The organism is Streptacidiphilus sp. MAP12-33 (assembly GCF_041261265.1).
GTDB lineage: Bacteria > Actinomycetota > Actinomycetes > Streptomycetales > Streptomycetaceae > Streptacidiphilus.
On record NZ_JBGCCA010000054.1, the window covers coordinates 1 to 52,705 of the forward strand.

Annotated in this window: 55 protein-coding genes and 1 riboswitch; of the genes, 25 read left to right on the plus strand and 30 right to left on the minus strand. The window is 73.6% G+C overall.

What is annotated here, in order from left to right; all coding sequences use genetic code 11:
* Window positions 1-184: 184 nt before the first annotated feature.
* Entirely contained in the window at window positions 185-1,345 is a 1,161-nt protein-coding gene (locus ABH931_RS37050) for an acyl-CoA dehydrogenase family protein (protein WP_370123765.1), read from the minus strand.
* 202 nt (window positions 1,346-1,547) lie between these two features.
* Between ABH931_RS37050 and ABH931_RS37055 the strand changes: the two genes are divergently transcribed.
* From ABH931_RS37055 to ABH931_RS37065, 3 genes are all read left to right on the plus strand, one after another.
* Window positions 1,548-2,135 carry a uridine kinase gene (locus ABH931_RS37055; RefSeq protein ID WP_370123768.1) on the plus strand — a complete coding sequence of 196 codons (588 nt, stop codon included), beginning with the start codon at window positions 1,548-1,550 and terminating at the stop codon, window positions 2,133-2,135.
* 550 nt (window positions 2,136-2,685) lie between these two features.
* On the plus strand, window positions 2,686-4,578 hold the full coding sequence (locus ABH931_RS37060) for an AAA family ATPase (RefSeq protein WP_370123771.1): 1,893 nt from the start codon (window positions 2,686-2,688) through the stop codon (window positions 4,576-4,578).
* Between the two features lie 10 nt (window positions 4,579-4,588).
* A complete protein-coding gene (locus ABH931_RS37065; protein WP_370123774.1) occupies window positions 4,589-5,260 on the plus strand; it encodes a cysteine hydrolase family protein in 672 nt (223 codons plus the stop codon).
* A 123-nt stretch (window positions 5,261-5,383) separates the two neighbouring features.
* On the opposite strand, the gene ABH931_RS37070 is transcribed toward ABH931_RS37065, so the two are convergent.
* The 13 genes from ABH931_RS37070 to ABH931_RS37130 form a co-directional block, all read right to left on the minus strand.
* Entirely contained in the window at window positions 5,384-6,550 is a 1,167-nt protein-coding gene (locus ABH931_RS37070; RefSeq protein WP_370123777.1) for an ABC transporter permease, read from the minus strand.
* The gene (locus ABH931_RS37075) at window positions 6,547-7,473 is read right to left on the minus strand and encodes an ABC transporter ATP-binding protein (protein ID WP_370123780.1); all 927 of its coding nucleotides are present in this window, start codon (window positions 7,471-7,473) and stop codon (window positions 6,547-6,549) included. Before ABH931_RS37075 ends, ABH931_RS37070 begins: the two co-directional genes overlap by 4 nt.
* 60 nt (window positions 7,474-7,533) lie before the next feature.
* Window positions 7,534-8,571, minus strand: coding sequence for a hemolysin family protein (locus ABH931_RS37080; RefSeq protein WP_370123783.1), 1,038 nt, complete (start codon window positions 8,569-8,571; stop codon window positions 7,534-7,536).
* Complete coding sequence (locus ABH931_RS37085) at window positions 8,568-9,929, minus strand: hemolysin family protein (protein ID WP_370123908.1); 1,362 nt, start codon at window positions 9,927-9,929, stop codon at window positions 8,568-8,570. Before ABH931_RS37085 ends, ABH931_RS37080 begins: the two co-directional genes overlap by 4 nt.
* Before the next feature lie 233 nt (window positions 9,930-10,162).
* On the minus strand, window positions 10,163-10,624 hold the full coding sequence (locus tag ABH931_RS37090; protein ID WP_370123785.1) for a PH domain-containing protein: 462 nt from the start codon (window positions 10,622-10,624) through the stop codon (window positions 10,163-10,165).
* Window positions 10,625-10,651: 27 nt separating this feature from the next.
* On the minus strand, window positions 10,652-11,497 hold the full coding sequence (gene hisG / locus ABH931_RS37095; RefSeq protein WP_370123788.1) for an ATP phosphoribosyltransferase: 846 nt from the start codon (window positions 11,495-11,497) through the stop codon (window positions 10,652-10,654).
* Window positions 11,498-11,585: 88 nt separating this feature from the next.
* Window positions 11,586-11,855: a phosphoribosyl-ATP diphosphatase gene (locus ABH931_RS37100; protein WP_042450866.1), complete on the minus strand. Its 270-nt coding sequence runs from the start codon at window positions 11,853-11,855 to the stop codon at window positions 11,586-11,588.
* 92 nt (window positions 11,856-11,947) lie between these two features.
* Entirely contained in the window at window positions 11,948-12,424 is a 477-nt protein-coding gene (ribH, locus tag ABH931_RS37105; protein ID WP_370123792.1) for a 6,7-dimethyl-8-ribityllumazine synthase, read from the minus strand.
* Between the two features lie 52 nt (window positions 12,425-12,476).
* Window positions 12,477-13,778, minus strand: a complete 1,302-nt coding sequence (locus tag ABH931_RS37110; RefSeq protein WP_370123795.1) for a bifunctional 3,4-dihydroxy-2-butanone-4-phosphate synthase/GTP cyclohydrolase II — start codon at window positions 13,776-13,778, stop codon at window positions 12,477-12,479.
* On the minus strand, window positions 13,775-14,434 hold the full coding sequence (locus ABH931_RS37115) for a nicotinamide riboside transporter PnuC (RefSeq protein ID WP_370123797.1): 660 nt from the start codon (window positions 14,432-14,434) through the stop codon (window positions 13,775-13,777). The genes ABH931_RS37110 and ABH931_RS37115 overlap by 4 nt, the downstream gene beginning before the upstream one ends.
* A 6-nt stretch (window positions 14,435-14,440) precedes the next feature.
* Window positions 14,441-15,109, minus strand: coding sequence for a riboflavin synthase (locus tag ABH931_RS37120; RefSeq protein ID WP_370123800.1), 669 nt, complete (start codon window positions 15,107-15,109; stop codon window positions 14,441-14,443).
* 197 nt (window positions 15,110-15,306) lie between these two features.
* Window positions 15,307-15,437, minus strand: a riboswitch (FMN riboswitch).
* 82 nt (window positions 15,438-15,519) lie between these two features.
* Entirely contained in the window at window positions 15,520-16,209 is a 690-nt protein-coding gene (locus ABH931_RS37125) for a response regulator (protein WP_370123803.1), read from the minus strand.
* The gene (locus ABH931_RS37130) at window positions 16,206-17,693 is read right to left on the minus strand and encodes a sensor histidine kinase (protein ID WP_370123806.1); all 1,488 of its coding nucleotides are present in this window, start codon (window positions 17,691-17,693) and stop codon (window positions 16,206-16,208) included. Before ABH931_RS37130 ends, ABH931_RS37125 begins: the two co-directional genes overlap by 4 nt.
* Before the next feature lie 125 nt (window positions 17,694-17,818).
* Between ABH931_RS37130 and ABH931_RS37135 the strand changes: the two genes are divergently transcribed.
* Both ABH931_RS37135 and ABH931_RS37140 read left to right on the plus strand, forming a co-directional pair.
* Window positions 17,819-18,913, plus strand: a complete 1,095-nt coding sequence (locus ABH931_RS37135; protein WP_370123809.1) for a phosphatidylinositol-specific phospholipase C domain-containing protein — start codon at window positions 17,819-17,821, stop codon at window positions 18,911-18,913.
* Between the two features lie 123 nt (window positions 18,914-19,036).
* Window positions 19,037-19,597, plus strand: a complete 561-nt coding sequence (locus ABH931_RS37140; RefSeq protein ID WP_370123812.1) for a universal stress protein — start codon at window positions 19,037-19,039, stop codon at window positions 19,595-19,597.
* 11 nt (window positions 19,598-19,608) lie between these two features.
* On the opposite strand, the gene ABH931_RS37145 is transcribed toward ABH931_RS37140, so the two are convergent.
* From ABH931_RS37145 to ABH931_RS37170, 6 genes are all read right to left on the minus strand, one after another.
* Window positions 19,609-20,427, minus strand: a complete 819-nt coding sequence (locus ABH931_RS37145) for a hypothetical protein (RefSeq protein ID WP_370123814.1) — start codon at window positions 20,425-20,427, stop codon at window positions 19,609-19,611.
* 227 nt (window positions 20,428-20,654) lie between these two features.
* A complete protein-coding gene (msrA, locus tag ABH931_RS37150) occupies window positions 20,655-21,167 on the minus strand; it encodes a peptide-methionine (S)-S-oxide reductase MsrA (RefSeq protein ID WP_370123817.1) in 513 nt (170 codons plus the stop codon).
* A 61-nt stretch (window positions 21,168-21,228) separates the two neighbouring features.
* Window positions 21,229-22,284: a TIGR03617 family F420-dependent LLM class oxidoreductase gene (locus ABH931_RS37155; RefSeq protein ID WP_370123820.1), complete on the minus strand. Its 1,056-nt coding sequence runs from the start codon at window positions 22,282-22,284 to the stop codon at window positions 21,229-21,231.
* Between the two features lie 48 nt (window positions 22,285-22,332).
* Window positions 22,333-22,716: an ArsR/SmtB family transcription factor gene (locus ABH931_RS37160; RefSeq protein ID WP_370123823.1), complete on the minus strand. Its 384-nt coding sequence runs from the start codon at window positions 22,714-22,716 to the stop codon at window positions 22,333-22,335.
* A complete protein-coding gene (locus ABH931_RS37165) occupies window positions 22,713-23,084 on the minus strand; it encodes a hypothetical protein (protein ID WP_370123826.1) in 372 nt (123 codons plus the stop codon). Before ABH931_RS37165 ends, ABH931_RS37160 begins: the two co-directional genes overlap by 4 nt.
* Before the next feature lie 98 nt (window positions 23,085-23,182).
* The gene (locus tag ABH931_RS37170) at window positions 23,183-23,461 is read right to left on the minus strand and encodes a metal-sensitive transcriptional regulator (RefSeq protein ID WP_370123829.1); all 279 of its coding nucleotides are present in this window, start codon (window positions 23,459-23,461) and stop codon (window positions 23,183-23,185) included.
* A gap of 243 nt (window positions 23,462-23,704) precedes the next feature.
* Here ABH931_RS37170 and ABH931_RS37175 point away from each other — a divergent pair, with 243 nt between their 5' ends.
* Complete coding sequence (locus ABH931_RS37175; protein ID WP_370123832.1) at window positions 23,705-23,986, plus strand: dsRBD fold-containing protein; 282 nt, start codon at window positions 23,705-23,707, stop codon at window positions 23,984-23,986.
* A 32-nt stretch (window positions 23,987-24,018) separates the two neighbouring features.
* Window positions 24,019-24,720 (plus strand): hypothetical protein, encoded by a 702-nt coding sequence (locus ABH931_RS37180; RefSeq protein ID WP_370123835.1) that lies wholly within the window; start codon window positions 24,019-24,021, stop codon window positions 24,718-24,720.
* A 24-nt stretch (window positions 24,721-24,744) separates the two neighbouring features.
* Here ABH931_RS37180 and ABH931_RS37185 read toward each other — a convergent pair whose 3' ends face one another.
* Entirely contained in the window at window positions 24,745-25,032 is a 288-nt protein-coding gene (locus tag ABH931_RS37185) for a dsRBD fold-containing protein (protein ID WP_370123838.1), read from the minus strand.
* Window positions 25,033-25,146: 114 nt separating this feature from the next.
* On the opposite strand from ABH931_RS37185, the gene ABH931_RS37190 reads away from it, so the two are divergent.
* Window positions 25,147-25,437 (plus strand): DUF5808 domain-containing protein, encoded by a 291-nt coding sequence (locus ABH931_RS37190; protein ID WP_370123840.1) that lies wholly within the window; start codon window positions 25,147-25,149, stop codon window positions 25,435-25,437.
* A gap of 10 nt (window positions 25,438-25,447) precedes the next feature.
* Here ABH931_RS37190 and ABH931_RS37195 read toward each other — a convergent pair whose 3' ends face one another.
* A complete protein-coding gene (locus tag ABH931_RS37195) occupies window positions 25,448-25,672 on the minus strand; it encodes a hypothetical protein (protein ID WP_370123843.1) in 225 nt (74 codons plus the stop codon).
* A 130-nt stretch (window positions 25,673-25,802) separates the two neighbouring features.
* Here ABH931_RS37195 and ABH931_RS37200 point away from each other — a divergent pair, with 130 nt between their 5' ends.
* Window positions 25,803-26,615: a glycerophosphodiester phosphodiesterase gene (locus tag ABH931_RS37200; protein WP_370123846.1), complete on the plus strand. Its 813-nt coding sequence runs from the start codon at window positions 25,803-25,805 to the stop codon at window positions 26,613-26,615.
* 88 nt (window positions 26,616-26,703) lie between these two features.
* Here ABH931_RS37200 and ABH931_RS37205 read toward each other — a convergent pair whose 3' ends face one another.
* Window positions 26,704-27,696: an ArsR/SmtB family transcription factor gene (locus tag ABH931_RS37205; RefSeq protein ID WP_370123848.1), complete on the minus strand. Its 993-nt coding sequence runs from the start codon at window positions 27,694-27,696 to the stop codon at window positions 26,704-26,706.
* A gap of 111 nt (window positions 27,697-27,807) precedes the next feature.
* Between ABH931_RS37205 and ABH931_RS37210 the strand changes: the two genes are divergently transcribed.
* Window positions 27,808-29,187, plus strand: coding sequence for an alpha/beta fold hydrolase (locus tag ABH931_RS37210; protein WP_370123851.1), 1,380 nt, complete (start codon window positions 27,808-27,810; stop codon window positions 29,185-29,187).
* Window positions 29,188-29,208: 21 nt separating this feature from the next.
* Here the strand turns inward: ABH931_RS37210 and ABH931_RS37215 are convergent, their stop codons facing one another.
* On the minus strand, window positions 29,209-30,327 hold the full coding sequence (locus tag ABH931_RS37215; protein ID WP_370123854.1) for a site-2 protease family protein: 1,119 nt from the start codon (window positions 30,325-30,327) through the stop codon (window positions 29,209-29,211).
* A 219-nt stretch (window positions 30,328-30,546) separates the two neighbouring features.
* Here ABH931_RS37215 and ABH931_RS37220 point away from each other — a divergent pair, with 219 nt between their 5' ends.
* Together ABH931_RS37220 and ABH931_RS37225 are read left to right on the plus strand one after the other, a co-directional pair.
* Window positions 30,547-31,023 carry a DUF5709 domain-containing protein gene (locus ABH931_RS37220; protein WP_370123857.1) on the plus strand — a complete coding sequence of 159 codons (477 nt, stop codon included), beginning with the start codon at window positions 30,547-30,549 and terminating at the stop codon, window positions 31,021-31,023.
* A 124-nt stretch (window positions 31,024-31,147) separates the two neighbouring features.
* Window positions 31,148-33,268 (plus strand): sigma-70 family RNA polymerase sigma factor, encoded by a 2,121-nt coding sequence (locus tag ABH931_RS37225; protein ID WP_370123860.1) that lies wholly within the window; start codon window positions 31,148-31,150, stop codon window positions 33,266-33,268.
* On the opposite strand, the gene ABH931_RS37230 is transcribed toward ABH931_RS37225, so the two are convergent.
* Both ABH931_RS37230 and ABH931_RS37235 read right to left on the minus strand, forming a co-directional pair.
* Window positions 33,265-33,750, minus strand: coding sequence for a TIGR00725 family protein (locus tag ABH931_RS37230; protein ID WP_370123863.1), 486 nt, complete (start codon window positions 33,748-33,750; stop codon window positions 33,265-33,267). The genes ABH931_RS37225 and ABH931_RS37230 overlap by 4 nt on opposite strands.
* Complete coding sequence (locus ABH931_RS37235; protein ID WP_370123866.1) at window positions 33,747-34,526, minus strand: VOC family protein; 780 nt, start codon at window positions 34,524-34,526, stop codon at window positions 33,747-33,749. The genes ABH931_RS37230 and ABH931_RS37235 overlap by 4 nt, the downstream gene beginning before the upstream one ends.
* Window positions 34,527-34,991: 465 nt before the next feature.
* Between ABH931_RS37235 and ABH931_RS37240 the strand changes: the two genes are divergently transcribed.
* From ABH931_RS37240 to ABH931_RS37260, 5 genes are all read left to right on the plus strand, one after another.
* The gene (locus ABH931_RS37240; protein WP_370123868.1) at window positions 34,992-35,687 is read left to right on the plus strand and encodes a rhomboid-like protein; all 696 of its coding nucleotides are present in this window, start codon (window positions 34,992-34,994) and stop codon (window positions 35,685-35,687) included.
* A gap of 681 nt (window positions 35,688-36,368) precedes the next feature.
* On the plus strand, window positions 36,369-38,087 hold the full coding sequence (locus ABH931_RS37245) for an ABC transporter substrate-binding protein (RefSeq protein WP_370123871.1): 1,719 nt from the start codon (window positions 36,369-36,371) through the stop codon (window positions 38,085-38,087).
* Window positions 38,084-39,115 (plus strand): ABC transporter permease, encoded by a 1,032-nt coding sequence (locus ABH931_RS37250; protein ID WP_370123873.1) that lies wholly within the window; start codon window positions 38,084-38,086, stop codon window positions 39,113-39,115. The genes ABH931_RS37245 and ABH931_RS37250 overlap by 4 nt, the downstream gene beginning before the upstream one ends.
* A complete protein-coding gene (locus ABH931_RS37255) occupies window positions 39,112-40,098 on the plus strand; it encodes an ABC transporter permease (RefSeq protein ID WP_370123876.1) in 987 nt (328 codons plus the stop codon). Before ABH931_RS37250 ends, ABH931_RS37255 begins: the two co-directional genes overlap by 4 nt.
* Before the next feature lie 2 nt (window positions 40,099-40,100).
* Window positions 40,101-41,690 carry a dipeptide ABC transporter ATP-binding protein gene (locus tag ABH931_RS37260; RefSeq protein WP_370123878.1) on the plus strand — a complete coding sequence of 530 codons (1,590 nt, stop codon included), beginning with the start codon at window positions 40,101-40,103 and terminating at the stop codon, window positions 41,688-41,690.
* 4 nt (window positions 41,691-41,694) lie between these two features.
* Here ABH931_RS37260 and ABH931_RS37265 read toward each other — a convergent pair whose 3' ends face one another.
* The gene (locus ABH931_RS37265) at window positions 41,695-44,355 is read right to left on the minus strand and encodes a prolyl oligopeptidase family protein (protein WP_370123881.1); all 2,661 of its coding nucleotides are present in this window, start codon (window positions 44,353-44,355) and stop codon (window positions 41,695-41,697) included.
* A 72-nt stretch (window positions 44,356-44,427) separates the two neighbouring features.
* Between ABH931_RS37265 and ABH931_RS37270 the strand changes: the two genes are divergently transcribed.
* On the plus strand, window positions 44,428-45,201 hold the full coding sequence (locus tag ABH931_RS37270) for a hypothetical protein (protein WP_370123883.1): 774 nt from the start codon (window positions 44,428-44,430) through the stop codon (window positions 45,199-45,201).
* On the opposite strand, the gene ABH931_RS37275 is transcribed toward ABH931_RS37270, so the two are convergent.
* Window positions 45,180-45,497: a hypothetical protein gene (locus tag ABH931_RS37275; RefSeq protein ID WP_370123886.1), complete on the minus strand. Its 318-nt coding sequence runs from the start codon at window positions 45,495-45,497 to the stop codon at window positions 45,180-45,182. The two genes, ABH931_RS37270 and ABH931_RS37275, sit on opposite strands and share 22 nt — an antisense overlap.
* Window positions 45,498-45,690: 193 nt before the next feature.
* On the opposite strand from ABH931_RS37275, the gene ABH931_RS37280 reads away from it, so the two are divergent.
* A complete protein-coding gene (locus ABH931_RS37280; RefSeq protein ID WP_370123889.1) occupies window positions 45,691-45,897 on the plus strand; it encodes a dodecin in 207 nt (68 codons plus the stop codon).
* Here ABH931_RS37280 and ABH931_RS37285 read toward each other — a convergent pair.
* Window positions 45,894-47,696 carry a cation:proton antiporter gene (locus ABH931_RS37285; protein ID WP_370123911.1) on the minus strand — a complete coding sequence of 601 codons (1,803 nt, stop codon included), beginning with the start codon at window positions 47,694-47,696 and terminating at the stop codon, window positions 45,894-45,896. The genes ABH931_RS37280 and ABH931_RS37285 overlap by 4 nt on opposite strands.
* 171 nt (window positions 47,697-47,867) lie before the next feature.
* On the opposite strand from ABH931_RS37285, the gene ABH931_RS37290 reads away from it, so the two are divergent.
* Window positions 47,868-48,323: a GNAT family N-acetyltransferase gene (locus ABH931_RS37290; RefSeq protein ID WP_370123914.1), complete on the plus strand. Its 456-nt coding sequence runs from the start codon at window positions 47,868-47,870 to the stop codon at window positions 48,321-48,323.
* 3 nt (window positions 48,324-48,326) lie between these two features.
* Here ABH931_RS37290 and htpX read toward each other — a convergent pair whose 3' ends face one another.
* Window positions 48,327-49,292, minus strand: coding sequence for a zinc metalloprotease HtpX (gene htpX / locus ABH931_RS37295; RefSeq protein WP_370123892.1), 966 nt, complete (start codon window positions 49,290-49,292; stop codon window positions 48,327-48,329).
* Between the two features lie 230 nt (window positions 49,293-49,522).
* Between htpX and ABH931_RS37300 the strand changes: the two genes are divergently transcribed.
* From ABH931_RS37300 to ABH931_RS37320, 5 genes are all read left to right on the plus strand, one after another.
* Complete coding sequence (locus ABH931_RS37300) at window positions 49,523-50,452, plus strand: exonuclease domain-containing protein (protein ID WP_370123895.1); 930 nt, start codon at window positions 49,523-49,525, stop codon at window positions 50,450-50,452.
* Between the two features lie 13 nt (window positions 50,453-50,465).
* A complete protein-coding gene (locus ABH931_RS37305) occupies window positions 50,466-51,107 on the plus strand; it encodes a GNAT family N-acetyltransferase (protein WP_370123898.1) in 642 nt (213 codons plus the stop codon).
* 22 nt (window positions 51,108-51,129) lie between these two features.
* Window positions 51,130-51,639, plus strand: coding sequence for a SigE family RNA polymerase sigma factor (locus ABH931_RS37310; RefSeq protein WP_370123900.1), 510 nt, complete (start codon window positions 51,130-51,132; stop codon window positions 51,637-51,639).
* 59 nt (window positions 51,640-51,698) lie between these two features.
* The gene (locus tag ABH931_RS37315; protein ID WP_370123903.1) at window positions 51,699-52,436 is read left to right on the plus strand and encodes a hypothetical protein; all 738 of its coding nucleotides are present in this window, start codon (window positions 51,699-51,701) and stop codon (window positions 52,434-52,436) included.
* 48 nt (window positions 52,437-52,484) lie between these two features.
* A partial coding sequence (locus tag ABH931_RS37320) for a hypothetical protein (RefSeq protein ID WP_370123905.1) occupies window positions 52,485-52,705 on the plus strand: 221 nt, incomplete at its 3' end.

Below are 52,705 nucleotides of genomic sequence, written 5' to 3' on the forward strand. Positions count from 1 at the left end.
TGGGGGCCATCGTTGTCACGAGTCACGACTGCGGTGGAGCGACCGACGCCAACCCTGCCAGCCGGTCCCGGACCAGCCACCCAAAAGACTCACAGCGCTGTCAGACCTCGTCACCCGGCCACCATGACCCACCGGGCCGCGACCGACCACCGGTTTTCCGCGGGCCCGCGAGGGCTCCGGCGCGTCAGCGCGTCAGCGTGCGGCCGATCACCAGACGCTGGATCTGGTTCGTGCCCTCGACGATCTGCAGCACCTTGGCCTCGCGCATGTACCGTTCGACCGGGTGGTCCTGGGTGTAGCCGTAGCCGCCGAGGACCTGCACCGCGTCCGTGGTGACCTTCATGGCCGCGTCCGTGCAGAACAGCTTCGCCATCGCCGCCTCCTTGCTGAAGGAGAGCCCGGCGTCGCGGCGCCGCGCCGCCGCGAGGTAGAGGGCGCGACCGGCCTCGACCGCCGTGGCCATGTCGGCCAGCAGGAACGAGAGGCCCTGGAAGTCCGCGATCGAACGGCCGAACTGCTCGCGCTCCTTCGCGTACCCGACCGCGTAGTCCAGCGCGGCCTGCGCCACGCCCACCGCGCAGGCGGCGATGCCGAGACGGCCGGAGTCCAGCGCGGCCATGGCGATGCCGAAGCCCTGACCCTCCTCGCCTATCAGGCGCTCGGCCGGGACGTGCGCGTCCTCGAAGATCACCTGGGCGGTGGGCGAGCCCTTCATGCCCATCTTGCGCTCCGGCGCCGCGGCCGAGACCCCGGGCGTGCCGGCGGGCACCAGCAGCACGCTGATGCCGCGCGAGCCGTCGTCGCTGGTGCGGACCATCGAGCTGTAGAAGTCGGCGACGCCGCCGTGCGTGATCCAGGCCTTGGTCCCGTTGACGACGTACGCGTCGCCCTCACGCACCGCGCGGGTGCGCAGCGCCGCCGCGTCGGAGCCGGACTGGGGCTCGGAGAGGCAGTAGGCGCCGAGCTGCTCGCCACCGATCATGTCCGGCAGCCACTGCGCGCGCTGGGCGTCGGAGCCGAAGGTCGCGAGGGCGTGGCAGGACAGCGTGTGCACGGACAGGCCGAGGCCGACGGTCAGCCGCGCGGCCGCGAGCTCCTCGATCACCTGGAGGTAGACCTCGTAGGGCTGGCCACCGCCGCCGAAGTCCTCGTCGTACGGCAGGCCCAGCAGACCGCTGCGGCCGAGCGTGCGGAAGACCTCGCGGGGGAACTCGGCCGCGGCCTCCTCCTCGGCCGCGGCGGGCCGCACCTCGTTGTCGGCGAGATCCCGGGTCAGCGCGAGCAGCTCACGCGCCTCCTCGGTGGGGAGCTGACGCTCGACGGGCTTGGTCGCGGGCGCGGTCATGGCGGCTCTGCCTCCTGGTCTCGGGGCCCGGCACCCCAGGTGGGGAGGCCGGGCGACGACACGTACGACGGCACCGGGTCTCGGTGAACGATCGCTAACATGTGGCGCTGGAAGTATGCCCCATACCGGGCGCCCGCACCATGCCGGAGCTGCGTGAATCGGTGCACAGCCGGGCGCGCCCACCGCGTAGGCTCGGAGCACCATGCTCACCCTCCCCGTGCTCGCCTCCCGCCTCGCCGCCCTCGCGCCGTCCTGCGGCCCGACCCGGCTGCTGGCCGTCGACGGCTACGCCGGTTCCGGCAAGACGACGCTCGCGGGTCTGCTCGCCACGGCGCTCGGGGGTCCGCCGCACGCCCCGGTCGTGCACCTGGACGACCTGGCGACGCACGAGGAGTTCTTCGAGTGGACCGACCGGCTACGGGCGGAGGTCCTGGACCCGCTCGCCCACGGCCGGGCGGTCCGGCACCGGGTCTACGACTGGGAGCTGGCCCGCTTCACGACGCTGCGCGAACTGCCCGCCGCGCCACCGTTCCTGCTCCTGGAGGGCGTGGGCGCGGGACGGCGCGCACTGCGCCCCCACCTGGCGGCGCTGCTGTGGATGGACGTCGACGCCGCCACCGCCCGCGCCCGCGGGGAGCGGCGCGACGGTCCGGCGCTCGCCGCGTTCTGGGAACACTGGTTCGCGCGGCAGACCGAGCACTTCGGTGTCGACCCCAGTCGGCCCTTCGCCGATTTCGTGGTGGCGGACAGTGGTGCGACGACGGGGCACCCGATCACTCACGCCGCGTAATCGCTACAGCGTGTGCCCGGTAGCCTGTCCGCGAGCCAGCGAATGACGGCTCCCGGGGCCGAATACCCCAAACCAGGGGGCCCGGAGGGGCCCTTGACCTGCACCCCTGGCACCAACTACGTTCTGAATCAGCGCGACACACGGTGATCGCGTCCCCAGAGACACGAGCTGCCGGCCGTTCCCCCGTGGCCGGCAGCTCGTCCCTTTCCGGCCCATCCGTCCGCTCCGCACCACGCGTACCAGTGACCGAGCGTGACAGGCAGAGAAGAGCCCTCCGATTGTGAGGGCCGTTTGTGCGTGTCCCCACCAGCCGAGACGTCAGCGCGGCACTCTTCCGGATCAGCAAGACCCCGGTACGATTCCCCTGGGCGCGGGGGCGTACGGACCGACGCGCTCACAGACCGTCAAGGTGCGGCGTCTGCAGGCCTCCCGGGTCAGCCCCTCCAGCGGGCAACGGGGACGCTTCACAGCAGGGGGCGAAGCGGTGGGGACAGAGGACAACGGCGACAGGCGTTCCCGGAGCCTGGCCGATCGCGCCTGGCTTCGGGCCATGGACGCCTACACCGCCGGCGCGTACACCCGCGCGGAGGAGGAGTTCCGCGCCGCGGTCCGGCTGGATCCGGGGATGGCGGACGCCTGGCTCGGCCTGCACGCGCTGCGCTCGGACACCTCGGCCGCCCTGCTGGCCATGCACCGGCACCGGGACCGCTTCGGCGAGCAGCGCCGAAAGCACCGACGCCCCCTCAGCTCCTGGTACTGGCTGGGCTGGTGGGTCCAGCCGCTGCTGGAGAACGAGCGCGACCTGGCGCTCGCCCACGCCTCCCACTGGCTCGACGGCCGCCATCTGGCCGAGCTGGACCAGGCCCTGGCCGAGTGCCCCGGCGCCGCGGAGGACAACGCGGTGCGGTTCCTGCACGCCTGCCGGTCCTACCTCACCAAGGACTGGGAGCAGCTGATCCGCGACACCGACGGGCTGCTCGACGACGCCCTGCTCGGCATCGAGGCGGGACTGTTCAGCGGGATGGCCCGGGTCCGTCTGGACATGTGCGGACAGGCGGAGCTGCCACTGGCCACCTCCCTCGCCCGCTGCCGCTCGGAGCAGCCGCAGCGCAAGGAGCTGCGCTACTGGCTGGCCCGCGCCTACGAGGGCGTCGGCCGCAGCGCGGCCGCGCTCTCCCTCTACCGCGCGGTGCACCGGGTCGACCCCGGTTTCATGGACACCTCCGCCCGGCTGGCCGCGATCACCGCGGAGGACGGCGTCGACCCCGCCCTGCTGGAGTCCCCGCAGGAGCCCGGCCTGCTCCGGCCCGGCCGCGCCGGGGGCATGGCCGCCGCGGACCCCGGTGGCTACGACCCGACGGAGCTGCCGGACCTGCCCGACAGCCTCGACTCCCCGCTCGACGTGGGCTTCGAGCCGGTCTTCTACGACCCGCTGCCCGGCTTCCCGCTGTCCGACGACGAGGAGGACACCGACCCGGACCTCACTCCGGGCACCACCGCGCTCGACGCCGAGAGCGCGGCGATCCCCGCGGCGCGCGACCGCGCTCTCGTCCCCGCCTCCTCGGCGTCCTCCGACCGCTCGGCGCCGGACCAGCGGCGGCTCGACGCGGCGCTGGCGGAGCTGGACCGCATGGTCGGGCTGGAGCCCGTCAAGCGCCAGGTGCTGGCCCTGTCCGCGCAACTGCGGATGGCACGCCTGCGCGCCGACCAGGGCCTGCCGGTGCAGCCACCCAAGCGGCACTTCGTCTTCTCCGGCCCCTCCGGCACGGGCAAGACCACGGTCGCCCGCATCCTCGGCCGTGTCTTCTACGCCCTCGGCCTGCTCAGCGGCGACCACCTGGTGGAGGCCCAACGGGCGGACCTGGTCGGCGAGTTCCTCGGCCAGACGGCCGTGAAGGCGAACGAGCTGATCGACTCCGCACTGGACGGCGTGCTCTTCATAGACGAGGCCTACAGCCTCGCCAACTCCGGCTACTCCAAGGGCGACGCCTACGGCGACGAAGCCCTCCAGGTACTGCTCAAGCGCGCCGAGGACAACCGCGACCGCCTGGTGGTGATCCTCGCGGGCTACCCCGAGGGCATGAACCGCCTCCTGGCCGCAAATCCGGGCCTCAGCTCCCGGTTCACCACCCGCGTCGACTTCCCCAGCTACCGCCCGACCGAACTCGCCTCCATCGGCCAGGCCCTGGCCGGCCACGACGGCGACTTCTGGGACGACGAGGCCCTGGAGGAACTCCGCTCCATCTGCGCCCACGTGGTCCGCGAGGGCTGGATCGACGACCTGGGCAACGGCCGCTTCATGCGCACCCTCTACGAGAAGTCCTGCGCCTACCGCGACCTGAGACTCTCGGTCCTCGCCGAACTCCCCACCCGCCAGGACCTCGCCGCCCTCCGCCTCCCCGACGTCCTGCAGGCCTACGGAGAACTCATCGACGGACGTTAGGGGCGCGCGCATGGCCAAGACGGAACCGAAGCTCCACGCCTGGCGGATCGACGCCCGCGAGTACGCGCGCCACGAACACCGCCGCGGCCGCCGCCACGCCTACGACCGGCTCGTCGGCCCGCGGACCGCCCTGGTGGCGATCGACCTGGTCCGCTTCTTCGTCGAGGGCAGCCCCTACGCGCTCGGCACCGTCCCCCACGTCGCCGCCCTCGCCCGCGCGACCCGGGCGTCCCGAGGTACCGTCGCCTGGGTCCTGCCGGCGGTGGGCGCGGAGCCCACCACCTGGGCCACGGACTTCTACGGCCCGGCAGTCGCCGAGCTGTACCGCGCCTCGGGTGGGACCGGCACCGCCCGCGAACGCCTGTGGCCCGAGCTGGTCCCCGCGGAGGACGACCTGGTCGTCGAGAAGACCGCCTCCTCCGCGTTCTTCCCCGGGGCCTCGCCCCTGCAGGGGCTGCTGGAGCGGCGCGGCGTGGACACCGTCGTGGTCTGCGGCCTGGTGACCAACGTCTGCGTCGAGTCCACGGTCCGCGACGCGGCGACGCTCGGCTTCCGCGCCGTCCTGGCGGCGGACGCGTGCGCGACGCGAGACGACGCGATGCACAATGCCTCGCTGTCGACGGTCTACCGCAGCTTCGGCGACGTCCGGCCGACGGCGGAGATCGTCACCCTCTTCGAGTAACCCCCCCCAGGGGCGCGGGGAACTGCGCGGCAAGCCACCGATGGGCGGATGGTCCGCGGCGCAAAGGGCCATCCGCACGCCAGTGGTTGCCCGCGCAGTTCCCCGCGCCCCTGTTGAAGACCGCTACGCGGCCTTCAATGCCTCCCGGAGCGGGACGCGGGCGCCGCTGCGGAGGACGCTGTTGCGGTAGATGCGGCCCGCGAAGCGGAGCATCGCGACGCCGCAGGCGAGGGTGAGGGCCAGGGAGAGCAGCACCTGCCAGAGCGGTGCCACACCCAGCGCCCAGCGCATGGGCATGAGTTCGGGAGCCGTGAGCGGGACGAAGGAGAGGATCTCCGCCAGGGAGCTGTGCGGGTCGGACGGCAGGACGGAGATCGCGACGACCCAGCCCGCGACGAGCGGCATGATGATCGGCGCCATGACGCCGCCCAGGTCCTCCTGGCGGGAGACCATCGCGCCGGCCGAGGCGAAGATCATCGCGTAGAGCCAGAAACCCGCCATGAACCACACCAGCGTCCAGGCGAAACTGCCGACCGACGCGCTCAGCGAGACGTTGAGCTGACCGTCGGCCATGCCGATGGCCAGGCCGATGACGCCCGGCACGATCAGCTGGATCACCCCGACGATGCCGACGCCCACGACCTTGCCGGCCAGCAGCTGCCACGGCCTGATCGTGGCGAGCAGCAGCTCGACCACCCGGCTGCTCTTCTCCTCGACGACGCCCTGGGCCACCATCTGACCGACCGTCATCAGGATCATGTACATCAGCAGACCGGCCGTGATCGCGATGGTGATCTTCTGGCCCAGCTGCGGGTCGGACTTCTCCAGCGGCGTGGCCTGGACGTGCTGGGCCGGCGCCGCCGTCGCGTCGCCGATGACGGAGAAGAGGGTGTTGAGGCTGTCGGGCAGGGACTTCTTCACCGTCAGCTGCGTGCCGCCCGCGCCGTGGGCGACGACGAAGGCGTCGGCCTTGCCGTCACGGACCGCGGCGGTGCCGGCCGCCGCGTCGGGGACGGTGACGATGGCGACCTTCTGGTGCAGCTTGCCCGCCACGTCCTCCAACTGCTGCCCGTAGGCGGCGTCGGCCTGGACCACCGCGACGTGCTGCGTCGGCGTGCCGGGCGCGGCGAGCTTGGTGATGATCGGCAGCGCGGCGAAGGCCAGCGCCGTGATGGCCAGCAGGATCAGGAACGCCTTGGAGCGCAGCCGCACCGACAGCTCCCGTCGGGCGACCAGCCGGACCGTCTCGCTGTTGCTCAGGTGCGTGCCCCGGTTGTTCGACGTGCTCACTTCTGCTTCTCCCCCGTCGTCGTCTCCGCACTCACCACGTGCCGGAACAGCTCGGTCAGCGAGGAGCGCCGGCGGGCGAACTCGTGGACCGGGCCGGTCGCCAGCGCCGCCGCGAGGACGGCCTGGTCGTCGGCGCTCTCGGCGAGGGCCAGCACGGTACGGCCGTTCTCCGCGCCGCGCACGGTGACGCCGGCCAGGCCCGCGGCCCAGCCCTCGGGTGCGGCGGGCGCGTGGACCAGCAGTTCCTCGCCGCCGGAGGCGCGCAGCTCCTCGACGGTGTCGCAGGCGACCATCGTGCCCGCGCGGACGATGCCCACGCGGTCGCAGAGCCGCTCGACCAGCTCCAGCTGGTGGCTGGAGAAGATCACCGGGATCCCCTCGGCGGCCTTCTCGCGCAGCACCTGGCTCATCACGTCGACGGCCACCGGGTCCAGGCCCGAGAAGGGCTCGTCCAGGACGAGTATCTCGGGGTTGTGGACGAGCGCCGCGGCCAGCTGGACCCGCTGCTGGTTGCCGAGGCTGAGCTTCTGCACCTCGTCCCCGATCCGGTGCTCGACACCGAGCCGCTCGGTCCACTCCCGCACGGCCGCCGCGGCCTGCGCCACCCCGAGTCCGTGCAGGCGGGCCAGGTAGGTCAGCTGCTCGCCGACCTTCATGCGCGGGTAGAGGCCGCGCTCCTCCGGCATGTAGCCGATCCGGCTGCGGGTCTCCTGGCCGACCGGGACGCCGGCCCAGCGCACCTCGCCCGCGTCGGCGGCCAGGACGCCGAGGATGATCCGCATCGTCGTGGTCTTGCCCGCGCCGTTGCTGCCGACGAAGCCGAAGATCTCCCCGGCTCGCACGTCGAAGGTCATCCCGTCCAGCGCGACGGTGTCTCCGTAGCGCTTGGACAGGGCGTCGACCTCGAGACGTCGATCGCTCACCTGCTCACACTCCCCCGAATGTTCTGTTTGTTCGATTGATCTGTTTGATCGGTGGTCAGCCTAGCGGTGGACCCGGTGGTCCGGATCATGGACCTCGCCCACCAGTTCCTCCAGCACATCCTCCATCGCGACCAGGCCGAGGGGCAGCCCCCCGGCGTCCACGACACCGGCGAGGTGCGCGGCGGCGCGGCGCATGGCGCCGAGTGCGTCGTCGAGCGGAAGATCACCGGAGAGGGTGATGACGGGCCGCCAGAACCGCTGTGGCACCGGCGCGGTGGCGTCCTCCAGCTCCAGCACGTCCTTGACGTGGAGGTAGCCGAGGAACGCGCCGTGGTCGCCGACCAGCGGGAACCGGGAGTAGCCGGTGCGGACCGCCAGCTCCTCGATCTGCTCGCCGGTGACGGAGCTGTCCACGGTGACGAGCTTCGCGGCCGGCAAGACGACCTCGCGCACCGGGCGCAGGCCCAGCTCCAGCGCGTCCTCCAGCCGCTCCTGCGCGGTGCGGCCGAGCAGCCCGGCCGCGTGCGAGTCGTGCAGCAGGTGCGTCAGTTCCTCGCTGGTGTAGGCGGCGGCGATCTCGTCCTTGGGTTCGACGCCCAGCAGCCGCAGCACCAGGTTGGCGAGCGTGTTCATCAGCGCGATGAACGGGCGCAGCCAGCGGGCCAGGGTCGCCAGCGGCGGGCCGAGCCAGAGCACGGCCCGTTCGGGCGTGGCCAGCGCGATGTTCTTCGGCACCATCTCGCCGATCACCATGTGCAGGGCGACGACGATCACCAGGGCGAGCACGTAGCCGACCGGGTGCAGCAGCCCGGACGGCAGTCCGACCGCGTGGAAGGGCGCCTCCAGCAGCTTGGCCAGGGCGGGTTCGGCGACCGCGCCGAGCAGCAGCGAGCAGACGGTGATGCCGAGCTGGGTCGCCGCCAGCATGGCGGAGACGTCCTCCAGCGCGCGCACGACCGTGGCCGCCCGCTTGTCGCCGGCCTCGGCGAGCGGCTCGACCTGGCTGCGGCGGACGGAGACCAGCGCGAACTCCGCGCCGACGAAGAAGGCGTTGCCGAGCAGCAGCAGCACGGCGAAGAAGAGGGCGAGCGCGCTCATCGGGCGTCACCCTCCTCCGTGTCCAGGCGTTCCAGCCGCACCAGTTCGGTGCGGTGGCGGTGCACCTCCACGGCGGTCAGCCGCCAGCCGGGCAGGTCCGCGCTGTCCCCGGGTGCGGGGATGCGGCCGAGCAGGTCGGCGAGCAGACCCGCGACGGTCTCGTAGGGGCCCTCGGGCGCGTACAGGCCGACGGCCTCCAGCACGTCGACCCGGCACCGGCCCTCGGCGACCCAGGCCCGGTGGCCTCCACCGTGCCCCGCGCCGTGGCCCGCGCCCTGACCTGTGGCGGGCTCGGCCGGGCGCAGCTCTGGCAGGTCGTGCGGGTCGTGCTCGTCCTGGACCTCGCCGACCATCTCCTCGACGATGTCCTCCAGCGTGGCGACCCCGGCGGTGCCGCCGTACTCGTCGACGACGACCGCGAGTTGCTGGCGGCTGCGCAGCATGTCCAGCAGCCGCTCGGCGGGCAGCGTCTCCGGCACCAGCAACGGCGGCGAGGCGAGCGCGGCGACCCGCACGTATCCGCGCCGGTCGGCCTTGACCGCGAGCGCGTCCTTGAGCGTGACGACGCCGACGACCTCGTCGATGGTCTGGCGGTAGACGGGAAAGCGGGACAGGCCCGTGGCCCGGGTCAGGTTGAGCACGTCCGCGGCGGTCGCGTGGTCCTCCAGCGCGGCGACGTCGACGCGCGGGGTCATCACGGACTCGGCGGTCAGCTCGGCGAGGCCCAGGGTGCGGACGAAGAGGTCGGCGGTGTCGCGCTCCAGCGCGCCCTCGTGGGCGGAGTGGCGGGCCAGGGCGACCAGCTCCTCCGCGCTGCGGGCGGAGGCCAACTCCTCGGCGGGCTCCATGCCGAAGCCGCGGACGATCCGGTTGGCGGTCCCGTTGAGCAGCAGGATCAGCGGCCGGCAGGCCCGGGAGAACAGGGCCTGGGGGGCGACGACGGCGCGGGCCACCTGCATCGGCCGGGAGATCGCCCAGCCCTTGGGCACCAGCTCGCCGACGACCATCTGGAGCATCGTCGCCAGCAGCATCCCGACGACGACGGCGACACCGCTCACGGCGCCGTCCGGGACGCCGATCGCCCTGAGCGGCGGGGCCAGCAGCAGGCCGAGTGCGGGGTTGGCCAGCATGCCGACGAGGAGGGAGGTGACGGTGATGCCGAGTTGGGCGCCCGACAGCTCGAAGGAGAGGGTGCGCAGAGCGCCGCTGACGCGCGTCGCCCGCCGGTCACCGGCCGCGGCCGCTCGCTCCACCTCTCCGCGGTCGACGGTGATGAGAGCGAACTCGGCGGCCACGAAGAGCCCGTTGGCCAGGATCAGCAGCACGGCGACACCGAGCAGCAGCCAGGCCATGGAAATACTGTGAGGGTCCATGGACGGTGGGACTTCTCCAAAGGTTAGGTAAAGGCTTTTACCTTAACAGGTGCCTCCACCACGGGCTTGGGTCCACCGGCCGTGGCGAGGACCGAGCCCACCAGGATCAGCGCAGCGGCGGCCCGCTCCGGGCGGGCCCTGGTCCAGCGGGCCTCTTCCCGTGTGCTCACCGCTCGCCTCGCCTCACCGCTCACCGGGCCCGCGCCTCACGCCTCGCCTCAGCGCCGCGCGGTTCCGTACGCGTCCACGCAGGCCCGAAGCTCCTGCGTCATCCGCCAGGCCTGGCGGCGTCCGGCTCCCGGCTGGATGGCGACCACGGCCAGCGTGCCGCCGTCCGCCAGGTCCAGGGTCACCCACGGATCGCCCTGGTGCAGGTTGACCGCCACGATCTCGGGCCACGCCAGGCGACGCCGGCGCACGAAGTTGACCACGGTCAGCCCGTCCCGGTCGGCCCTGGCCCTCGGGCGGGCGAGCACGACCAGCACCAGCGCGAACAGGACGCCGCTGCCGCCTATGCCGACCCGGTCGTGGCGCTGCCAGTCCGGCGCGCCGATCACGGCGATCAGCGCGAAGAAGGCCACCGAGACGGCCGCGAGCCCGAGCAGCACCACCCGCGTCAGCAACGGCTGCCAGGTGTGCGGCAGCGGTGGCGCGGCGGTGACGCTCGGGCTCGTCGTCATGTCACTCGGCCTCCCGACCGAGAGCCGTCACAGGCGGCAGGCGTGGATGTCGGTGACCAGGATCGCGCGCGCGCCGATGCCCCAGAGGTCGTCCATGATCCGCTGGGCCTCCTTGCGCAGCACCATGGCCCGGACCGCCACCCAGCCCTCGCTGTGCAGCGGGGAGACGGTGGGCGACTCCAGACCGGGAGTGAGCGCGACCGCCTCGGCGACGCGCTCGGCACGGATGTCGTAATCCATCATCACGTACCGGCGGGCCACCAGGACACCCTGGAGACGGCGCATGAACTGGTCGACGCCCGCGTTCTCGGGCGCGTCCAGCGGACGGATCACCACGGCCTCGGAGCGCAGGATCGGCTCACCGAAGACCTCCATGCCGGCGTTGCGCAGGCTGGTGCCGGTCTCCACGACGTCCGCGATGACGTCGGCGACGCCGAGCTGCACGGCCGTCTCCACGGCGCCGTCCAGCTTGGTGACCGTCGCGGTCACACCCGCGTCGGCCAGGTGCTTGCCGACCAGGCCGGTGTAGGAGGTGGCGATCCGGCGCCCCTCCAGGTCCTTGACGCTGCCGGCGACCCCGGGCGGGCCGGCGAAGCGGAAGGTCGAGCCGGCGAAGCCGAGCGAGAGGACCTCCTCGGCCTCCGCGCCGGAGTCCAGCAGCAGGTCGCGACCGGTGAAGCCGATGTCCAGACGGCCGGAGCCGACGTAGATCGCGATGTCGCGGGGACGCAGGTAGAAGAACTCCACCCGGTTCTCCGGGTCGACCAGGACCAGCTCCTTGCTGTCCTTGCGCTGCCGGTAGCCGGCCTCATGGAGCATGCCCGCCGCCGGTTCGGCGAGAGAACCCTTGTTCGGGACGGCGATGCGGAGCATGGTCTGGTGCCTTTCTGGGGTGGGATGGGAAAACGAAAGCGGGGCACCGATACGGCTCGGTGCCCCGCTGCGTTGAAACACGCGGGGTCTACAGATGGGCGTAGACGTCCTCCAGGGTGAGGCCGCGGGCGACCATCATCACCTGGAGGTGGTACAGCAGCTGGGAGATCTCCTCGGCGGTCCGCTCGTCGGACTCGTGCTCGGCGGCCATCCACACCTCGGCCGCCTCCTCGACGACCTTCTTGCCGATGGCGTGCACGCCCAGGCCGACCAGCTCGGCGGTACGAGAACCGGGCTCGCCCGCGGCGGCCTTCCGCTGCAGCTCGTTGAAGAGCTCTTCGAATGTCTTCTGCGCCATGATGGGCCTACCCTACGTGGTTCCCCGGGAACAGGTCGTGTCGTCCCACCGTACGGACGGTGGCGTGGACGCGAACCCGTTCCGGTCCGGTGTCAGCCGGACAGGCCCCGGATCAGCACGGCCGTGCTGAGCGCCGCCGTGGTGGCCTCGTGACCCTTGTCCTCCTTGGAGTCCGCAAGGCCCGCACGGTCCAGCGCCTGCTGCTCGTTGTCGCAGGTCAGCAGGCCGAACCCGATCGGGATGCCGGAGTCGACACTCACCTGGGTGAGGCCCATCGTCGCCGCCTCGCACACGAAGTCGAAGTGGGGCGTGCCACCCCGGATGACGACGCCGAGCGCGACGACCGCGTCGTAGCCGCGCGCGGCCAGCGCCTTCGCGGCGACCGGCAGCTCGAAGCTGCCGGGGACGCGCAGCACCTGGTAGTCGCTGACGCCGAACTCGCCCAACGCGCGCTCGGCGCCCGCGATCAGGCCGTCCATCACCACGGTGTGCCACTGCGCCGCGACGACCGCGACCTTCAGGTCCTTCGCGCCCTGCACGTCGAGCTGGGGGGCTCCCTCGCCGCTCACTTGCTTCCGTCCTCTCGTTGGTCTTCTGTACGGGTCACGTGTTCACACGGGTTCAGGCGCTGTGCACGGGGCTGAGCTCGTCGAGCCAGGGCAGGTCGTGGCCCATCCGGTCGCGCTTGGTCAGCAGGTACCGCAGGTTGTGCTCGCCGACGTCGGCGCGGACGGCCTCGCGGCCCCGCACCTTCAGGCCGTGGTCGGTCAGCGCCTCGTGCTTGTCGGGGTTGTTGCTGAGCAGCCGCACCGAGCGGACGCCCAGGTCCTGGAGGATCAGCGCGGCGGCGCGGTAGTCGCGGGCGTCGGCGGGCAGGCCCAGCTCCAGGTTGGCGTCCACCGTGTCGCGGCCGCCCTCCTGCAGCTCGTAGGCGCGCAGCTTGCGGACCAGGCCGATGCCGCGCCCCTCGTGACCGCGCAGGTAGAGCACGACCCCGCGCCCCTCGCTCGCGATCCGCTCCAGCGAGGCGGCCAGCTGCGGGCCACAGTCGCAGCGCAGCGAGCCGAACACGTCGCCGGTCAGGCACTCGGAGTGGACCCGGACCAGGACGTCGTCGCCGTCCGGCAGCGTGCCGTCGGCGTTCAGGCCGCCCGCGACGAGCGCGATGTGCTCGACACCGTCCGGCTCGCTGCGGTAGCCCAGCGCGGTGAAGGAACCGTGCTCGGTGGGCAGGGAGGTGGTCGCGGCGCGAGTGACGCTCGCCTCGACGCGGCGGCGGTAGGCGATCAGGTCCTCGATGGAGACCAGGGCCAGGCCGTGGCGGCGGGCGAAGACGACCAGCTCGGGCAGGCGGGCCATGGTGCCGTCGTCGTTGGCGATCTCGCAGATCGCGGCGGCGGGCCGCAGCCCGGCCAGGCGGCACAGGTCGGGGCCGGCCTCGGTGTGGCCCTCGCGCTCCAGCACGCCGCCCGGGCGGGCGCGCAGCGGGAAGACGTGGCCGGGGCGGACGAAGTCGCCGCTGGCGCTGGCCGGGTCGGCGAGCAGCCTGATGGTGAGCGCGCGGTCGGCGGCGGAGATGCCGGTGGTGACGCCCTCCTTGGCGTCGACCGAGACGGTGAACGCGGTCCGCATCGACTCGGTGTTCTGGGCGACCATCTGGCCCAGCTCCAGCCGGTCCAGGTCCTCGCCGATCATCGGGACGCAGATCAGGCCGCGGCACTCGCGCATCGCGAAGGCGACGATCTCCGGGGTGGCCAGCTCGGCGGCGAAGACGAGGTCGCCCTCGTTCTCGCGGTTCTCGTCGTCGACGACGACGATCGGGCGGCCGGCCGCGATCTCGGAGATCGCGAACTCGATGCTGTCGAGCGTGAGGTCCTCGTACACCTCACCGTGCTGCACGGCGAGTTCCTCGATGGCGTTCATGCGACGGCCCCTTCCGTGAGCACGGACTGCTGGGTGGTGGTGCGGCTGCGCAGCCACCAGGAGCGCAGACCGAGGATGACCAGGACGAAGTAGATGCTGTAGACGTAGCCCGAGAAGGCGTAGCCGTTGGTGAAGTTGAGCGGCACGCCGACCAGGTCGACGGCCAGCCAGGCGAACCAGAACTCGACCCAGCCGCGCGCCTGGGCGTACATGGCGGCGAGGGTGCCGGTGAAGATGTAGGCGTCGGCCCACGGACTCCAGGACATCCACGGGTAGGCCTTGAAGAGCTCCGCGAGACCCACGGTCAGCACGGCCGTGGCGAGGACCAGGACGCCGCGCTCGGTCCAGGTGGCGAAGCGGACGGCGACGTCACCGCCGGTCTTGTTCCGCCCGCGCTGCCACTGGAACCAGCCCCAGACGGAGACGGCCACGACGATCAGCTGCTTGCCCGCGCTGCCGCTCAGGTGCCCGGCGGCGAAGGCCGCGAAGAGCACCACACCGGAGAGGAGCTGGACCGGCCAGGTCAGCATCGAGCGACGCCAACCGAGCGCCAGGGCGCCGAGGCCGAGCAGGTTGCCCACCATGTCGGACCACTTGATCTGCTGTCCGAACAGGCTGAACGCGGTGCTGTTGAGATCGTTGACCAGGTTGCTCATGGTCCGTCAGGCTCCTGTCTGCTGCGCGCTGTCGAACGCGGGGAGCGCACGGTCGCCGAGCAGGCGCTCGACGTACTTCGCCAGCACGTCGACCTCGAGGTTCACCGGCTCGCCGAGGCCCTTGAGGCCGAGGGTGGTGTGCGCGAGGGTCGCCGGGATCAGGCTCACGGTGAACGAGTCCACAGCCGCCTCCACCACGGTCAGGCTGACGCCGTCGACGGTGATCGAGCCCTTCTCGACGAGGTACCGCGACAGGTGCGCCGGGAGGCTGAAACGCAGGACCTCCCACTGCGGATTCCCGTCCGCGCCCGGCTCGCCCGGCGTGCGCGAGAGCAGCGCGCCGGTGCCGTCGACGTGGCCCTGGACCAGATGGCCGCCGAGGCGGGCGCCGAGCGCCATGGCGCGCTCCAGGTTGACCCGCGAACCGACCTCGATCGCGCCGAGGCTGGACCGCTCCAGCGTCTCCCGCATCACGTCGGCGCTGAACTCACCCGGGTGGGCCGCCAGTTCGTCGTCGGTGTCGAGGACGGTGAGGCAGACGCCGTTCACCGCGATGGACTGGCCCTCGCGGGCGTCGGCGGTGGTGACGGGGCCGCGCAGACGGACACGGGCGGAGTCGCCCAGATCCTCGATGGAGAGGACCTCGCCCAGCTCTTCGATGATTCCCGTGAACATTCAGCTCTCCCGTGACCTCGCGCCTACTGCGCGGTCTCCGGGGCTGTAGCGGGAGCTGACAACGGACGACTGCCACGGGGTACGGCGACGACGCTGCACGCGGGCCCGGGAGCTCCGCCGACCGAGTCGGCGGGGCCGCTCGGGAACACACCCGGGGAGGGTGCGCGCGAGGCGACGACGCCGCAGCCCGACGTCCGCCGCGCACTGCCTCCCATCCGGACTTTAACCGTCGGTCCAGGAATTTCACCTGGTCAACCGGCCGCTGGAAGCGGTCGGGTCGCGGACTGTAACCGCCGGTTCGGACTTTCACCGACCCCGGAGTGCGCAAACGTCGTACTGCTGCTGTCAGTGTGCCACGCACCTCCGCAGGCTTCGCAAGACCTGACGGGGTGCGAGCTGTGTGGGGTGAATCACGCGTCGTAGCCGGAATGCGAGCTGGGGCGGACCAGTCCGCTCTCGTAGGCGAGCACCACCAGCTGCGCCCGATCGCGCGCGCCGAGCTTGATCAGAGCACGGCTGACGTGCGTCTTCACCGTCAGCGGGCTGACCGCGAGCTGCTCGCCGATGACGTCGTTGGACGCGCCCGTGGCCACCATGGCGACGATCTCGCGCTCCCGGTCGGTCAGCGCGGCGAGACTCGGCGGCGCGGCGGCCGGGGTCCCCCGTTCGGGCTGCGAGAGGTAGCGGGCGATCAGCTCCTTGGTCGCGGCGGGGGTCAGCAGCGCCTCGCCGCGGGCGACGACGCGGATCGCGTCGAGCAGCGCGTCGGGCTCGGCGCCCTTGCCGAGGAAGCCGCTCGCACCGGCGCGCAGGGCCTGGAAGACGTAGTCGTCGGTCTCGAAGGTCGTCAGCACGAGCACGCGCACGCCGGCGAGGTCCTCGTCGGCGATGATCCTGGCGGTGGCCTCCAGCCCGTCCAGCTCGGGCATCCGGATGTCCATCAGCACGACGTCGGCCCGCGCCTCCCTGGCCAGCCGCACGGCCTCCAGCCCGTTCGCGGCCTCGCCGACCACGGCGAGATCGGGCGCGGAGTCGACGAGCACCTTGAGCCCGGCCCTGACCAGCACCTGGTCGTCGGCGAGCAGCACCCGGATGGTCATACGTCTCCAGTCGTGAGCGAGGATCGCGCCGCGGTCGTGTGGGAACCACCGTCGGGCGCGGTGGCGCCCTCGGCGGTGTGCGGGCGGTCGGCCGCGTCGGCGAGGTCGGCCCGGCCCGCGCCGGGCGGGGCGGGAGCGCCGTCGGGGGGCGGCGTGCCGCCGGCCTCGGCCGCGCCGTGGGGGCGGGTGTCGCGGCGGGTGGCGAGGAGGTTGGGGAGGGTCATCCACGGGGCCGGGACCCCCTTGACCGAGGGTTCCGGTGCGCGGGGCGCGCTCCGGGCGGCGGAGGGGAGGGGAAGGTCGACCGCGACGCGGAAGCCGCCGCCGGGGCGCGGTCCCGCGCTGAACGTGCCGCCCACCGAGGCCGCGCGTTCGCGCATGCCGATGATGCCGTAGCCGCCGGAGCGCTCCGCTCCGTCGCGGGCGGGCTGCGCGGGGCCGGGACCGTCGTCGTCGACCTCGACGCGCAGTCGGCCGACGCGGTAGGCGAGGCGGACCGTGGCCGCCGACGCACCCGCGTGCTTGCGCACGTTGGTCAGCGACTCCTGAACGACCCGGTACGCCGTGAGGTCGACCGCCGCCGGGAGGGCGACCGTCTCGCCCTCCGTCCGGCACTCCACCGCGAGCCCCGCGCGTTCGAAGGAGTCCAGTAGCTGCGGCAGCTGCGCCAGCCCGGGCGCGGGCTCGCGCGGGCTGGCCGCGCCCTCCGGCTCACCCGTCTGCCGCAGCACGGCGACCGTCGCGCCCAGCTCGCTGAGGGCCGCCCGGCCCGCCTCGCGGACCTGCGCGAGAGCGGCACGGGCCGTTTCGGGCTGGGCCTCCATCACCGTCGAGGCGACCCCGGCCTGGATGTTGATCAGCGCGATGTGGTGACCCACGATGTCGTGCAGCTCGCGCGCGATCCGCAACCGCTCCTCGGCGACGCGGCGACGCGCCTCCTCCTCGCGGGTGTGCTCGGCCCGTCGCGCGCGTTCCTCTATCGCGGCCACGAAGGCGCGCCTGCTGCGTACCGACTCGCCGACGGCGACGGTCATCGCCGTCCAGGCGAAGGCGATGCCGTTGACGCTCTTGTCCCACTTCTCGGGGGACAGCGCCATGCTGGCGATGCCGACCGCGAGCACGGCGACGCCGCCGATGGCGAGCGCGAGCCGCCGCTCGACCACCGAGGAGACGGTGTAGATCGCCAGGCCCGCCCCGGCCAGGATCGGGCCGCGCACCGGCCCGACGAACATGTAGCCGACCGTCGCGGCGACGGTGCAGACCAGCACCAGGATCGGGTACCGGCGGCGCAGCGCCAGCGGCGCGTAGACGCAGAGCCCGGCGACGAGCAGCACCTCGTCGGGGTCGAAGTTGGACCACTGCGTGCTGGGCCTGCCACCCGTCGGCCACAACACGGTGACCAGGTAGAGCAGGGCTGCGAGCAGCGCGTCGGCCCCGTACGGGTGCGCGCGCACGAACAGCCGGAGTCGGCGCAGCAGGTCCATGCACCCAACGGTAGAGGTTCGGTCCGTCGGGGCGGCATTCTTGTCGTGGTCTTCTCAAGTTAACGCCCGCTCCCTACCATCCGGTAACCGAAGGCACACGCGGCGCTCTGAGGGGACGGCACGCCATGCGCAACCGGATCGGCACGACTCGACGGGGGCTCGCGGCCACGGCCGCGGTCGCCCTGGTGACCACCGCGGCGCTGGCCGCCGGCACCGGCACGGCCTCGGCGCAGCCGAGCGGCTCCACTCCCGCGTTCGACAGCCTCACCGGTGCCTCGCACCCGGACTGGATGGCCTCGCTGCCCGACGGGCTGGGCCTCGGCGCGCTGTCCGTGCCCGGCACCCACGACACCCTCGCCATTCACGGCGGGCTCGCACCGTGGGCCTACGAGGCCCAGGAGGACCACGGCGACGGCGCCGCCACCCTCGACGCGCAGCTGAACGCGGGCATCCGCGCGATCGACATCCGGGTGCGGGTGGTGAACGGCGGTACCGCCTTCGCGATCCACCACACCGACGTCTACCAGAACGCCAACTTCGACGACGTGCTCACCCACGCGCGGGCCTTCCTGGTCGCCCACCCGGGCGAGACGATCCTGATGAACCTGCACGGCGAGTGCGACGCCGACACCGCCGAGGGCGGCAGCGGCACCGCGTCGATCGGCCACTGCGCCGACGACCCGGCCTCCACCACGACCGCCGACCGCGTCCGGATCCTCCAGAGCTACCTGGCCCGTTACCCGGGCCTGTTCTACGCCCCGACCGTCACCGGCACCTCGACCGCGGCGCTGCCGACGCTCGGGCAGGTGCGCGGGCACATCGTGCTGACGACGTTCTCCGGGCCGGTCGGGGAGATCTACCCGGGCTACGGGCTGACCCGGCTCACCACCGGAAACTGGGGCTCCTACGTCGAGAACGACTGGACCCAGTGCGACACCGGCACCAAGTGGTCCGAGGCGCGCGCCAACATCGCCGCCGCCTCGGCGGACACCAGCGGCGCGCTGTTCACCACGTACCTCTCCGCCAACTGCTCCCCGTTCGGCGCCGGCCCGGCGGCCGTGGCCGGCGGGAGCTGGTTCACCACCGGCGTCGACCAGCTCGCTCTGAACGACCTCGGCGCCGTGGGCTCCCCGCTGACCCGCACGGGCGTGGTGCTGATGGACTACCCCGGCTACGCGCTGATCGGCGCCGTGCTGAGCCGGGACGGCGTCTCGGGCTGACGTGCGGCAGATCACAGGTCCCGGCGTTCGCGGATCGTCAAAACCCCTCCCCCGGCAGCCCGCTGATGCGGTGGAATGCTCTCCCGGTCCAGGTAGGTGTCCACACGAGGAGCAGGTGCCCGCATGCCGGACACGCGGCGTGTCGTCGTCGGGGTCAGCGGCACCCCAAGCAGTCTGCAGGCGCTGCGCGTCGGCCTGGCCGAGGCGCGGCGCGGGGGTGTGCCGCTGCTCGCCGTGCTGGCCTGGCTGCCGCTCGGCGGCGAGGCCGCGTACCGGCACGCCCCCTGCCCACCCCTGCTCAAGGAGTGGGAGCAGGCGGCCGCCTGGCGGCTGCGCAACGCCTTCGACGAGGCGTTCGGCGGCGTGCCGGACGACGTGGCCGTCGAGCTCGAGCTGATCCGGGGTCCGGCGGGCGCGGCCCTGGTCGACGCCGCCGACCAGGGCGACGACCTCCTCGTCCTCGGCTCCGGCCCCCGCGAGTGGCCGGCCCGTCTCCTCCACGGGGCGACCGCCCGCTACTGCGTCTCCCACGCCTCCTGCCAGGTCCTCGCCGTCCCGCCCCCGGAGCTCCTGCGGCGCCTCCCCCGCAGGCTCCGCCACCACGTCCCGACGCCGCCGAAGCAGACCGGCGTCGCGCCCTCCACCACCCCGGACGACTCGGACGAGCCGCAACCGCGGCTGTAGGTGAGGGACGGTCAGCGGCCGCCGACGTCCTCGTTGCGGTGGCGGCCGGACCAGTAGGGCTCGACGCGGGCCCAGTCCGTGGCCCACGCGCGGGAGGCGAGCAGATCCAGGCGCCGGAGCAGGAGTTGACAGACCAGGCCGGAGAAGAGGACGGCCAGCGCCGAGGCGGAGACGCCGATCAGCGCGGCCGCGGCGATCCGGTCCGGCGCGGAGCTGGGCGTCACGCCGAGGCGGCCCGCGGCGTCGACCCAGACGGTGAGGCGGGTGCCCGCAGGCTGACGGCGGAAGACGGTGACGCGGCCGGTGTGGCGGACGCCCGCGGGGTACTCCCAGACGGCCGGGACGTGCACGACGACCGCGGGTCCGCCGCGTGGCGCGGTGCCGGCCGTACGCGCGGGCACCGCGGCAGCGAGGGTGGTGGCGGTGACCGCGTGGCCCTGTCGGCGCACGGCGTCCGCGGCGGCGTCGTCGCGCACGTGGACGGCCGTCGCGACCGCGAGGCCGAGGACGAGCGAGGTCACCAGCAGCCGCAACCGGCTCCGGTGCAGTCGCGCACGCCGCCGGTCGGCCGGGCGGAACAGCGGGTTCGCCTCGACCTCGGCCTCCGCGGCGGTGCGCCGACGGCACGCCGCCCGCTCCACCGGCTCGGACAGCACCCGCCCGAGCAGTGCGCAGGCACCGAGCAGCGCGAGCACGCGCAGGTCCGGGCCCGCCTGCCAGGCGAGGGCACCGACGTAGCACGCCCAGCAGGCCGCCACGACGAACGGCAGCGCGATCCACGGCGCGCACGCGCCGCCCAACGCGGCGACAGCCGCGAAGACCCCCAACATAACGGCAGGGTAACTCGCCGCCCTGGTGCGTGTCCGACGCTTCTCCGCCATGTGAGGCGTGTCGCAGCACCACACGGCGCCGCACGCCTTCCGCCCCTGCGAGCGGCCGGACGGGCCTCCGGAAGCGCCCGGGGCGGCCAAGCGCGGGACTGACCAAGGTCAGCCCCGCGTCAGGCTCGCCCGATCACTCGCCCGCTTCAGCCTCGCCCGGATCAGGCTCGCCCGGATCAGGAGGTCGCGCGGCGCGGGAGCTTCCAGCCCGGACGGGGGAAGTGGCAGGTGTAGCCGCTGGGGTAGCGCTCCAGGTAGTCCTGGTGCTCGGGCTCGGCCTCCCAGAAGGGGCCGGCCGGCGAGACCTCGGTGACGACCCTGCCCGGCCACAACCCCGAGGCGTCCACGTCGGCGATGGTCTCCTCGGCGACGCGCTTCTGCTCGTCGTCCAGGTAGAAGATCGCCGAGCGGTAGCTCGTGCCGATGTCGTTGCCCTGGCGGTCGCGCGTGCTCGGGTCGTGGATCTGGAAGAAGAACTCCAGGATCGCGCGGTAGTCCGTCACCGTCGGGTCGAAGACGATCTCGATCGCCTCCGCGTGCGTCCCGTGGTTGCGGTAGGTGGCGTTGGGGACGTCACCGCCGGAGTAGCCGACGCGTGTCTCCAACACGCCCGGCTGGCGCCGGATCAGCTGCTGCATCCCCCAGAAGCAACCGCCCGCCAGCACGGCCTTCTGCGTCTGCGTGGCCACGGGGCCCTCCTCGTTCTCGCTTCTTCTGCTTCCAACACGCCCAACGTCCGGCGCGGCGCCGTCATTCCTGCCCGCGCAGCTCCCGGGCGACGGCGAGGGTCAGCGCGCGGTCGACCTCGTAGGGCGTGTACAGCGAGACACTGGTGACCGCGTCGCCGAAGCGCGCGGTCAGCGCCGAGGCCACCTCGGCGGGCGTGCCCGCGACAGCGAAGGCGTCGAGGACGTCGTCGGGGATCTCGGCGGCCATCTCGGCCCACGCCCCGCGCCGCGACAGCAGGTGCAGGCGCTCGCCCAGCTCGCCCCAGCCGTGCAGGTCGAGGACGGGACGGTAGGCGGGGGTGGAGGCGTAGAAGGCGATCTGGCCGCGCACCGCCTGTTCGGCGGCGGCCCGCTCACCGGCGTCCGCGCCGAGGACGGCCATGGCCGGGAGCAGCACGGAGAAGCCGTCGAGCGAGCCGCCCCGGGCGTCCAGCAGTGCGGGCAGGGTCCGCTCGCGCAGGTAGGCGGGGGTGGTGAAGGCATGGCAGAGCAGGCCGTCGGCGACCCGGCCGGCCACCTGGGTCATCCGCTCGCCGACGGCGGCCAGCAGGATCGGCGGGGTGCCGTGCGGGTTGGCGCCGGGAGCGAAGAACTCCGTCATCAGCGTGTGCTGGTAGAACTCGCCCTTGAAGAACAGGCGGTCCTCGCCCGCCCAGGCGGCCCAGATCGCGCGGACCGCGCGGAGGAACTCCTCCATCCGCGCGGCGGGCCGGCTCCACGGCATGGCGAAGCGCCGCTCGATGTGCGCCTGCACCTGCGAGCCGAGGCCCAGCTCGAACCGCCCCCCGGAGACCAGCTGCAGGTCGTTGGCGAGGGTGGCCACCGTCATCGGGTTGCGGGCGAAGGCCACGGCGATGGCCGTGCGCAGGGTGATCCGCTCGGTGGCGCGGGCCGCCAGCATCAGCGAGGCGAAGACGTCGTGCTTCGTCTCCGACGCGCTGAAGCCGTCGTACCCGGCCGCCTCCGCGGCCACTGCGGCCGCCTCGACCTGGAACGGCGAGGCGGAGACGTCGGCTCCGTCGTCGATCCGCAGGGCGGGGCGCGGGACAGGCGGGGATGCGTGCGTTCCGGCGTTCACGCGCTCATCCTGCCAGCCGCGACGCCCGCCCTCCCACTGCCCCGGCCACTACCTTGACGCGACCGCCTCGGCGTCGAGGTCGGTGCCGACGTCCGCGCGCAGCTCGTCCAGCAGCCGCTGCTGCTCGGTGAGCAGCTCGGCCAGGATCCGGCGGGCGACGCGCAGCAGGTCGGCCACGTCGGGACCGGTCAGCCGGTAGACGACGAGCGGGCCCTCCCGGCGCGAGGTGACCACGCCCGCCCGTCGCAGCACGGCCAGTTGCTGGGAGAGGTAGGCGGGTTCGACGCCGATGTCGTCCAGCAGGGCCCGCACGGTCGTCGGCCCCACGCTCAGCAGCTCCAGGGTCCGGATCCGGACGGGGTGGCCGAGCAGCCGGAAGAACTCGGCCTTGCGCTGGTAGAGCGGCGGCGGGCCCGCCGGCGCGTGGCTCACAGGTCCAGCTCGCCCTCGATCAGCTGGAGCCTGCGCCGGGCCATGGCCAGGTTGGCCCGGCCGCGGTCGAGGACGAGCACCAGGAACAGGCCCGCACCGGTCTGGGCCGTCAGCGGCCGGATCAGGTGGTACTGCCGGGTGAGGGTGATCAGGATGTCCTCGATCGCCCCGCCCACGCCCAGCATCTGCATGGTGCGCTGCTTGGCGCGTACCAGGTCGGTGTGCCCGGCGGCCGCGACCGCCGGGTCGAGCTCGGGCGAGCCGCCGATCACGCCGAGGCTCATGCCGCTTTCCAGATCGACCAGCGCGGCGCCGAGCGCGCCGTCGATGGTCATGGCTTCCTTGAGTGCGATGTCCGTGTTCGCCATGCCAGGAAACTAAGCGTGTCCATACGATCGCACATCGTGAATTGCGGAAATGCGCAAACAGTGCGGGCCCGCACGGTATCGTGCGGGCCCGCGACCCCTCAGGCGAGCGTGAGGAAGAGCTTCTCCAGCTCGGCCTCGGTCATGGGCGCCGCGTCGGCCGCGCCCTCCGCCTCGGCCGCGGCCATGCACTGGCGCATGCCACTGGCAACGATCTTGAACCCCGCCCGGTCGAGCGCCCGCGACACGGCGGCGAGCTGGGTGACGACGTCCTTGCAGTCCCGGCCGGCCTCGATCATCGCGATGACACCCGCGAGCTGACCCTGCGCCCGGCGCAGCCGGTTCAGCACCGCACCCTGGGCCTCTTCGTCCACCTTCATGCGTGCGACCATCCTTCGTTCGCGGGCGACTCACTCCCCAGCGTACCCCAGGGGGTATCCGACAGGCAGCGTAGCCGGCCGCCGGCGCGATCGCCACATACCCCCAGAGGTATCTGCGCGACCCCTGTGCGAGCAGCCCGAAGCTGAGTACCGTGGGAGTGTCCGCGCGAAGCGGCGACGCGTCGTCGTGCCGCATGTGGGGGGCCGCCGCGCGGACGGCGACCACGAGATCGGGACACCGCCATGACATCGCCGACCATCCCCGCCCCACTCCACGCCAAGCGCTGGGCCCTGACCCTCGACCTCTTCGAGGAGGGCGACGACACCCGCGCGCACGCCGTCCTGGAGACGCCCGAGCGCACCCTGGAGGGCAACGGCTCCTCCCACCGCAACCCGCACGACCTCGCCATCGCGGACATCGGCGACGAGTACGCGGCGGGCCGTGCGCTGATCGAACTCGGCCGCCAACTCCTGCGCGCGGGCGCGGTCGACGCCGCCGCGGAGGAGGACGGCCGCTTCGGCTGAGCAGCACGGGGGGACATCGACGGGAGGGAACGATGCGAGCCAGGAGCGCGCTGGCCGCCGGTGCGACGGCGGCAGCGGCCGCCGCGGCGGGCTACCCGTGGCTGTGGCGACACGCCTGCCTCACCTGGGGCGCGAGCGCGGTCGAGGTCGGCCGGGCCATGCCCGGTGACGACCTGCTGCCGGCCGCGCCGCTGGTCTCCACCCGCGCCGTGACGGTCCGGGCCTGGCCGTCCACGGTCTGGCCCTGGCTCGTCCACCTCGGCCCGGGGCGGGGCGGCGCCTACACCTACGACTGGATCGAGGGCCTGGTCGGCCTCGACCGCCACCGCACCCTGCCCCGGCCCGGTGCCCGAGGCCACGCGACGGCAGGCGGTGGGCCGTGGCACGGGGAGCGCGCGCGGCACGCGGCCGGCACCGGGGCCACGCCCCCGTACCGGGAGCCCAAGCCCGGCGACCTGCTCCCGCTCGGGCGACGCGGCCCGGCCCTGGAGGTCACCGAGGTCGAACCCGACCAGTGCCTGGTGCTGCGCTCGCAGGACGGCCAGTGGGTCTGGTCCTTCGCCCTGTACCCGCGCGGCCACAGCACGCGTCTGGTCAGCCGCAACCGGATCGAGGAGCCGGGCTCCTCCCCGGCGTCCCGGCTGCTCTCGCTCTACCTGCTGGAACCGGTCGGCCTGGTGATGGAACGGAAGATGCTGCTCGGGGTCAAGCGAGGAGCCGAGGAGCTGGGCTGATCAACATCGGTGGGGCCGGTCCGGTCAGTCGGCCCGGTCCGCCCCCGGCAGGAGAGTGTTCGCCTTCGTGTCCGCGTGCCCGGCGCGCAGCAGCTGGTAGCCGAGGTCGATCAGTGCGCGGCCGGCGGCGAACTCGTCACCGATCTCCGGCACCGGCCGGTCCACCGGATCACGCAGCGAGGCGGAGTGCGCCTGCAGGTGGTTGCCCCCGCAGTCCATCACCGCGTGCGCGCTGGTGACGTCGCCGTCCTCGAACAGGTCCACGCGAACCGTCCAGGTCTTGGTGTGCAGGCCGCCGGGGGTTTCGTCCATGGTCTTCTCCTATCAGCACGGCCCCTGCTTCCAGTGCGCCACGCCGCGCGCCCGGAGGGAAGCTCCCCCGCCGGGGAAGTTGTCCTTCGTGCGCCGGAGACCTAGCGTCGACGTATGACCGACCGTCAAGGCAATCGGACCATGAACCGGCTCGTCCTGCTCGCCGCCGCCGGTGTCGTGACCGCCGCCGTGGTGAAGGAGCTGCGGCGGCCCGCACAGGAGCGGACGTGGCAGGGACGCATCCTGGGCCTGCCCTACGACTTCCGCCCGCCCACGCCCGCGCGCGTGCTCGCGGAGTTCTGGGATCCCGACAACGACGCCCTGTTCACCCCGCACGCCTTCGGCGTCGGCTACGGCGTCAACCTCGCCCGCCTCGCCCGACCCCTGCTGCCGCCGCTGGACTAGCGAGGGCGCGTTACGCCTGCGGCTCCGGCGCCGTCTCCGGCTTCGCCTCCGGCGGCGGACCGTCGTCGAGGCGGCGCAGGCCGATCAGCACCCCGAGGAGCCCCGCCTGCTCCGGACTGAGGCGGCCGACCGCGTCCAGCATCGTCATCGGCGCACCGGGCGCGGCCGGCGCCGCGGGCTCCGACGGGGCGGGCGACACGGGCGCCGAGAGGTCCTCGGGCCGATCCGGCTCCATGCAAGGTCTCCTTCGCTGATCACGGCGATGCCCCCGGTCGAGGCAGCATGACAGATCATTCACCGTTTCGTGTCAAGCGGTGGGTAGCCTGTCCGCACAGCGGACAGAGAGCGGCGGTGGAGGCGGAGCAGTGGCGGCAGAGGACGACACCGGGCTGCTCGGCGGGCCGGCACCCGCGCCCGCCCGGACCCGCCGGGTCGCCGTGGTCGCGCACCGGGGCGCGCCGCTGCTCGCCCGCGAGAACACCCTCGCGTCGCTGCGCGCCGCGCTGGCTCTGGGCGCGGACTGGGTCGAGGTCGACGTGCGCCTCGCCCGCTGCGGCACGCCCGTCCTGCTCCACGACGCGACACTCACCCGCCTCTGGGGCCTCCCCCGCGCCGTCACCGACCTCGACGCCGCCGAGCTCGCCGCCCTGCCCGGCCCCGGCGGGGCGGGTGTCCCGACGCTGCGCGAGGGTCTCGCGCTGTGCGCGGCGGGGGGCGTCATGGTCATGGTCGACGTCCCGGGCCCGGCGGAGGGCGACGCGTCGCTGGCCCTGGTCCGCGAGCTCGGACTGCTCGACTCCTGTGTCTTCGCGGGCGACCGCACCGCGCTGGCGCGCGTCCGCGCGTCCAGTGAGGCCGCGCGGATCGCGCTGAGCTGGGAGTCCTTCCTGCCGCCCCGGCGCTCCGTGCTGGCCCGCATCCGGCCGCAGTACCTGAACGTCGAACACCACCGCGTCACCCGCGTGCTCGCGGCCTTCGCCCGCCGCCGCGGGCTCGCCCTCAGCGTCTGGACGGTCGACCGCCCCTCCCGCATGGTGCGCGTGGCGCGCCTGGGCGCGGACGTCGTCATCACCAACGACCCGGCCACGCTGCTGACAACCCTGGGCTGCACCCCCTGGGGGCGCGAGGCTCAGCCGATCAGCGGCTCCGCCGCGGGGCGCGACAAGCCACCCACGTAAGGAGCGCGCCGAACGAGCAGGGCCATCCGCACGCCGGTGGTACTGGCGCGGTTCCCGCGCCCCCAGGGGTGCGACTGATCGCCCGCGGTCAACTTCCCGTCACGGCCAGGCGGGTGCCGCGCTCCGTGCGCGCGTAGCGGACCTCGCGGCCGGCGCGTTCGCGGGTGACCAGTCCGGCGCGCAGCAGGATGCCGAGGTGGTAGGAGACCGTCGGCGGCGTCAGGTAGTGGCGTTGGGCGAGCGTGCCGGTCGTCGCGGGGGCGGTGAGCGTCGCCAGGAGATCGGCGCGGGTGACGCCGAGCAGACGGCGCAGGTCCGCCGACGCGGGCGCCGCCGTCGGCGCGGACGGGACCGCCGGGTAGGTGATGACCGGCGGCCGCGGCTCCAGCCGGTAGACGGGGTCGATCGCCGTGCCGACGCCCGTCGCGACGAGCGACGGGACGAAGACGACCAGGGGCGCGGGCAGGGTCACGTAGTACCGGCTCTCGATCCGCAGCGCCCGGCCGTCCCAGCCGAGGTCGGGGTGGAGGGAGGGGATCAGCTCGCCCGCGCCGTGCAGCGCCAGCGTCCGCGCGCGGTGGGCGACGTCCGCCTCCAGCACGGCGCGCGCCGCGTCCCACTCGGGGGCCACGACCAGCCGCCAGAAGTGCCGCAGTTCCACCGCTGCCTGCTCGGCGAGCTGGCGGCCGCCGGCGGCGAGCAGGGCCGCGACGACGTCCGGGCTGTCGCTCGGGGCGAGACCGGCGAGCGGGCGGCCGCGCGTCAGCGCCTCCAGCTCCGCCTCGACCCGCTCCCCCGGTGTCCCGGCCACCTGCTCCAGCTGCTCGGCGACGCTCGGCGCAGGTCCCTCGGGATGCGGGAAGAGGAAGTCGGGGACGTACCCGCTGCCCGCACCGGCCAGCGCGGACAGCAGCGGCACCTCGGGACCGCGCAGCGCGGCCCGGGCCCGGGTGAGCAGCGGACGCGCCTGCGGACGCGGCTGGTGCTTCCAGGCGAGCAGCGTCGCGCCGACCTCGTTCAACGGCGAGACGACGAACCGTGTCTTCGCCAACGCCTCGGCGTCCAGAATGACTTGAATCATCGCCGGTGTGCCCCCGCCTACCGTGCCGAACCGACCGTGGAGATCTTCGAATCTGGTCGAATCGTGGCACAGTCGGTGGCCCGGCGTCAGTGCCCGGCCCAGGCTGGGGGCATGAGACTCCTCCCCGCGACCGCGCTGGCCGTGGCCGCCGCCCTGACCGCGACCGTGGCCTGCACGGCCTCGTCCACCGCCACGACCCGTCCGCCCCGCCCGGTCCTGACCGGCGCCGCGACCTGCCCCGACGACGCGGAGCTGACCTGCTCCACGCTCACCGTGCCGCTGGACCACTCCGGTCACGTGCGCGGCACGCTGAGACTGCGGGTCGCCGAGACGGGCAACGCGCACGCCGCCAAGGGCGTGCTGGTCTTCCTCTCCGGAGGCCCTGGGCAGCCCGACGAGCCGCTGGCGCCCCGGGTGCTGCCCAAGGTGAAGCCGCTGCTGGCGCAGTACCGGATCGTCTTCGTCGACCAGCGCGGCACCGGCGCGAACGCGTTGCAGTGCCCCGCACTCCAGCAGCAGATGGGCTCCTCGGACCTGACTGCGCCCACGGTCGGTGCGGTGACCGGCTGCGCGGCGGCCCTCGGCCCGGACCGCCGCTTCTACTCGACCGCGGACACCGTCGCCGACCTCGACGACCTGCGCCAGGCCCTCCACGTCGACCGCTTCTCGCTGGACGGCGTCTCCTACGGGACGTTCACCGCGGAGCGCTACGCCCTGGCCCACCCGTCGCACGTCTCGCGGCTGGTGCTGGACTCCGTCGTCCCGCAGACCGGCTACGACCCGCTGGACCTGGCCGCGATGCAGGCGGTGCCGCGCGTGCTGCGGGCCTCCTGCGCGGCGGTGAAGTGCGGGTTCGACCCGGCGGCGGACGTCGCGGCCGTCGTACGCCGCTACCACGACGGCGTGCAGCTGCTGGACACCCTCACCAGCTACGAGTTCGTCGACCCGAACTACGCGGCGATGCTGACGGCCCTGCACCAGGCGGCGAACGGCTCCCCCGGCTACCTCCAGGGGATCGTCGCGGGCGTCGCACAGGGCTCGGCCGCGACCGCGGACGAGCTCAGCCAGGGTCTGCACGCCTCGACGCTCTGCGCCGACGGCGTCTACCCGTGGGGCACGGACGACAGCCCGGTGGCCTCCCGTCCCGCCGCCCTGGCCGCGACCCGCGCCCGGCTCACCCGGTCCCAGCTCGGCCCCTTCGACGCCGCGACCGCGACGGGCCTCGGCTCGCTCCTCACCTGCCTCGCCTGGCCCCGCGAGCAGGTCCCGCCCGCCCCCTCCGCGCACCGGCGCATCCCCGGAAGCATCCGCGTTCTGCTGCTCGGCGGCGACCGCGACCTCTCCACACCGCTCTCCTGGCTCCGGTACGAGGCCTCGCTCGTGGCCGACGCCAAGGTCGTCGTCGTCCCCGGCGCCTCCCACTCCGTCCAGACCCACGCGACGAGCGACGCGGGCCGCGACGCGGTCTACGCCTTCCTGCTGGCCGGCTGACCCCGCGAGGCGCGGGCCGGATTACGGCCGGTCCGGCCGGCGGGTGCGGAGGAGGAGGGCGAGGTCGGCGGTGGTGAGGACGCCGATCAGGCGGCCGTCCGCGAGGACCAGCAGCGGGGGGTGGGAGAGGGCCGCGTCCAGGGTCGCGCCGGACAGGTCCTCGTCCGGCGCGGCCGTCGCGCACGCGGAGAGCGGCACGGCCACGTCCCGCACCCGCAGCTGCTCCCGCAGCCGGTCCGGGACGGCCAACAGCGCGCGGAGCCGGACGACGCCGCTGGGGCGCCCGTCGAAGTCGACCACCGGCACCGCGCCCGCCACCCGCCACGGGCCGCTCTCCGCCAGGCAGCGCGCTACCGTCGTCCAGTCCGGGCAGGTCGGCGGCGGCGCGGTCATCACCTCGCCGACGCGTCGCCCGCGCACGGCCAGCCCGATCGTGGCGTGCTGGATCTCCGCCGCGGCGGCCAGCGCCAGGAAGCCCCCCATGACGAGCATCCACAGCCCGACACCCGCGCCCCGCAGCAGCGCGATCCAGCCTCCGGCGAGCAGCAGCACCGCCAGCACCTGCCCGCACCGTCCGGCCTGCCGCTCCGCCCGCTCCCGGTCCCCCGCCCGCCACCACAGGGCCGCCTGCAGCACGCGTCCCCCGTCCAGCGGCGCGGCGGGCAGCAGGTTGAACACGGCGAGCAGCAGGTTGACCGCCCCGCACCAGAGCAGCAGCGCCGCCGGCACCTCCCAGTCCAGCGTCCGCAGCGCCACCCAGCCGAGGCCGAGGCCCGCGCCCGCGAGCAACAGGCTGGTCAGCGGCCCCACGAGGGCGACCCACAGCGCCCGTGCGGGGGCCGTCAGCCGCCCGATCCTGGTGACGCCGCCGAGGGCCCACAGCGTCATCGAGTCCACGTCCGTGCCCGCGCGTCGCGCGGCGAGCGCGTGGGCGAGCTCGTGCGCCATCAGGCTCGCCACCAGCAGCAGGGCGCCGAGCAGGCCGGTGCCGACGTAGAAGGCGCCCGCGCGCCCCGGCAGCCAGGCGTGCAGCGTCTGCCCGCCGAAGCCGAAGGCGAGCACGGCGACCAGCACCGGCGCGCTCCAGTGCACGCGCACCGGTATCCCGAACAGGCGCCCGAACGGCGCCGAACCCCTCATCGCGCCCCGCCTCCTTGGCTCCGTACCTGGAGTCTTCCCCGGATCGGAGCTCGCAGTGCCCCGGGAGGCGGGGAACATCGGGCGGCGGGCAGGGCCCCGCCCTCCCGCAGAGCGTGGGAGCGCCGCTGGTGGCAGTATCGAAGCAGCCTCCGTCAGCGCCGCCGGCTCCGTTCCGCGGCCCCGCCGTCAGGTCCGCGCCGGATGGCCGGACCGGAAGGGATGCCTACCGTGTCGAACGACGAGTTGATGGGGGACGACGTCTACCAGCCCAGCAACGACGGTGACGTCCAGGACGACGTCGCTCAGCTGGAGCCGGAGGACACCCTCGACTACCGCGGTCTGGACGACGCGCTCGACGAGGGCTACGCGCCGCCCGAACGGCCGCTGGCCGTCGGTAAGTACGGCAACACCGCCGCCGAGCAGCACGACCGCGAGACGCTCGACCAGCGGCTCGCGGCCGAGACGCCGGACGTGTGCGAGCCGGACGGCGACGGCATCGGCGACTGCGTCGGGACGGACGGCGAACCGCTTGATCCGGAGGCGGGCGAGACCCGCTCGGGGCGGCTGGTGGAGAGCGACGGCTCGCGCAGCCACCTCATCGCCGCCGATGTGGGCATCTCGGGTGGCGCCGCGACCGCCGAGGAGGCCGCCATGCACACCACCGACGACCCCGAGGCGGTCCTCGGCGGCTGGTGATCCGGGGCCCCGAACCACCCCTTGGCGGAAATTTGCCGCCGACCGGCTGATTTCTGTGACCTCCCGCGTTCCGTAGGGTCTCCTCTCACGTACGCACGGAACCGAGGTGGGCGAGGAGCGCGGGATGGTGGGCTGGTCGGTGGAGGCCGAGCTGGTCGCGGAGGCGCGCGGCGGACGGCAGGAGGCGGTGGACGAGCTGGTCGGGCGCAGCCTGCCGTTGGTCTACAACATCGTGGGCCGGGCGCTGTCCGGCCGGGCGGACGTCGACGACGTCGTGCAGGAGACGATGCTGCGCGTGCTGCGGGGGCTGCCCGACCTCAGGGACGACTCCGCGTTCCGGTCCTGGCTGGCCGCGGTCACCATGAACCAGATACGTCGGCACGTCCAGGCACGGGCCGGTGGCCCCCGCACCCACGAGCGCACGCTCGACGAGCTGGCGACCGTCGCCGACCCGGGCGCGGACTTCGAGGACCTCACGCTGACCCAGCTCGGTCTGGCCGGGCAGCGCCGGGAGACCGTCGAGGCGACGCGCTGGCTGGACCAGGACGACCGGGAGCTGCTCTCCCTGTGGTGGCTGGTCACCGCCGGGCATCTGACCCGCGCCGAGCTGGCGGCGGCCCTCGGGGTGGACCCGCACCACGTGACGGTCCGGGTCGGCCGGATGAAGGCGCAGCTGGACGCGGCCCGCGTCGTCGTGCGGGCCCTCGCGGCGCGGCCCGGCTGCCCGGAGCTGGCCCGCACGGTGCACCTGTGGGACGGCAGGCCCAGCGCGCTGTGGCGCAAGCGGCTGGCCCGCCACATGCGCGAGTGCGGACGCTGCGGCGCGCTCGGCGCGGACCTGGTCCCGCCGGAGCGCCTGCTGGTGGGCCTGGCCCTGGTCCCCCTCCCGGCGGGCTACGCGGCCTGGCTGCTGAGCCGCATCGGCGCGGCCGACCACCTGGCCACGGCGGCGGACGCCTTCGACTGGCACCCCGACCGGTCCCCGTACACCCACCCGTCCGGACATCCCGCGACGCAGGCCGGCGGCCACGCCGGCCACGGTGGCGCCCACGGTCTGGCACACGCAGCAGCACAGGGTGGCGGCCACGGCACGCCGCACAGCGGGGCGCCCGGCGGCGACCACGGCACGGCGCAAGGCGGCAGCCACGGCACGCCGCAGGTCGGCAGCCACGGCGGCCACGGCGGCGCCCACGGTCTGGCACACGCAGCAGCACAGGGTGGCGGCCACGGCACGCCGCACAGCGGGGCGCCCGGCGGCGACCACGGCATGGCGCAAGGCGGCAGCCACGGCGGCCACGGCGGCGCCCACGGTCTGGCACACGCAGCAGCACAGGGTGGCGGCCACGGCACGCCGCACAGCGGGGCGCCCGGCGGCGACCACGGCATGGCGCAAGGCGGCAGCCACGGCACGCCGCAGGTCGGCGGCCACGCCGGCGCCCACGGCGTGGCTCAGGGTGTCGCGCAGCCGGCGGGGGCGGGGTGGCTGCCGCGGGCGAGGGGGCCGGTGTCGCATCGGCGGGTGCCGGGGGCGGGTCGGGTCGGCCCGCTGTCCGGGAAGCCGCTGCTGCTCGCGGCCGCAGCGACGGTGACCGTCACCGCGGCGATCGGTGCCGGCGCGCTGCTGCTCGGCGGCGGAGCGTCGGGCGCGCGGCAGCCCGGTTCCACCTCGGCGCTCGGCGCCGGCCCGCACAGCCCGGCGGCCCAGCCGGTCGCCGCCGCCTCGGCCGCGTCCGTGTCCGCCTCACCGAGCGCGTCCGTCTCCGCGAGCCACCGCGCGTCGGCGAGCCCGAAGCCGTCCGCGGACCCCGCCTCGACACCCGACCAGGCGGCGGCCCAGCAGGTCCTGGCGGTCATCAACCAGGCCCGCGCGCAGCAGGGGCTGGCGCCCCTTCAGCTCAGCCAGGGCCTCGGCAGCAGCTCCACGGCGCACAACCAGCGGATGGCGGCGGGCTGCGGTCTCTCGCACGACTGCCCCGGCGAGGCCCAGCTGGGTGCGCGCGAATCCGCGGCGGGCGTCCAGTGGAGCAACGCGGGCGAGAACATCGGGACGGGCGGTCCGGTCTCGAACTCCACCTCCGGCATCGCGGGCATGGCGGTCGGCCTCACCCGCTCGATGCTGGCCGAGCAGCCCCCGAACGACGGCCACCGCCAGAACATCCTGAGCCCGGACTTCCACCACATCGGCATCGCGGTGACCCGCGACGCCTCGGGCAACGTCTGGCTGACCCAGGACTTCTCCAACTAGGGCCGGCCGCCGACCGACGCCAGGACCAGCGCCACCGCCTCCTGGGGCGAGGCGGCCGGACGCGGGCCCGGGAGGTGGCCGCTGGGCGGGCAGAGGTCCCAGCCCGCGAGGGAGACGACGGGCTTTCCGGTGCGCAGCGCGAGCGCGACCTCGCTCATCGTGCCCCAGCTGCCGCCGACGGCGACCACGCCGTCGGCCGTACCGACGACCAGGCCGTTGCGGAGCTCGCCGAGGCCGGTGGGCAGGCAGACGGTGAGATGCCGGTTTCCGTCGGCCCGATCCCGGCCCGGGAGGAGGCCGACGGCCACCCCGCCGGAGGCGCCCGCGCCGCGCGCCGCCGCCTCCATGACGCCGCCGAGCCCACCGCAGACGACGACCGCGCCCGCCGCGGCGAGGCGGCGGCCGACCTCCTCGGCCGCCGCGCACTCGGCCGCACTCGCCTCGCCGGGGCCGACGACCGCGACGTAGGGCGGCGTGGTCACGACGCGGACGGGGGCTGGATCAGGCAGAGCCGCGCGCCGGAGGAGTCCTGGAGCTGGGCGACCGGCCCGTAGGGGGTGGGCGTGGACGGGACGACGACCGTGCCGCCGAGCTCGACCGCGCGCGCCAGCGCGCGCGGCAGGTCGGGAGTGGCGAAGAAGACCCGCCATGCGGGCGGCGGGCCGGGCGTGGCCGGGGCCGGCGAGGTCTCCGGGCCGCCGATCGCGGCGATGCTGTGGTCGTCGATGCGCAGGACGACCCGCTCGTGCTCCCAGACGACCTCGGTGCGGTGCGAGAGCTCCGGATCCCAGTCCAGGACCTCGCCGTAGAAGAGGGCGGTCTTGAACGGGTCGACGGTGCGCAGCTCGATCCAGGCGGGGACGCCGGCCAGCGCCGTCGAGTCCTCGGGAAGGTCCGCCGACCCCTGCCACAGCCCGAAGCTCGCGCCGTCGGGGTCGCGGGCGACGACGATGCGACCGGCGTCGATGGCGACGGGCCCGACGCCGATCGTGCCGCCGCGGTCCGCGATGCGGCGGGCGCTCTCGTGGGCGTCGCCGACACCGAAGAAGGTGGTCCAGCCGGTGCCGAAGCCGAGGTCACCGACCTCGCTGATCCCGGCGACCCGGCGGCCGTCGACCACCGCGTAGACGAAGGGCCCCAGACGCTCGGGGCCCTGTTCGAACTCCCAGCCCAGCAAGCCGTGGTAGAAGCGCTCCGCCTCGGCGAGGTCGCGCACGATCAGGCTGACCCAGGACGGCGCGCCCTGGACTCCGCGCATCCGCGCGCCCCGCACCCGCGGGCGGGACGCCTCCGGGCCCGACGGCTCGCCGGGCTCGCCCGGCTCCGAGGGCTCGCCCGGACCGGACGGTTCCTCCGGGTCCGGCGGCTGCGGAGGGGCGGGCGGACGCAAGGGTTCGGGCGGGCCTGGAGGACCCGGCGGCATCGGCGTGGGCGGGCCCGGTCGCGGTGGTCCCGGTCTGGGCGCCGGTTCGCTCGGCGGAGAGACGTCGGGGTCCGGATGGACCGGAATGTCGCCAGGCATCGGTGCGCCTCCTGGATCAACGGCGGCGCCCGATCGGCACGCCCACCTTGGGTCGCTCCCGAACCATCCTACGCTCCGGCACCGCCCCGATCCGGGACCTTCGGCCCGTGTCCACGGCCGCCCGACACGGCTCAGAGCTGCCGCGCCCGTCGGGCGCCCCGGCCGGGTTGCCGAGGTCCGCCGGCGGGGTTAGAAGGGATCATGGAACTCGTCAGGACGGAGTCCCGGGTCGGCCGCGTCGGGCGGGCGCTGTGGGCGTACATCCGCAGGGCCCCCGGCACGTTCGTCTGGCTGGCGATCCTCTTCGTCACGACGGTGGTGATCCGCCACGTCGACCCGCACACCGCGGACCGCATCCTGGAACGCCACTCCACCAACCTGCACTACCTCCGGCAGCAACCGGTCCGGGTGCTGATCACCAGCGGCTTCTACATCGCCGGCGGCGGCTGGTGGTTCTACCTGGTCCTCTACAACATCTTCCACGTCCCGGCCGAACGCTGGCTCGGCACCGGGCGCTGGCTGGCGACGCTGCTGATCGCGCACGTCGGCGCGACCTACATCAGCGAGGGCGTCCTCTACTGGGCGATCCAGCACGGCCTGGCCCCGGAGAAGGCCCGGTTCACCCTCGACTACGGCGTCAGCTACGCGCTCGCGGGGATCGAGGCGGTGCTGGTCTACCTCGTCGCCAAGCCCTGGCGTTACGTCTACCTGGCCGGCCTGCTCCTCTTCTACGGCCTCGGCGTCGTGCAGAGCCGCGACTTCACCAGCATCGGGCACTTCTCCGCCGTCCTCCTCGGCCTCGCCTGCTACCCCCTCACCAAGGGCCGCCCGGGCTGCTGGGACCCGGTCGGCTCGGTCCGCGCGGCGTGGCACCGCCTGCGCGGCGTCCGCACCTGATCCGGATCGAGCCGATCGCCACTCGACGGCCCCGGGCTTCCGCGTCCGGGCTTCGGGGCCGTACTGGAGGGCGCGATCGCCGGCAAGGGTGCGCGAGAGCCAGGCGCGGGCGCGCTTGCCCTCGTAGCCCTGGGACACCGAGGCGGGGCAGCGCGGACCATGTCGCCGGGCTGCGGGATTCCGTGACGGCCGGCCCAGAAGGAGGTGGCGGCCACCAGGCCGAACAGGGCGAGCCCGGTAAGGGGTTCCCGGCGAGGGCACCGATGCGTCTGTCATGCCGTCAGCTGTGCATCGCAAACCAGTGACGACAGGAGACCGTCGGCGACCACATCGCCTCACCCGTCCAAAACGAGGTCCAGCATGCGAGACCGGACGCCTCGTCATGTTGACTGGCTGTATTCAGTCCTCATAAAGTCCCTGACCATGCACGCGCACCACATCTCCCTCCCCCAGCCGGCCTACCGGGTCGCGCTGATGGCGATGTGCGCCCACAGCCTGTGCGACAACTTCTGTCGCAGCTGACGCTGTCGCGGGTCCGCTGCCCGCTCCCCCTCCCACCTGGGATCTCCCACCTGGGACTTCACCCTTCAAGGCGCGGCCCGCCGCCGTGCCTCACCGCGTGCGCGTCCCGCCGCGCGGACTCCCCCTGCCCGGGCCCGACGCCCGAACGAGGACATCACGATGCTTCGCCCTGCCCGAATAGCGCTATTCACTGCTGCCTCCGTCGCCCTCACCGGCTCGCTCGCCGCGTGCGGATCCGGTGCCGGCTCCTCCGCCGGAGGCTCCTCGGACGCGTTCTCGGCCGCGACCTGCCAGGGCGGCACGCTCCGCGTGCTCGACAGCGCGAAGAACAGCAAGGGCTTCGACCCGGCCGTGCTCTACACCTCCGGCGGGGGCGCCATCCCGCGGCTGCTCTTCCGCACTCTGACCACGCGTCAGAGCGTGCCCGGCACCGACGGCACCAAGGTCGTGCCGGACCTGGCCACCGACACCGGCAAGCCCAGTGAGAACGCCACCGTCTGGACCTACCACCTCAAGCCGAACCTGAGGTTCGCCGACGGCACCCCCATCACCTCCGCCGACATCAAGTACGGCGTGGAGCGCTCCTTCTCCCCGCAGCTCGCCGGTGGCCCGCCCTACCTGCGCGACTGGCTGGTCGGCGGGGCCGACTACCAGGGCCCCTACGGCAGCGGGAACACCGACCTCGCGTCCGTCGCGACCCCGGACGCGAGCACCGTCGTCTTCCACCTCCGCAAGAGCGAGGGCGACTTCCCCTACCTGGCGGCCGAGACGCAGTTCGCCCCGGTGCCCAAGGCCAAGGACACCGGCAAGGAGTACAACGCCGATCCCGTCTCCTCCGGCCCGTACACCATCGCCGGCTTCACCAAGGGCCGCGAGCTGGACCTGGTCCGCAACCCGCACTGGTCGCGCAGCAGCGACCAGCAGCGCCTGGCCTGCCCGGACCGGATCGAGGTCAGCCTCGGCCTCTCCCCCGCCGTCATCAACCAGCGCCTGAGCTCCTCCGTGGGCCAGGACGCCAACGCGATCACCACTGACACCTCGCTCGACGCGCCGACGCTGGCCAAGGTCTCCGCCGACCCGGCCCTGAAGAAGCGCGTGGTGACCGGCAAGTTCCCGCAGATCTACTACCTGGCCTTCGACCTGAAGAAGGCTCCGTTCGACAACCAGCTGGTGCGCGAGGCGCTCTCCTACGCCGTCGACCGCACCGCCCTGGTCAACGCCGAGGGCGGCACCCAGCTGGCGGTGCCCAGCACCACCTTCACCCCCGAGAGCCTGACGGCGGCTCACCAGGACTACGACTACTTCCCCGCGGGCGCGACCGGGAACCCGGAGAAGGCCAAGCAGCTGCTGGCCCAGGCCGGTCACCCGAACGGCATCACCGTACCGCTCGCTTACGACACCGACGACACGAGCACGGGCGCGCCCGCCGCGACCGCGCTCGCGCAGGCCTTCGCGAAGGCCGGCATCACGCTGCAGCTCCAGCCGCTCGGCGACGCCGACTTCTCCGGCACCGTGAACACCCCGGCCACGCAGCCCGCACTGTCCCTGACCAGCTGGGGCGCCGACTGGCCCAGCGGTGGCCCGTTCCTGACGCCGATCTTCGACGGCCGCCAGATCGTCACCGGTGGCGGCAACTTCAACCTGGCCCAGTACAACGACCCGGCCGTGAACGCGCAGATCGACAAGATCAACCAGATCACCGACTACGCCACCGCGCAGAAGCAGTGGGCCGCGCTCGACGCCCAGCTGGGCAAGCTGGCGCTCACCGTGCCGCTGTACGAGGAGGCCACCAGCGTCCTGTACGGCTCGCACGTGAAGAACGCCTACCTGGACCAGTGGCGCGGCTGGTACGACATCGCCTCGGTGTCGGTCAAGTGACACTCACCGAGACCCACGCCCCCGCCGAGTCGGCCGCCTCGCCCGCAGGGCGCGAGCGGCCGGCCGGCGGCGGCCCGGCCGGCGTCCTCGCCCGCCTGTGGGCGCTGCGCGGCGGGCGGACCGCCCTGGTGACCGTCGCCGTGCTCGTCCTCGTCGCGCTCACCGCTCCGTGGCTGGCCGGGCTGGAGGGCCAGGACCCCAACACCTTCCACGACACCCTGCTCAACTCCGCCACCGGCGGCAGCCCCGACGGCGCGTTCGGCGGCGTCAGCGCACAGCACTGGCTCGGCGTCGAACCCACCACCGGGCGCGACCTGTTCGCGCGCCTCGTCTACGGCGCCCGGGTCTCCCTGGGTGTCGCGGTCGGCGCGACGATCGGCCAACTGCTGCTCGGCCTGCTCGTCGGCCTGACCGCAGGCCTCGGCAGCCGCTGGGCCGACGCGCTGCTCAGCCGGGTGACCGACCTGGCGCTGGCGCTGCCGACGTTCTTCTTCTCGATCGCGCTGCTGGCCGTCGTCCCGCAGTCCTTTCCCCGGCCGCTGCTGCTCGGGCTGATCCTCAGCGGGCTCGGCTGGGCCCCGATCGCGCGGATCGTCCGCGCGGAGACCCGGGTGCTGCGCGAACGCGAGTACGTCCAGGCCGCCGTGCTGACCGGAGCGGGCAACTGGCGCATCGCGCGCCGCGAGATCCTGCCGGGCCTGGTCGCGCCGGTGGCCACCTACACGGCGATCGTGCTGCCGCAGAATATCGTCGCCGAGGCGGGCCTGTCCTTCCTCGGCCTGGGCGTGCGCCCGCCGACATCCTCGTGGGGGCAGATGCTGTCGACCGCGACGACCTGGTTCCAGGTCGACCCGGCCTACGTCCTCGTCCCGGCCCTCACCCTGCTGGTCTGCGTCCTCGCCTTCGCCGGCCTCGGCGAGGCCCTCCGGGTCGCCTTCGACCCGAAGGCGTCCGTGCCGGTGCGTCAGCGGCGCGCCCGGCGCGAGGCCGCACGTCCCGTCCCGAGCACGAAGGACCAAGCCCGATGACCCGGTTCCTGCTCCGCCGCCTGTTCGGCGCGGCCGCCGTGCTGGTGGCCCTCGCGGCGCTGACCTACCTGCTGTTCTACGCGATGCCGGGCGATCCCGCCCTGCTCGCCTGCGGCAAGGGCTGCAGCGCGGACCAACTCGCGCAGGTGCGGCACGCGCTCGGCACCGACCGGCCGCTCGTGCAGCAGTTCTGGACCTTCCTCACCACGCTGGTCCTCGGCCACGGCTACAGCACCGGCCCGAGCACGATCTGGTGCTCCGCGCCCTGCCTCGGGTACTCGTACCAGAGCAACGAGCCGGTCACCCAGATGCTGCTGGAGCGGCTCCCCGTGGACGTCTCGCTCGCGCTCGGCTCGGCCGCCCTGTGGCTGCTGATCGGGGTGGGCACCGGCCTGTTCGCGGCGCTGCGGCCCGGCCGCAGGCGCGACCGGATCACCAACGCCGTGGTGCTGACCCTGGGTTCGACCCCGGTGTTCATCATGGCGCTGCTGCTGCTGATGGGCGCCTGCGTCTGGCTCCAGGTGCTGCCGTTCCCGAACTACGTCCCCCTGACCGAGGATCCGGCGCAGTGGGCGCAGAACCTGCTGCTGCCCTGGCTGGCCATCGCGCTGGTCACCGCCGCCGGCTACACCCGGCTCACCCGCGCCGGGGTGCTGGAGACGCTGAACCAGGACCACATCCGCACCCTGCGCGCCTACGGCTACCCCGAGCGGCGCGTCGTCCTGCGCCACGCCGTGCGCGGCGCGCTGCCGACCGTGGTGACCGTCGCCGCCATGGACATCGGCATGGTGCTGGCCGGGGCGGTCTTCACCGAGACCATGTTCGGCCTGCCCGGCCTCGGCAAACTGGCCGTCGAGGCGGCGAGCACCGTGGACCTGCCGGTGGTCTGCGGGATCACCCTGCTGGCCGGCGCGCTGATCGTCGTCGCCAACACCGTCGCCGACCTGCTGCACGCGGCGCTCGACCCCCGAGTCAGGATCTGACCATGACCGACCCCGTCCTGCAGGTCAGCGACCTGCGTGTCACCCACCCCGGACCGGTCACCGCTCTCGACGGGCTCTCCTTCGAGCTGGCTCCCGGCCAGGTCCTGGGCCTGGTCGGTGAGTCCGGCTCGGGCAAGTCCGCGGCCGCGCTCGCGCTGCTCGGCCTGCACCGGCGCACCCCGACGACCGTCGACGGCACGATCCTGCTGCACCGCCCGGACCGGCCGGTGCTCGACCTCAACGCCGCGAGCGACGCCGAGCTGCGGACCGTGCGCGGACCCGAGCTGGCCATGGTCTTCCAGGAGCCGCTGACCAGCCTCGACCCCTACCGCCGGATCGGCACCCAGATCGCCACCGCCTACCGCCTGCACACCGGCGCCTCGCGCGCCGAGGCGAAACAGCGCACGGCGGAGGCACTGGACCGCGTCGGCATCGACCCCGAGCGCGCCCGCGACTACCCGCACCAGTTCTCCGGCGGCATGCGCCAGCGCGTGCTGCTCGCGATGGCCCTGGTGCTGCGGCCACGCGTGCTCGTCGCGGACGAGCCGACGACCGCGCTCGACGTCACCGTCCAGGCGCAGATCCTGCGCCTGCTGGACGGGTTGCGCGAGGAGACCGGCATGGCGCTGGTCCTGGTCAGCCATGACGTGGGCGTGGTCGGCGGGCTGGCCGACGAGGTCGTCGTGCTGCGCGAGGGCCGCACGGTGGAACGCGGCGCGACCGCGCGTCTGCTCGGCGACCCCGAACACCCCTACACGCGGGCACTGCTGGACGCGGTTCCGCGCCTGGACGCGCCGCTGCCGGAGCGTGCGGCGCCCGCGGACGGGGACGCGCTGGTCTCGGTCGAGAGGCTGCGGGTCGACTTCGGCTCGGTCCAGGCGCTGCGTGGCGTCGATCTGACGGTGCGCCGGGGCGAGACCCTCGGGATCGTCGGCGAGTCCGGCTCGGGCAAGTCCACGCTGGGCCGCACGCTGGTGCGGTTGCAGGACGCGACCAGCGGAACGGTCCGCTTCGAGGGCGAGGACCTCGCCTCCTGGCGCGGCCGCGAGCTGCGGCGGCGCCGGCACGAGCTGCAGATGGTCTTCCAGGACCCGACCTCCTCGCTCAACCCCCGCCGCCTGATCGGCGACTCGGTCGCCGAGCCGCTGCGGGTGCGCGGCGGGCACGACGAGGCGGCGGTGCGCGCCGAGGCGGTCGGCCTGCTGGAGCGCGTCGGGCTGGGCGCCGCCCATGCGGACCGCTACCCGCACCAGCTCTCCGGCGGCCAGCGCCAGCGTGCGGCGATCGCCCGCGCGCTGATCCTGCGGCCGAAGCTGATCGTCTGCGACGAACCGGTCTCCGCCCTGGACGTGACCACGCAGGCGCAGGTGGTCGCGCTTCTGCGGGAGCTGCGCGAGGAGTTCGACCTGACCCTGGTCTTCATCGCGCACGACCTGGCCGTGGTCCGCTCGGTCAGCGACCGCGTGGCGGTGATGCGCCAGGGCGAGGTCGTGGAGACCCTCGCCGCCGCCGACCTCACCCGGCCCCGGCAGGACTACACCCGCGCGCTCCTCGAGGCGGTCCCCCGCCTGGAGGCCGTGGCCGGCCGCTGATCCGTCACGCCGAACCGGGCCGGTCGAACGGGACGGAGGAGGCGAGCCGGCCGGCCAGGAAGGCGAGCCGGTCCACGGCCACGCCTATCTGCCGGGAGACGGCACGCTGGCCGTGCCCGACGCCGGTCTCGTCGCGCAGCAGGATCGGCCGCTCGCCGGCGGTGGCGTGCTGGAGGGCGGCGGCGAGCTTGCGGGCGTGCAGCGGATCCACGCGGGTGTCGCCGTCGAAGACGGTGAACAGCGTCGCGGGGTAGTCGGTCCCGGTGTCGGCGGCGCGCACCCGGTGGTACGGCGAGTAGGCGTGGAGCCAGCCGAACTGCTCCGGATCGGCGGCGGAACCGTACTCCACCGTCCACAACGCGCCCTTGCCGAACCGCTCGTAGCGGACCATGTCCAGCAGCGGGGCCGAGCAGACCACCGCGGCGTACTTCTCCGGGTGCTGCGTCAGCGCCGCGCCGACCAGGAGGCCGCCGTTGGAGCCGCCGTAGATCCCGAGCCGGTCGGCGGTGGTGAGCCCCTCGGCGACCAGGAAGTCCGCGGCGGCGTGGAAGTCGTCGAAGACGTTCTGCTTGCTCTCCAGCATCCCGGCCCGGTGCCACGCCTGGCCGTTCTCGGAGCCGCCGCGCAGGTTCGCGATCGCGTACCTGCCCCCGGCCGTCACCCAGGCGAGGACGAAGGGGTCGAACGAGGGGGTGAGCGCGATGTCGAAGCCGCCGTAGCCGTAGAGGACCGTCGGGCGCGGGCCGGGGTCCGTGCCGTCGTCCAGGACGAACATCCGCACCTCGGTGCCGTCCTTCGACGGGTAGCCGACCTGGCGCACCCGGACCGGCGGCAGCTCGATCTCACCGGGGGCGGCGGCCCACAGGGTGGTCCGGCCCGTCGTCGCGTCGTAGTGGTAGACCTGCTCGGGGGTGGCGAAGTCGGTGTAGGAGAACCAGATCTCGTGCCCGCTCCCGGACCGGGAGCTGATGCGGTGGTCGAACCTGTCGCCGACCGTGCCGAGGCCCGGCAGCGGCACCTCGCCGACGCGCTCGCCGGTCGTCAGGTCATGGACGGTGATCTCCCCGATCGCGTGGCGGGTCCGGACGACCAGGAGCAACGGCCGCTCCAGCTCCGGCCCGTCGAGGATCGCGTAGTCGTGCAGCACCGCGTCCGGGTCCTCCGGCACCAGGGTTCGCCAGTTCCCGGCGCCAAGGTCCTCGGCCGTCGTGACACAGAGCCGGCCACGGGGCGCGTCCTGATCGGTCCGCACGTACACGCGATCGGACAGGGGGCCGTCGGGCCGGGCGAAGGCGAGGCGTGTGGAGGCGTCGACGCCCTTCTGCACCGGCTCGAACGTCGCGGCCCCGGGCGCGTCCGCCGTCAGGTCCGCCAGCCAGACGTCGTTGACCGACGCGGTGCCGGCCCGGGACTCGATCTGGAGCCAGCGGCCGTCCGGGCTCAGCGACACCTCGTAGCGGTCGATCATCGCCCCGCCGTCACCGAACACCATGACGTCGGTGGCCGCGTCGGCTCCCACCTGGTGGAGCCAGACCCGGCTGTGGTACTCGCGCTCGTCCACCGGTACCAGGTTCGGGTCGAGTTGGCGGGTGAACCAGAACGCCTTGCCGTCGGGCAGCCACGCCAGCGAGGTGAACCGGCTCCGGTCGATCGGGCCGTCGACGACGTGGCCGGTCGCCGTCTCCATGACGTACAGGTCCGACTCCTCCAGCCCGCCGGCGGAGACCGCGTACGCGAGCAGGTCGCCCTCCGGCGAGGGCACCCAGTGGTCCAGGGTCGTGGTCCCCGCCGGGTCGAGCGCCACCGGGTCGACCAGCACGCGTTCCTGACCGTCGGGGTCGACCGTGAGCAGCACGGCGTGCTCCTGCCCCGCGGCGCGCCGGGTGAAGAAGGGCCGGTCCCCGCGCCAGACCGGTGCCGTCACGGCTCCGCAGGCCAGCAGCCCGGCGAGCCGCGCCCGGAACCACTCCTGCCCCGGCCAGGTCTCCCGGGCGGCGGCCAGCAGCCCCTCCTGGGCCTGCCTCCAGCTCACGGTGCGGGGATCGGCGGGGTCCTCCAGCCACCGGTAGGGGTCGGCGACCGCCTGCCCGTGGATGTTCTCGACCAGGTCGAGCCGCTCGGCACTCGGATACGGGGGGCGCGTCATACCGGGCAGCATAGGCACCACGTTCAGGGGTTCACAGCCGAACGGGACGAGTGAGCGCAGCAGCGCGAGGTCGTGGTGGTCGACGTCCCGCAGCTCGTAGCCCTCGTGGAACAGCAGTTGCTGACGCACCGACAGACACCGGACCTCGCGGCCCGCGATCGTGCCGGTGGTGAGGGCCGTGGCCGGGTAGTCGAACCAGCCGCCGTCGAGATCCGCTTGGCGGCCGTGCCCGTCCGCGTCGAAGCGGACGGGGTGCAGGTCCACCCAGCCGCCGCCGGGCGCGCCCAGCTCCACCCGGGTGGGCCGCCAGTCCGTCTCGACGGCGTAGCCGAGACGCGGATGCGACAGCACCTCCAGGGCCGCCGCCTCGTCGTCGGCGTCGATCGCGAGATCGAGGTCGCGGTGCGCCCGGGTCTGCCGTCCGACCAGCGCGTCCACGCCCCAGCCGCCCGCGACCCAGCTGCGGACCCCGCGCCCGTCCAGCGCGTCCAGCACCCGCCGTACCTGTTCCACGTCCACGGGTGGGAGTAGAACAGGCCCGGACGGGGCGGGCAACGGGATTTGTCGGTGCGCGGGGGCACACTGTCCGCCATGGGTTACGACGTGCGAATCACGCGCGCGGGCAGCCAGCTCCGCAGCGCCGAACACCCCATCTCCGCGCACGAGTGGCAGGCGGTCCTGGACGAGGGCCTGCCGAAGTCGCTGGCCGACGCGGAGTTCATCTGCCGCGCCGGGCAGATCCGGACGGGCGCCTACACCGTCGACCTCGCCGCGCTGGTCGCGGTCGCGCGTCGGCTCGGCGCGCGGCTGCTGGGCGATGACGACGAGGAGTACCTCCCGGACGGCAGTTCCGTCCAGGGTGACCCGCGACTGCGCCCGAACCTGCTCACCCGGCCGCTGGCGGTCGACGAGGTCGCGGAGGCCTGGCGCTCCCTGCTGTCGTGGGAGGACTGCCTGGACGGGCGCTCCGTCTCCGCCCAGGCGTGGGCGGCGTTCTCGGAGCTGGCGCTGCGCGACGTCGCCTCCCCGGGCGCCGATCGCGTCCTGGTGCGGGCCCACGCCGACGAGTCCGGCCTCTCCCTGGTCCTGGCGCGGGAGTTCACACCGGGCCGGGCGGAGCAGCGTCGGAGACCGGTCCGGATCGCCTGCACCCTGCGCTACGCCGAGGCGGCGTGCGAGGCGTTCGCGTCGTCGCACGCCCTCACCGAGGGCGGCATGCAGGCGCGCCGCGCCTGGCTGTACGAGCTCGTCGGGCGCCCCGAGTGGGCCGTCCTGGACGGCCTCGTGCCGACGATGCTCGCGCCGGCCGGCGAGGAGGTCTTCAACTCCCGGATCCGGGCCCGCTACTGCCCCACGAACAAGTAGCTGTGGTAGATGTTGACGCTGGGTCCGGTGGATGTGAACTGGGAGAGGTAGAAGTTCCGACCGGTGCAGTTCCCGGCTGGGAACAGCCGCATGTCGGCGAGGGTGCCGTCCTGGACGATGGTGACCCCGCTGGGGATGAACTGGTGGCAAGAGGAGTTGCCCGGGTTGGAGACCTGCTCGACCACGGTCCCGTTGGTCGCGGTCACCACCCCCTGCGGCGGGTCCGAGCACCCGGCCAGCGCCACCACGAGCACGGCTCCGCCGACGAGGACGGCGAGGGATCGGCTTCGGGACATCGGTGTTCCTCCCGGGGCTGAACGGCACGGACCAGCAGGGTCCTGCTCCGACGCTAGGCGCGGCCCCCGGGCGCCGCAGCCCGGCCGCTGCCGTCCGGGTGATCACGCCCGCGTGGCGGGTGGTGCCCGTCTGCGCGAAGGTGGAGGGAGCCCGGTGAGCCGACCACGGCCGGGTGCCTGCTTGGAGGCTGAGATGAGCGACCACACCTACCGCGTCACCGAGATCGTCGGTACCTCCGCGGACGGCGTCGACGCCGCGATCCGCAGCGGACTCGCCCGCGCCGCCCGGACCCTGCACGGTCTGGACTGGTTCGAGGTGACCCAGATCCGCGGCGCGATCGAGGACGGCGAGGTCAAGGAGTTCCAGGTCGGCCTGAAGGTCGGCTTCCGCCTCGACTAGCAGCCGGTGGCGTGCCCCCTGGCCGGGCCGGTCTCAGGACCGGTGGCCGGGCCGGTCTCAGGACCGAAGGTGACCGAGGTGCGGGCGTTCGGGCCGCCGGTCGGCTTCTTCGCCGTCATGGGCGTGAGACCGCCGCTCGCGTCGACCGTGAAGAGCAGCGCGTGCCCCGGCGGCAGTGCCCCCTGGGCCGGACGGGCGACGACGCGTGCGCCGGAGGCGTACCGCTCCGAGGCCGTGCCGCCGGACAGCGCGCCGTCGAAGAGGACCTCGCCCGCGTCCGCCGTGACGGGCGCGTCACCCGCGACGGAGCGGCCCAGGTGGTAGACGGGCAGGCCCTCGCTCTCGATCACGGTGGCGGCCAGGGTGTTGAACTGGTCGTCGTCGCCGAGCAGGAAGACCGAGGTCAGGCCGAGCTCCTCCGCCCCGGGCTCGGCGACGGCCGCCAGCAGCTCGCCCTCGGCCAGCTCCAGACCGGCGGCCGTCACCCGCTCACGTTCACCCCGGCGTCCGGCCCACACCAGCACCTCGACGCCCGCCTCCCGCAGCGCCCGCCCGAGGTCCACCACCCACGGTGCGCCGCCGACCAGCAGGGGACGTGAGCGCGCCGGGCGCACCACGCGCAGGCGCCGGGCCACGGGCAGCGCCGTGAGGCCGTAGAGGGTGACCGTGGCCACGATGACGACGAAGGTGGCCGGCAGGATCTTCTCCGCCCCGCCGATGCCGGCGTCGGCGAGGCCGCTGGAGAAGGTCGCGGCGGTGGAGGCGGCGACGATACCGCGCGGCGCCATCCAGGCCAGGAAGCCGCGCTCCCCCGGGTTCAGATCCGTCCCCAGCGTGGAGAGTTCGGCCACCACCGGCCGCACCGCGAGGACCAGGACCAGCGCCAGCCCCAGCGCGGGCAGCACGACGTGGTTCAGCGAGCCGGGGGTGACGGAGGCGGAGATGGAGACGAACAGCAGCCCGACCACGAGCGAGACGAGGGTCTCGAAGAAGGGCTGACGCGCCGGCAGGTCGTAGTGGGGCAGCGTCGCCACGGCCACGCCCATGACGATCGCCGCGACCAGCCCCGCGTCGTCGCGGAACGCGTCGCACATCGCCGCCACCCCGACGACCACCGCGAGCTGGGCCGTGGTGCCGAGGATCTCGCCGAGGCGGAGCACGCTCAGCAGCCACCACAGCAGGACCGCGCCGAGCAGGCCGCCCAGCAGGCCGACGCCCGTGCTGGCCAGGAACTCCCCCGCCGCGCCCGCCAGGGAGCGGCCCTTGCCGGAGACGAGCGCACCGTAGACCAGCGCGCCCAGGATGCCGCCGACCGCGTCGATCAGGGTGCCCTCCCAGACCAGCACGCGCTGCACCCGCTCGGTGGGGCGGACGAAGGCGAGGAGCGGTCCGACGACCGTCGGGCCGGAGACCACGAGCACGGCGCCGAGCATGGCGGCCGCCTGCCCGCTCATCCCCAGCAACGGCGCGGCGACGAAGGCGGCGGCGGGCAGGGTGAGCCCGGCCCCGATCCAGACCAGCCGCAGCACGGTGCGCCGGGTGTGTCCGGTCAGGCGCCGCAGGTCGAGTCCGAGCCCGGCGTCGTAGAGGATCAGGGCGACGGCCAGGGAGACCAGCGGCCCGAAGGACGAGCCGATGAGCTGGTCCGGGTGGACCCAGGGCGTGGCCACACCGGCCAGGAATCCGGCGGGCAGCAGCACGATGATGGCCGGGATGCGCAGTCGTGCGGCGAGGATCTGGGAGCCCACCGCGAGCACGACGGTGAGGCCGGCGCCCACCAGGACCTGCTGGGACGTCAGCACCCCGCGTGCTCCCTCCGTGCCTGCCGCCGTTCACCCGATGATCACACGCACCCGCAGGACCGGCGACCCGGCTCACCCGGACGGCGCAGCCCGCCCGGCACGTCCGGAGCCGCCGTCGCAACGGGGAGGAAACCATCCGGAAACAGAAGTCGACTTGTCTGCATGACCATGAGAATCTCCGTCGACGACCTGTCCGGTCCCGCCATCGCCGCCTTCCTGGAGGAGCACGTGCGGCAGATGCGCGCGATCTCCCCGCCGGAGAGCAAGCACGCTCTCGACCTCGACGGGCTGCGCCGCCCCGAGGTCTCCTTCTGGTCCGTCCACGACGGCGACGAGCTGGTCGGCTGCGGCGCGCTCAAGCGCCTGGACGCCGACCACGCCGAGCTCAAGTCGATGCGGACCGCCGTCGCCCGCAAGCGCGGCGGAATCGCCTCGCTGCTGCTGGGACACATCCTCGCCGAGGCGCGCCGCGCGGGGTTCTCGCGGGTCAGCCTGGAGACGGGCTCGGCGGACTTCTTCCTGCCCGCGCGACGCCTCTACGCCACGTTCGGGTTCACCGAGTGCGGGCCCTTCGCCGACTACCGGCCCGACCCGCTCAGCACCTTCATGACGCGGACGCTCTGAGGCTCAGGACTCGCCTGGAACGGATTCGCCGAGACCGGTGGAGAGCTTCTCCAGCGCGTCGAGGCGGCACTGGAGCGTGGGGTGGGTGGAGAAGAGCTTCGCCATCGCCGACTCGCCCTCGCCGTCGTCCTCGCGGCCCGAGGGCGCGGGGGCGAAGAGGAAGGCGCTGAACGCCTGCGCCGTGCGCAGGTCCTTCATCGGGATGCGGCCGGACGCGCCGGTCACCTTCACCAGTGCCGAGGCGAGCGCGGAGGGACGGCCGGTCAACTGCGCGGCCGATCGGTCCGCGGCCAGCTCGCGGTAGCGCGAGAGCGCGCGGATCATCACGAAGCTCAGCGCGTACACGGCGGCGGAGACCACGACGACCGCCGCCATGATCATCGCCGTGTTCTGGTCCCGTCGGCCCTTGCCGCCGACCAGCCCGGAGTAGAAGCCCACCCGCACGGCGAGCCCGGCCAGCACGCCGAGGAACGAGGCGACAGTGATCACCGCGACGTCCCGGTGGGCGATGTGGGACAGCTCGTGCGCCAGCACTCCGTCGAGCTCGTCGTTCTCCATCCGCCGCAGCAGGCCGGTGGTGACGCAGACCACCGCGTGGTCCGCGTTGCGGCCGGTGGCGAAGGCGTTGGGCAGGTCGGAGTCGGCGATGGCCAGTCGCGGCTTGGGCATGTCGGCGAGCGCGCAGAGCCGGTCGACGGCGCCGTGCAGCCGCGGCTCCTCCTCGGCCGAGACCTCACGGGCCTTCATGGCGAACAGCGCCACCCGGTCGGAGAACCAGAACTGCGAGGCGAGCAGCCCGCCCGCGATCACGACGACGAGCACCGCCGACTTCAGCAGCGCGATCAGCACGGCCGCGAAGACGACGTAGAGCAGGCCGAGCAGGAACACCACGGTGACCATGCGCACCGTGAGCTGGCGGTCCGGGGCGAAGCGGGACCGGGAGCGGGGAGAGGTGGAGTGAGATCGCACGGTGATCGCCTCCGCGAGAGCACAGGGCCACGCGCCGACACGAGTCCGTGCCGGACGCCTCCAGCGTAGGCGCGTCTACCCCGGAACGGACCGATTCGGACCGATTCTCACCCGGAGCTCACGAGGAGCTCACAAGCGGCGGTTGTCAGAGCCTCCGGCTAGATTGCGTGGAAGATCAGCCCGAGGGCCCAGGCGCCCGGGAGAGACGACAGGAACGGCACCCCACCACGATGCGCGCTTCCCTCCTCCGCACAGCCCGCCGCGCGCTGCGGCGCCGGCGCGCCGGGCAGGCGTCGCTGGAGTGCTTCGACGCCGGCGTGCTGCGGCGCGGCAGGGGCGGCCGACGCGGGCGCCTGCCGCGGCTCGGCGGCGCCGACCCGCGCACGCTGGTCTTCGCGGCGGTGGATCTGGAGACGACCGGCCTGCGGCCCGGGGTCGACCGGATCTGCGAGATCGGTGTGGTCCTGTTCCGCGCCGACGGCACGGTGCTGGGCGAGTACGCCACGCTGGTCGACCCGCAGCGCCCGATGGCGGCCACCGAGATCCACGGCATAACCGCCGACCAGGTCGTCGGCGCGCCGACGTTCGCCCAGATCGCCCCGGCCCTGGAGCGGCTGCTCGCCGGCACCGTCGTGGTCGCTCACAACCTGACCTTCGAGGACGCGTTCCTCGCGGCGGAGTTGCGGGCAGCCGGGCTCGCGGTCCCGCGCCGGCCGGGGCTCTGCACGCTGGTCACCGCCCGCGCCCAACTGGACGGCCCCGGCTTCGGGCTCGGCGCGCTCCACCGCGGCCTCACCACGACCTCGCTCACGGCGGCCCACACAGCGCTGGGTGACAGCCGCGCCACCGCGGAACTCCTGACGGCGCTTCTGGCCCAGTCCCCGACCCCGCTCCGCTACCGCGGTCCGCGCCCACGCACCACACCCCCGGGCCCGGCCCTCCTCACGCTCTCCCCCTGCCTCCCCCGCTCCACGCCCCCGCAGGCCGCGGAGCCAGGCGACCCCGCGGACGCCACCCCGGCCCGGTACCGCTGGAAGGACCGCGAACTGACCCCGCGATGGAACCGCCCGCCGAGTGCGGCGGAGCGACCGCACGGGGCGGAACCGCACCGACCCGCGGAGCCCGCGACCGGCGGCCTTGACAGTCGCCACGGCGGTTAGATGAACATGGGCGGTGACCCGCGACCTGTCGACACCGCCCGTCCTTCCGCCCGGCTCGCTCGCGCGCTCACCGCAACCGGTGCTGCCCGCCGCCGGGGGCCTGTCCCTGCGTCCCTGGCAGCCGGACGACGCGGCCGCATTCCTCTCCGCCTACCAGGACCCGGAGATCCGCCGGTGGCACACCCGGCGTCCGGCGTCGAAGGCGCGGGTCCTGGAGTGGTTCGACCGGTACCGCCAGGACTGGCAGCAGGAGCGCGGCGGCCACTGGGCCGTCACCCGCGACGGCGGTGAGGTGCTCGGCCGGATCGCGATGGGAAGCGTGAACCTGGAGGAGGCCATCGCCGGTATCGGCTACTGGGTCCTCCCGGCGGCGCGCGGCGCGGGCGTCGCCACCGCCGCGCTGTCCGCGCTCAGCGCCTGGGCCATGAAGGGGGTCGGCTTCCACCGCCTGCACCTGGACCACTCCACCCGGAACCTCGCCTCCTGCCGGGTGGCCACGAAGGCCGGCTACCTGCCGGAGGGCGTCATGCGCAGCGCCGGGCTGCACGACGACGGCCGGCACGACATGCACCTGCACGCCCGGGTCCGGGAGTATCCGGAAATTTCTTCGATCAAGCTGGGACGCGGAGGTGGGCTCGCCGCGTCGATAGGGTGAACCTGCTTGGAAGGAATCTTGGATGAGGCGCCGCGACGAAGAGAGCTTCCTGGCGTTCGCGGCTGCGCGTTCGAGATCGCTGTTCCGTTCCGCGTGCGTACTGTGCAGCGGCGACCAGCACTTGGCCGAGGACCTGGTCCAGGAGACGCTGGGCCGTCTCTACGCCCGGTGGTCCCGCATGCGGCACGTGGACAACCCCGCCGCCTACGCGCAGACGGTGCTCGTGCGCACCTTCCTGACCTACCGCCGTCGGCGCAGCAATGACGAGTTGCCGACCTCCACCGTGCCGGACGCCGCCCAGGCCGCCGAGCCGGATGCCCCGTTGCGGGTGACGCTGCTCGGCGCCATGGGCCAACTCTCCTCACAGGACCGGGTGGTCCTGCTGCTGCGCTACTGGCAGGACCGGAGCGTCGAGGAGACCGCCGAGATCCTGCGGATACGCCCCGGGGCGGTGCGCAACCGCAGCATGCGCGCGCTGGAGCGGCTGCGCGACCTGCTCGGCTGCGAGCTGGCGGAGCTCGTCCACCACTGACCGACCAGGCCCGGCCGGATTCCGGCCTCCCGGCCGCGCCCTCGCACGGAGAACCCCGCATGCCGATCGAAGACGACTTCACCAACACCCTGCGAGCCGAACTCGGCTCCTACGAACCGGATCTGGTGGTGCTGCTCGGCGACGCCGTGAACCGGGGCCGCCGACGGCGCCGCCGCCGGGCCTCCCTGGTGGCGTGCGCGGGCGTGCTGGTGGCCGGAGGGCTGGCCGTCGTGGCCGCCCCCGCCCTCGCGCGCCCGTCGCAGGTCGCGGCGCGCCCCGCCCGCGTCGTGGCGGTCCCGGCCAAGCCCGGACCGCACGAACGGAAACCTCCGCCATCGGGCGCGGCCTCGCCCACCCTGGCGAAGGCGCTGTCGTCCGCCGAGTGCCTGCGACGGCTCCGGGCCCTCCTGCCCTCCGGCGTGACGGTCAGCCAGGCCGTCGCGCCGGGGCACACCCCCGACGGTGCCGCCATGTCCTTCCGGCTCGACGACGGACGCGGCGTCATCTGGCGGGCGACCGTGTCGGCCACCCGACTGTTCGGCTCCGTGCTCGCGGACGAGCGCTACCACATGCTGACGGTCGCCTTCGCACAGCCGGACGGCACCCTGGTCGACCTGCGTCAGCAGCCCGACTCCCGCTGGCAGGCCGTGGACGCGCTGCGGCCCGACGGTCTGGAGGTCTCGATCACCCTGTCCCCGTCGGCTGTCGGGCCCAACGACGCCGCACCCGCCCCGATCCTGTCGTCCCCGCAGCTGATCGCCGTCGCAGCCGACCCCGCATGGGAGACGGCGCGCTGACGCGCCCGCGGCCGACCCGATCCGACCCGAGTCAAGGAGCACCCGCGCATGTCCACACCCGAATCCGCCTTCGAGCCCCCCGCCACGCCCACCGGTTCCGGCCGCCAGAACCACAAGCGGAAGACCCGGCGGCGGGCCAAGCACCTCGTGATCGGTGTCGGCGCCTTCGGGATACTGGTCGCGGCGGCCGGGTGTGCCTGGATCTACCAGCTGGACAGCAACATCAAGCACAGCGCGCTGGACACCGGCTCCTCGCCGCAGAAGGGCGC

Bases quoted from the DNA above. Each gene is read 5' to 3' on its own strand.
- ABH931_RS37050 (WP_370123765.1), bottom strand. From the start codon at position 1,345: ATGACCGCGCCCGCGACCAAGCCCGTCGAGCGTCAGCTCCCCACCGAG.
- ABH931_RS37055 (WP_370123768.1), top strand. From the start codon at position 1,548: ATGCTCACCCTCCCCGTGCTCGCCTCCCGCCTCGCCGCCCTCGCGCCG.
- ABH931_RS37060 (WP_370123771.1), top strand. From the start codon at position 2,686: ATGGACGCCTACACCGCCGGCGCGTACACCCGCGCGGAGGAGGAGTTC.
- ABH931_RS37065 (WP_370123774.1), top strand. From the start codon at position 4,589: ATGGCCAAGACGGAACCGAAGCTCCACGCCTGGCGGATCGACGCCCGC.
- ABH931_RS37080 (WP_370123783.1), bottom strand. From the start codon at position 8,571: ATGAGCGCGCTCGCCCTCTTCTTCGCCGTGCTGCTGCTGCTCGGCAAC.
- ABH931_RS37090 (WP_370123785.1), bottom strand. From the start codon at position 10,624: ATGACGACGAGCCCGAGCGTCACCGCCGCGCCACCGCTGCCGCACACC.
- hisG (WP_370123788.1), bottom strand. From the start codon at position 11,497: ATGCTCCGCATCGCCGTCCCGAACAAGGGTTCTCTCGCCGAACCGGCG.
- ABH931_RS37100 (WP_042450866.1), bottom strand. From the start codon at position 11,855: ATGGCGCAGAAGACATTCGAAGAGCTCTTCAACGAGCTGCAGCGGAAG.
- ABH931_RS37110 (WP_370123795.1), bottom strand. From the start codon at position 13,778: ATGAACGCCATCGAGGAACTCGCCGTGCAGCACGGTGAGGTGTACGAG.
- ABH931_RS37115 (WP_370123797.1), bottom strand. From the start codon at position 14,434: ATGAGCAACCTGGTCAACGATCTCAACAGCACCGCGTTCAGCCTGTTC.
- ABH931_RS37120 (WP_370123800.1), bottom strand. From the start codon at position 15,109: ATGTTCACGGGAATCATCGAAGAGCTGGGCGAGGTCCTCTCCATCGAG.
- ABH931_RS37125 (WP_370123803.1), bottom strand. From the start codon at position 16,209: ATGACCATCCGGGTGCTGCTCGCCGACGACCAGGTGCTGGTCAGGGCC.
- ABH931_RS37130 (WP_370123806.1), bottom strand. From the start codon at position 17,693: ATGGACCTGCTGCGCCGACTCCGGCTGTTCGTGCGCGCGCACCCGTAC.
- ABH931_RS37135 (WP_370123809.1), top strand. From the start codon at position 17,819: ATGCGCAACCGGATCGGCACGACTCGACGGGGGCTCGCGGCCACGGCC.
- ABH931_RS37140 (WP_370123812.1), top strand. From the start codon at position 19,037: ATGCCGGACACGCGGCGTGTCGTCGTCGGGGTCAGCGGCACCCCAAGC.
- ABH931_RS37145 (WP_370123814.1), bottom strand. From the start codon at position 20,427: ATGTTGGGGGTCTTCGCGGCTGTCGCCGCGTTGGGCGGCGCGTGCGCG.
- ABH931_RS37165 (WP_370123826.1), bottom strand. From the start codon at position 23,084: ATGGCGAACACGGACATCGCACTCAAGGAAGCCATGACCATCGACGGC.
- ABH931_RS37170 (WP_370123829.1), bottom strand. From the start codon at position 23,461: ATGAAGGTGGACGAAGAGGCCCAGGGTGCGGTGCTGAACCGGCTGCGC.
- ABH931_RS37175 (WP_370123832.1), top strand. From the start codon at position 23,705: ATGACATCGCCGACCATCCCCGCCCCACTCCACGCCAAGCGCTGGGCC.
- ABH931_RS37180 (WP_370123835.1), top strand. From the start codon at position 24,019: ATGCGAGCCAGGAGCGCGCTGGCCGCCGGTGCGACGGCGGCAGCGGCC.
- ABH931_RS37185 (WP_370123838.1), bottom strand. From the start codon at position 25,032: ATGGACGAAACCCCCGGCGGCCTGCACACCAAGACCTGGACGGTTCGC.
- ABH931_RS37190 (WP_370123840.1), top strand. From the start codon at position 25,147: ATGACCGACCGTCAAGGCAATCGGACCATGAACCGGCTCGTCCTGCTC.
- ABH931_RS37195 (WP_370123843.1), bottom strand. From the start codon at position 25,672: ATGGAGCCGGATCGGCCCGAGGACCTCTCGGCGCCCGTGTCGCCCGCC.
- ABH931_RS37205 (WP_370123848.1), bottom strand. From the start codon at position 27,696: ATGATTCAAGTCATTCTGGACGCCGAGGCGTTGGCGAAGACACGGTTC.
- ABH931_RS37210 (WP_370123851.1), top strand. From the start codon at position 27,808: ATGAGACTCCTCCCCGCGACCGCGCTGGCCGTGGCCGCCGCCCTGACC.
- ABH931_RS37215 (WP_370123854.1), bottom strand. From the start codon at position 30,327: ATGAGGGGTTCGGCGCCGTTCGGGCGCCTGTTCGGGATACCGGTGCGC.
- ABH931_RS37220 (WP_370123857.1), top strand. From the start codon at position 30,547: ATGCCTACCGTGTCGAACGACGAGTTGATGGGGGACGACGTCTACCAG.
- ABH931_RS37225 (WP_370123860.1), top strand. From the start codon at position 31,148: ATGGTGGGCTGGTCGGTGGAGGCCGAGCTGGTCGCGGAGGCGCGCGGC.
- ABH931_RS37235 (WP_370123866.1), bottom strand. From the start codon at position 34,526: ATGCGCGGAGTCCAGGGCGCGCCGTCCTGGGTCAGCCTGATCGTGCGC.
- ABH931_RS37240 (WP_370123868.1), top strand. From the start codon at position 34,992: ATGGAACTCGTCAGGACGGAGTCCCGGGTCGGCCGCGTCGGGCGGGCG.
- ABH931_RS37245 (WP_370123871.1), top strand. From the start codon at position 36,369: ATGCTTCGCCCTGCCCGAATAGCGCTATTCACTGCTGCCTCCGTCGCC.
- ABH931_RS37255 (WP_370123876.1), top strand. From the start codon at position 39,112: ATGACCCGGTTCCTGCTCCGCCGCCTGTTCGGCGCGGCCGCCGTGCTG.
- ABH931_RS37260 (WP_370123878.1), top strand. From the start codon at position 40,101: ATGACCGACCCCGTCCTGCAGGTCAGCGACCTGCGTGTCACCCACCCC.
- ABH931_RS37270 (WP_370123883.1), top strand. From the start codon at position 44,428: ATGGGTTACGACGTGCGAATCACGCGCGCGGGCAGCCAGCTCCGCAGC.
- ABH931_RS37275 (WP_370123886.1), bottom strand. From the start codon at position 45,497: ATGTCCCGAAGCCGATCCCTCGCCGTCCTCGTCGGCGGAGCCGTGCTC.
- ABH931_RS37280 (WP_370123889.1), top strand. From the start codon at position 45,691: ATGAGCGACCACACCTACCGCGTCACCGAGATCGTCGGTACCTCCGCG.
- ABH931_RS37290 (WP_370123914.1), top strand. From the start codon at position 47,868: ATGAGAATCTCCGTCGACGACCTGTCCGGTCCCGCCATCGCCGCCTTC.
- ABH931_RS37300 (WP_370123895.1), top strand. From the start codon at position 49,523: ATGCGCGCTTCCCTCCTCCGCACAGCCCGCCGCGCGCTGCGGCGCCGG.
- ABH931_RS37310 (WP_370123900.1), top strand. From the start codon at position 51,130: ATGAGGCGCCGCGACGAAGAGAGCTTCCTGGCGTTCGCGGCTGCGCGT.
- ABH931_RS37315 (WP_370123903.1), top strand. From the start codon at position 51,699: ATGCCGATCGAAGACGACTTCACCAACACCCTGCGAGCCGAACTCGGC.